The following is a 57,671-nucleotide window of genomic DNA, read 5'->3' as shown; positions in this document are numbered from 1 at the left end:
AATAACTCTTCTGCCACCTCTTCCGATTTGGTGAGTTTAAGCAGATTCAGGTACAGCGGACTACTATATTTTTCGTACAGCTGGTCAAACGCCTGCTTATCGCCTTGCGATAAACGGGTTAGTAGCAGAATATCGGCGTCCTGTGCTGTACTCAAAATAGGTGTATAAGGTAAAACTAGTCAAACTGGTTAGGCCATTCGCTGCTCAGCTTTCCTGCTTTGTCCAGCACCGCCTGGTTCATTTTCACCTTGTATTCATCCATTTTCTTTGTTATATCGCTGTTAGCGGTGCCAATAATCTGCGCCGCCAGTAACCCTGCATTTTTGGCAGCGTTAAGGGCCACAGTAGCTACAGGCACACCGTTGGGCATTTGCAGTATAGATAATACAGAATCCCAGCCATCTATAGAGTTGGACGATTTTACGGGAACGCCTATTACCGGCAGTGAGGTAACAGAAGCTACCATACCCGGAAGGTGAGCAGCACCACCGGCACCGGCAATAATTACTTTTATACCACGCTCTGCCGCTTTTTGCGCATAGTTTATCATACGCAGCGGCGTACGGTGGGCAGATACTACGGTTAATTCAAAAGGAATTCCAAACTCCTGCATAACAGCAGCAGCGTCCTGCATAATGTTCAGGTCGCTGTCGCTGCCCATGATAATACCAACCAGTGGTGTATTAGAAGATACAGTCATAACGGGTACTATTGGTTGCTGATTACTTTTAACGTGTTCTTTATTTTGTGGGCCTTGTAGGTAAGGTCCAGCTTTTCGTTGCTGATGATGGTTACGTGGCCCATTTTACGGCCGGGTTTGGTTTCTGTTTTACCATACAGGTGTACAAACACGTTCTCCATTTTCAGCACCTCGTCCAGGCCTTCATATACGGCAGTGCCGGTATGGCCTTCTGCACCCAGAATGTTTACAATAGAAGAAGGCATAATAGGGGCGGTGTTACCCAGTGGATAACCCAGCATAATACGCCACAGCATATCGTACTGGCTGCAATAGTTGGCTTCAATGGTATGGTGGCCGCTATTATGTACACGGGGCGCTGTTTCATTTACCAGCACATCTCCGTTTTTATCTATAAACAATTCCACTGCAAACAGGCCGGGGCTTTGTAAGCCTTTTACCACACGCAGGGCAATGGCTTCTGCCTTCCATAAAATTTCACGGCGCAGGTCGGCGGGGCTCAGCTGATAATCCAGCAGGTTTAATACCTGGTCAAATACCATTTCCGCAGGCGGATAAATAGCACTTTCTCCTTTATCATTAATAGCCACAATAATGGCTACTTCTTTGCTTATGTTCACCAGTTTTTCCAGAACGGAAGGGGCGTCAAAACCTTTATCCAGCTCTTTATCGTCTTTTATTACCTGTACGCCTTTGCCATCATATCCACCTTCGCCAATTTTGTGTACGGCAGGTAAAAAAGAAGCATGGTTGTGCAGCTGGCCCAGGTTTTCGGTTATTACAAAGGCAGAAGTGGGTACTTCATTGTCTTTATAAAACTGCTTCTGGGTAATTTTGTTTTTGATGGTTTTAATAGCAGCGGGGCGGGGATATACCTTAACTCCTTCGGATTCCAGTTTCTCCAGCGCTTCTACGTTTACCGCTTCAATTTCAATGGTAATAGCATCCAGCTGCTTACCAAAATTATATACGGTATCGAAGTCGCGGATATCTCCTTTTACAAAATGGTGGCAGAGGTGGGCTGCGGGACAATTTTCATCGTTTTCCAACACCCAGGTGTCCACTACGTAATTGGCACCAGCCTGCAATAACATGCGGCCCAGCTGGCCACCGCCTAAAATTCCAATCTTCATAATTAAGGTAATCTGTAATCTGCGAAGATAAGGTTACGGTGCGGATTCTTTTTTCGGTTCTTTGGTTATATTTGTTGTAACGATGCTTCCTGATTATCCACATAAAACTTTTGGCGACTGCCGCGGCAGGTACGTAATGCTGATGGAAGCGCTGGCCATGGGCTCCTCTCTTCTTTAATAGTGAGTACCAACTGGTATTCAGCACTTTGTTACTTTTTACACTTTTGTTGATTCTATTATTCAGCACTAATATCTAATACTAAATAGTATGGAAACGATGATTGCCGGAAAGGTTGTTGCGGATACGCAGGCCGATTTTCTGCCGTTGGAAGGCACAGACTACGTGGAGTTTTACGTAGGTAATGCCAAACAGGCGGCCCATTATTATATGAGCGCGTTTGGCTTTCAGGCCCTGGCATATGCCGGTCCGGAAACCGGTGTTAAAGACCGCGCCAGCTATGTGGTACGCCAGAACAAGCTCACTTTTGTATTAACCACGCCTATTCGTCCGGACAACGAAATAGCAGATCATATTTATACACATGGCGATGGGGTAAAAGCCATAGCCCTTCGTGTACAGGATGCCGCCGGCTCCTGGGAAAAAACCACCAGCCGCGGCGCAGAAAGTCACCATGCTCCGGAAATACGGAAAGATAAGGACGGGCAGGTGGTAATCAGCGGTATTAAACTGTATGGCGATACGGTTCACCTGTTTATTGAGCGTAAAGATTACAATGGCGCTTTTATGCCGGGTTATGTAAAATGGGAAAACCCGCTGTTTAAACCAACCTCTACCGGGCTGCTGTATGTGGACCATTGTGTGGGCAACGTAGGCTGGAACCAGATGAATAAATGGGTTGGTTTTTATGAGGAGGTAATGGGCTTCCGCAATATTCTGTCGTTTGATGATAATGATATTTCTACCGAGTATTCTGCCTTAATGAGTAAGGTAATGAGTAACGGCAACGGCTTTGTAAAATTCCCTATTAACGAACCGGCAGAGGGCAAAAGAAAATCGCAGGTAGAGGAATATCTGGAGTTTTACCGTGGCGAGGGGGTGCAGCACGTAGCCATTGCCACCGCAGATATTGTAGCTACGGTGAAAGAGTTGATGGCGCGTGGTGTGGAATTTTTACGGGTGCCTACCACGTATTATGATGATTTACTGGACCGCGTAGGCCATATTGATGAAGACCTTGAACCACTGCGCGAACTGGGGATACTGGTTGACCGTGATGATGAAGGTTATCTGTTACAACTGTTCAGCAAACCTGTGCAGGACCGCCCAACGCTGTTTTTTGAAATAATACAGCGTAAAGGGGCTAAAAGCTTTGGAAAAGGCAACTTTAAAGCATTGTTTGAAGCCATTGAGCGCGAGCAGGAAGCGCGTGGCAATTTATAAGAAGGTTTTGGTACACTAAAAGGCACGGCCCGCACGTTCTCCGGAATGGCGGGCTTTTTTGTGCGCGTATGCCGGCAAACTACCGGGTTACTGCGTTTTCCAGGGAAATTTTAAATATTTCTAAAGCATACAAATACGATTAATTTATAATTTCGGGTTCATGAAGAGGACTATTCTGGCAGTTTTACTGATATCCTGTGTTAGTGTGGTTTTGGGGCAGCAGCCTAATTTTTATGATCTGCAGCGTTCGCAGCCCCGTGTGGCCTATGCGGTTAAGCTGAAAGAAGATACGTTGAAAAAGCAGTTTGCGGCAGCAGGTTTACAATGGCCGGCCAAACAGATTTACGTACGTTCTTTCAAGTACGATAGTCAGCTGGAAGTGTGGGTGCGTAATGCCAGTAACGAAAACTTCAAATTATTTAAAACCTACCGCGTTTGCGCTATGGCAGGTTCTATAGGGCCTAAACGTATTTCGGGCGATTATCAGGTGCCGGAAGGGTTTTACTACATCAATGAGTTTAACCCCAGAAGTGTATACCACCTGTCGCTGGGTTTAAACTATCCCAATGCTTCTGACCGCATTCTGAGCGATTCTTTAAAGCCAGGCGGCGATATTTATATTCATGGCAGCTGCGTAACGGTAGGATGTATTCCTATTCAGGATTCGCAGATTGAAGAGCTGTATATTCTGGCAGCCAACGCCAAAAGCCAGGGGCAGGATTTTATCCCCGTGCATATTTTCCCCGTACGTTTCAGCAATGCCAAAAGCATGGATTATCTGAGCCGTGTTACCAAAGACGATCAGGACCTGCAACACTTTGCCGTAAAACTGAAAGAGGTGTATGATTTCTTTGAGAAAGAAAAGAAACTTCCCCTTATATCCGTAAACGGCAAAGGGGAATATGTGGTAATGGATTAATAGTATAGTACCTGCGCGGTTTCTTTTGTTTTCTGCACCAGCACAATGTTTTTGCCGGCGGTTCTTTCTTCGGGCTGGTTGGCGGTGTAGTGGCGAATGGTTAACAGCGTAAGGTCTTTTTCAACCTGTACATCAAACATTTCACCTACTGCGGCTGCCAGCTGTTCTATTTTTTCCGTTTTATTATCCAGGCAAATCTGCAGGCTTATGGCACCGCTTTGCACCAGGTTAGGGGTAATGTTCAATTGCCCGAATACCTCGTATAAATGGCTCATAGGCTGTTCGCCTACAAAAGAAAAGTCGTGCGTACGCAGGTGTACCAGCGCCTGGTTTTGTTTAACCACCATTATCGGCGGCAGGTTTTTTACCCGCTGCTGACCAATAACAGTACCAGGCAGTGAGGTATCCAGAAAGCATTTTACCAGCAGGGGAATGCTTTTGTTCTGCAACGGCTTAATGGTTTTGGGGTGTATTACCTGCGCGCCATAGTAAGCCATTTCAATTACCTCGTTAAAGCTCAGCGTTTGCAGCAGCTGTGCTTCCGGAAACTCCTTAGGGTCGGCATTCATTACACCTTCCACATCTTTCCATATAGTAAGGTTTTCTGCTTCCAGTATATTGGCAAATACCGCGGCGGTATAATCGCTTCCTTCGCGGCCCAGTGTAGTGCTTTCATTGTCTTCTGTGCTGCCAATGAAGCCCTGGGTTATGATGAGTTGGGAGTTGTTAGTTGTTAGTTGGGAGTTAAAATGGGGTAGTTGCTCCTTTACTTTCTTTTCTGTTTCGGGCCAGTTAATGTTGGCGCTGCGGAAATTGTTATCGGTACGTATAATGTCGCGTACATCCAGCCAGGTATTGTCCAGGTCTATCTCCTGTAAATAATGGCTTACAATGCTGGTGCTAAACAGTTCGCCTATACATACAATCTGGTCGTAGTAGTAATCATAATCGCGTACCGGTTTATCGTGCAGCAACCATTCCACTTCGGTAAAAAAGTCGTTCAGCTGTGCGTGGCAGGCATTGTATTGTTTTACCAGCAGGTATTTGGCAGTGGTAAGGTGCTGGTTTTTTATAACCCCAAACAGTTCCAGTGCTTCATTTTTATTACCTGCGTAAAACGCTTCGGCTACTTTTTCCAGCGCGTTGGTGGTTTTACCCATGGCAGAAATAATAATCACCAGCGATTCTTCCTGGCCATACTCTTTTATAATTGCTGCTGCGTGCTGTATTCTTTCTATGCTGTTTACACTAGCGCCTCCAAACTTAAAAACTCTCATATCTGATCTTGTAAATTATTTTGCCAGGCTTTGAATAACGTCGTATTTGGTTACTATATGGTAATCGCCTTTTTCATCTTTTGCCAGCACGGCGCCATTGTCTTTGTTAATCAAATGGCTTAACCGTTCAACCGGGGTATCAAATGCTACTACAGGAAAGGCCGGTTCCAGCACTTCCTGCACCTGCGCCTGTTTAATTTCCGGGTTGCTGAATATTTTCTGAAACAGTCCGCCTTCACTAATAGCGCCAATCAGTTCGCCATTGCTTATAACAGGGATGTGTTCAATATCAAATTTCTTCATCATTTCCACGGTTTCTGAAACGGTAGTGGTAGGGGCGGCGGTTACCAGGCGTTTAGACTGGCGGCTGCTAACAATATCCTTGAACGATTTTACATCCAGAAAGCCCCTTTCCATCATCCACTGGTCGTTGTATATCTTGGCTACATAACGGCTGCCATGGTCGTGAAAAATACATACTACCACATCGCCGCCTTTCAGTTTACTTTTCAGCTGCATCAGGCCCTGTAAGCAGCTGCCTGCACTGTATCCGCAAAACAGGCCTTCTTCTTTGGCAATGCGGCGGGCCATAATAGCGCCGTCTTTATCGGTCACCTGCTCAAAATGGTCAATCACGCTCATGTCGTAATTCTCCGGCACAAAGTCTTCCCCAAAGCCTTCAGATACATAAGGGTGCACCTCGTTCATATCCGTTTCGCCGGTGTGGAAGAATTTGGTAAGCAGCGATCCGTATACGTCAATAGCCCATACCTGTATATCCGGGTTCTTTTCTTTCAGGTACATGGCGGTACCGGTAACGGTGCCACCGGTGCCGGCAGTACATACCAGATGCGTAATACGGCCTCCGGTTTGTTCCCATATTTCGGGGCCGGTGGTTTCGTAATGCGCCAGGCGGTTGGCCAGGTTATCGTACTGGTTAAAGTGGTAACTGTTGGGTATTTCCGATGCCAGCTTTTTAGCAATAGAGTAGTAGCTGCGCGGATCGTCGGGCTCCACATTGGTAGGGCATACAATTACTTCCGCACCTACAGCTTTCAGTATATCAATCTTTTCTTTACTCTGTTTATCGGTAGTGGTAAAAATACATTTGTACCCCTTTACCACGGCTGCCAGGGCCAGGCCCATACCGGTGTTACCGCTGGTACATTCAATAATGGTTCCGCCGGTTTTTATTTTACCTTCCTGTTCGGCCACCTCCAGCATTTTCAAAGCCATCCGGTCTTTAATGGAGTTGCCGGGGTTAAAGTAGTCTACTTTAGCCAGAACGGTAGCAGGCAGGTCCTTCGTTATTTTGTTCAGCTGAATCATAGGGGTGTTGCCTATGGTTTCCAGTACGTTATTTAACCACATAGTATTTTTCTGATGTCTTGTATAAAAATAGAGAAAATAGCGCATTAACCGGGTTAAGGCTTGTGCACACGTATAAACGTGTTGCTCCTGCGCAGAAAAAATGATGCCTGATCTGTTCCATGGTGCGGTAACAAATCAGGCATCGGGTATTTGAACTTAGTTTAAGTTATTGTTCCAGTGCTTTTTTCACCATAGGGTCCTGAAGGTTCATTACCTCATAGTAGCCTGCGGTACGCCATATCTGGCGGGCCAGCTGGGCTTTAATGGTTTGCATAAAGTCTGTTTTGCTTTTGGCGGCAATGCTGCTAAGGTTAATAGAATCTTTACGCGCAAAAGTATTCAGGGCATCCCATTCTTTGGCACCTGCCTCAAACTGGCTGGCAAACTGCTCAGGCGTTTTAAACTGGCTAAAGGTGCTTTTGTTGGTAATGTAATAATTGTAAATAAAGTTGTTAAGCGTTCCCTTCAGGTACAGATCAATAATAGGCCTTGGCTGGCTGGAGGTATCAAACGGCACAAAAATATCGGGGGTAATGCCACCACCGCCATATACCACATGGCCGCCCGGTGTTTTATACGCTTTGCCTTTAGGGGTAGAGGTATCTGCTTTTACCAGTTCACCATTATGCAGGCGGTCAATCCAGTCCGATTGGTATTGCTCTTTACCCTTATCGTACGGCTTCTGAATGTTGCGGCCTAAAGGTGTATAGTAACGCGCAATGGTAAGGCGCAGCATACCACCATCACTCAGCTGAAAAGGCTGCTGTACCAGGCCTTTACCAAAGGTTCTGCGACCTATAATAGTAGCGCGGTCCCAGTCCTGTAAAGCACCTGCCAGTATTTCGCTGGCGCTGGCAGAAGACTCATCTACCAGTACCACCAGTTTACCGGTTTCAAACAAACCTTCCACACGCGATTTGTAATCGGCCCGTGGGGCTTTGTTGCCTTCGGTATATACAATCAGTTTGTTATCAGATAAAAACTGGTCTGCAATAGAAACAGCTTCCTGCATATAGCCGCCGCCATTGCCCCGCAAATCCAGAATCAGCTTTTGCATGCCTTTCTTCTGCAGGTTTTCCAGGTTAAACATAAATTCTTTGTACGTAGTTTCAGAGAATTTGTTCAGGCGTATAAAACCGGTCTGTGGGGTAATCATATACGCCACATCCAGCGAGGGTAAAGGAATAATGCCGCGTGTAATGGTTATTTTTTTGGTTTCCGTACCGCGTATTATGGTAACCACTACCTGAGACCCGCCAGGGCCGCGCAGGGTTTTTCTAACGTCATCGGCCTTTATTTTTTTACCTGCCAGCGATATGGTGTCGTTTACGGTAATAATTTTGTCGCCCACTTCAATACCTGCTTTAAACGATGGGCCGTTTTCTATTACGTTCAATACGTTTACCGTATCAGAAAACATAGAAAACTCCACCCCAATGCCCTGGAAGTTGCCCAAAAGCTCCTCATTAGCGCCAGCCGCATCTACCGGTGGAAAATATACCGAGTGTGGGTCCAGATGTGCCAGCACATCATTAATTACCGCGTTGTTCAAGCTGTCCTGGTTCAGGTTATCTACATACCTGCTCCGGATAAGGTCATACACCTCCTGTAACTCATTCTTCTGCGTATTTGTAAAGAAAACCGTGCTGCTGGTTTCTGCTCTTAACTTAAACCCCAGGTACATGCCCGCAGTTAAAACCAGGGCGAATAAAAGGGGTAGCCAAATCTTCAATTTTTTACTTGCCATTCCGCTTAGTGTTTGAACCTTTTGTATTCGAGATGCGAATATCCTACAAATCACCCTAAATACACAATCTTGCATTATCCTGCATAATACTTGCCTATTTGTGCGTTTTTCAATGGCATATTGTTAAATTGCACGAGATTACACCAAAAATCCTTTTATGGCAGTAAAGCTTATAGCTGACAGTGGCGCTACAAAATGCGAGTGGCAGCTTTTGGATGAGGGTAAGAAAAAAAAGATACTCACCCAGGGCATCAGCCCGTACTTTTTGTCGGGAGAGCAGATTGTGGCTCTGTTACAGAAAGAACTGCTACCCAAACTAAAAGAGGTTGCTGTAGAGGAGGTGTATTATTATGGTACGGGGCTAAGTAACCCCAACAACGTTACCATTATTAAAAACGCGCTCAGGCAGGTATTTCCTAAAGCGCACCGGGAAGTAAACCACGACATGTTTGGTGCGGCGCGTGCACTTTGCCAGCACGAAAAGGGGATGGCCTGTATACTGGGCACCGGCTCAAACGTGTGTTTTTACAACGGTAAAAAGATTGTGAAAGATAGTCCGGGCCTGGGGTATGTACTGGGCGATGAAGGCAGTGGCGCTTACCTGGGCCGGAAAGTAATTCAGTATTTTTTGTATAAAACGTTTGATGAAGAGTTGATGGCGCGCTTTCAGGCAAAGTTTAACACCAACAGCGTAGAAATACTGGAGAATGTATATAAAAAGCCTTTGCCTAACCGCTATCTGGCTTCGTTTGCGGAGTTTCTGGCAGAAAACCGCGGGCATTATATGGTGGAGAATATTGTGGAAGACGGGTTAAACGATTTCTTCTTTCAGCACATTTATAAGTTTCGCGAAAGCTGGACGTTGCCTATCCATTTTACCGGCAGTGTGGCTTTTGGGTTTAAAGATGTACTGAAAGATTTATGTGGTACATACGAACTGGAACTGGGCACGGTATTGAAAAATCCGATGCAGGGGCTGATTAAGTTCCATTCCTGATAATAGAAACTATGAGTAAACTGGTACGGGTTACGGAGCAGGCCTCGCACTACCGCCATCTGGAGCAGATGAGTATAGGTGCGTTACTGGAAAATATGAACCGGGAAGATCAGCAGGTGCCTGCTGCGGTACAGCAGGCAATTCCGCAAATTGAGAAACTGGTAGCGGCCATCAGCGATAAAATGCTGGCGGGCGGGCGTTTGTTTTACATGGGGGCGGGTACCAGTGGCCGTTTGGGTATACTGGATGCCAGCGAGTGCCCACCTACGTACGGTGTACCTTATGGTTTGGTGGTAGGCATCATTGCCGGTGGTGATATTGCTATTACCCAGGCGGTAGAGTTTGCCGAGGATAACCTGGAACAGGGATGGGCCGATCTGGAAAAGCACAACATTTCTGCTAAAGATGTGGTGGTGGGCCTTGCAGCCAGCGGCACCACCCCTTATGTACTGGGCGCGCTGAATGTGTGCCGGCAAAAAGGAATTACCACCGGTTGTGTGGTGTGTAACCCGGGCAGCCCTATTGCAGCCGCCTGCGATTATCCGGTGGAAGTAGTGGTAGGGCCGGAGTTTGTTACCGGCAGTACCCGCATGAAAAGCGGTACGGCACAAAAGCTGGTGCTGAATATGATTAGTACCAGTGTAATGATACAGCTGGGCCGCGTGTACGACAATAGTATGGTAAACATGCAGCTGAGTAATGATAAACTGATTGACCGCGGGGTAAAGATGGTACTGGAGCAATTGAACAACCCGCAACTGAGTTATGAAGAAGCTAAAGAACTGCTATTACAGCATGGCAGTGTAAAGAAGGCGGTAGATGCACGTACGGTTTCTTCATAAGGCTACAGCAATGTACCTTCGCCGTCTGTTATGGTGGTGAGGCTGTGTTATATCCGTATTGTAGCTGCACTTGTTTTCAGTCTGCAATTTTTATGTTCACATGGGCAGCAGCCTGTGTCTGTTGCTGCGGTACCTGACCAGCACATTTTTGTGTTTGATGAAATCCGCTATATGGAAGATTCTTCCGGCGGGTGGGATTTTGAAAAGCTAACGGCCCCCGGTGCAGATACCCTGTTTCACGCCAGTAAAAAAGGCACTCCACAAAACCTGAAACTGGGCCGGTATTGCTGGTATAAAATTATCATCCGGCACGATTCTACGCTTAACCGGCCATACATTCTGGAATTTTTCGATCAAACGATAGATGATATCGAGGCTTACCTGCCTGATAATACCGGTAAATACTATGAGGTAAAACTGGGCGATCAGTATCCCTTCTCCAAAAGGCTTTTTGCGCATAAAAACTTCGAGTTGCAACTGGATAACAATAATAACCGCGAAAGTGTGTATTATTTCCGGGTACGATCTTCACAACTGGCGGATATTATTATTGTGCTGCGCTCTGTAAGCTGGTTTGTGGGCTATGCACTGGATGAGTATTTATCGTTCGGGCTGTTCTACGGCATGATTCTCATTTTTGCCCTGTACAACCTCATTATCTTTTTTGCGGTAAGGCAGTCGCAGTATCTGTACTATGTACTGTATATATTAAGTGTAGGTCTGTACGAAATGTGTATTGATGGTATTGCCTACCAATACCTGTGGCCCAATGCCTTTAACTGGAACCAGTATGCTTTTGCCATTCCGCTGGCCTGTATGAGTGTGTTTACCCTGCTTTTTGCCAGTAAGCTGCTACATGTAAAGGAAAAAATGCCGGTGGTTTACCGGATAATTATTACCGTTATTATTGTACGTATTCTGTTTTTTGTGTGGTGCCTGTGCTTTCAGCGTACGTGGTTCAATTACAAGTTTATTGAGTTTATACCGCTTAGCCTGGCGTTTGGCGCAGGCATTTACCGGTTAAAAACCGGCTACCGCCCGGCACGTTTTTATGTACTGGGCTATAGCTTTCTGTTTGCGGGGTTTGTGTTGAAGTTTTTTATTATGCTGGGGTATAACTGGCTAAACTTTGGGGTAGTAAGTTATTACAGCCTTACCATGGGCTTTTTGCTGGAAATGTTTTTTTTATCGTTTGCCATTGGCGATAAAGTGCGGCTACTATTGCAAAAGCGGGATAAAGCCCGGCAGGAGGTGATACGGCAGATGACGGTAAATGCTAAACTGAAGGATACACATAACCAGCAACTGGAGCAGCAGGTAACAGAACGTACACGCGAACTGGTAGAAAAAAGCAACCTGATTGCCACGCAGAATGAAGAACTGAACCAGGCCAACGAACTGTTGCAGCAGCAGGCAGCAGAAATTACCCGTATGAACGCCCTGTTGGAACAGGATAACACCCAGCTGCGTACCAATGTAGAAAAAGTAACCAAAGCCAGGGCACTTTCTACCACCATGAGCTTTGAGGAATTCAGCAATATTTACCCCGATGCCGATAGTTGCTACCGTTTTCTGGCAGAGTTGAAATGGGGACAGCATTTTGCCTGTAAAAAATGCGGCGACACCCATTTTTTTGCTGGTCACCAACCTTTCAGCCGACGTTGCGGCGCCTGCGACTATGAAGAATCTGTTTTAGCTCATACTTTATTCCAGAATAGCCGTATACCCATCAATAAAGCCTTTTATATGGTTTTTTTGATATACAACTCCAAAGGCAAAATCTCTTCTCACAAACTTTCTGAAGTAGTAGGCATACGCCAAAGCACCTGCTGGACCTATGTAAACCGCGTACGCACCCTTATGGAAGAGCGCAAAAAAGACCTGAAACAGGCCGATGAGCAGGGATGGAGTAAGCTGGTGTGTTAATATTTTCAACGGTAATAAACCGTATTATCTTCCCGTATAATAACAGCCGTTTGTTTACCAAATGCATTGATTCACAATAGAAACATCCGTATCAAGTTACGGTAATTAAGCGTATTATTTTTGTTGTAAATATTTATATATCAATGAGTTGTACGAATTTTATTTGTTTGCTGCCTTAAAAACGCTCTAATTTTACCGCGTAATTTTTAACAATTCATACAGTTAAAAGCGAACAGATTGCTCCCGTGTATGCTCAACCCAAACGCTGATTTACGATTGCAGCTATCTGTGTTTGCCTCAAAACTGTGTAACGCACATTTCAGTTTACTTTATGAAACAAAGATTCGTGTTGCTGACAGCCTTCATGATGTTTTGCCTGGTATCCTTCGGGCAAACCACTATTAAAGGCGTGGTAAAAGATTCTTCCGGAAATGGAATTTCCGGAGTATCCGTACAGGTAAAAGGTACCCAGCAGGGTACGGTTACCAATTCAGACGGAACCTATTCGCTGGTTGTAAAAGATAACAGCGCCGTTCTGGAGTTCTCGTTTATCGGTTATGCCAATCAGAGTTTTGCTGTGAAAGGGCGTAACGATTTTAGTGTGGTTATGACTCCTTCTTCCGGTGAAATGGAAACGGTGGTTGTAATTGGCTACGGTACGCAAAAGAAAAAAGATCTTACCGGCTCTGTGGCTGTGGTAAGTGCAGCCGATTTTGCCAACCGGCCGGTTGTAAATGCTGCCGAAGCTTTACAGGGTAAGGCGGCGGGTGTTCAGGTTACATCTGTTTCGGGTAAGCCTGGTGCAGGTTTATCCATCCGTGTAAGGGGTTCTTCTTCTATCAGCGCCGGAAATGATCCGTTATATGTGGTAGATGGTATTCCTATGACGGATATCAGCGCTTTTAACGTAAACGATATTGAGTCGTACTTTATATTAAAAGATGCGGCTTCTGCTGCTATCTACGGTACCCGGGCTGCCAACGGTGTAATTGTTATTACTACTAAAAAAGGAAAAAACGGTCAGTCTAAAGTAGATCTGAGTACTTATTATGGAACCAGCAGCACTACGCACAAATTAAAGATGCTGAACGCTAAGCAATACCAGGAGTATGCAAACGAGGTGTATGGTTCTAACCTTATTACCGATGATATGGTAGCTGCCAATAACATCAACTGGCAGGATGAAGTGTTTAAAACCGGCAACCAGAAAAACTATCAGGTAGCAGTTTCGGGTGGTAACGAAAAAACACAGCATTATTTTTCTCTGGGTTATATGGATCAGACGGGGATGATTAAACCGGCTACGTTTAATCGTATGACTGCGCGTTTGAATCTGAATTCAAAAGTTAGCAAATGGCTTAGCCTTAACACAAGCACACTGGTATCACGTAACAGTAGCAATGATGTTACAGATAATACAGGGGTGGCACGTGGCGGTGTGGTTTTATCAGCACTGGCTACTCCACCTACAGTGCCCAGATATAAATCTAATGGTATTTACATCGGGCAGAATCCGCAAACCGGCTGGGAAAATCCGCTGGGTGCTATTGAAGGCCGTTACAGCAAATCTGCAAACGATCGTTTTGTTTCTAACCTGGGAGCGGATATAAACATTGTTAAAGGGCTGGTGTTTCAGTCACGTTTTGGTATTGACTATAAGGTTAACAACAACCGTACATACGTAGATCCGTTGGCAACAGATCAGGGACGCCGCGATACTGGCAGCCTGGGACGTACCAACAGTAATGAATGGGTATGGCTGAGTGAGCAGACATTAACTTACACCCAGAGATTTGGCAGTCACAACTTCTCGGCACTGGCTGGCTGGAGCGCTCAGGAATCACATTGGGAGCAAACCGGTATATCTGCAAGCCGCTTAGATACGCTGCATCGTTATGAAGATTGGGATCTGATGTATCAGCGTGCCAGTTTAAGAACTACGCCGGCTACAAGAGGTGTAGATAACTGGGGTCTGATGTCTTACTTCGGCCGTATTACATACGACTTTGCCGGTAAATATCTTTTTCAGGCTAACATGCGTGTAGATAAATCATCCAAGTTTGCACCTGGCAACAGAACTGCTGCTTTCCCGTCGTTTTCTGCCGGTTGGCGCATTTCGCAGGAAGATTTCATGAAAAATATTCCCGTAATCAGCGATTTAAAACTTAGAGCTGGCTGGGGTAAAAATGGTAATCAGGAAGGGTTGGGCAGCTATGAATATTTGTCGCTCAACAACTTTACCAATACCGGTGGTGTTGTTCCCGGCACTATTGCGCCTGCATCGCTTACCTGGGAAACTTCTACGCAAACCAACGTAGGTATTGATGCCTCTTTTCTGAATAAGAGAATTACGTTAACGGCTGATTTTTACGTAAAGAATACGAAAGATGTACTGGTTCGCATACCGCTTAGCGGCCAGATTGTTTCTTCTGTGTTGGCTAACAGCGGCTCTATGCGCAACATTGGTCAGGAATTTTTAATCTCTACCAGAAACATTATCCGTAAAAACTTCAGCTGGTCTACCGACTTCAACATGTCTTTCAATCAGAATAAAGTAACGTCCATTGGTTTTGGTTTGGGTCGCCTCACTTCATTCGGTGCTATTTACGAGAAAGGCAACTCCATCATTCTGGCTGAAGGTCGTGGATTGGGACAATTTTATGGTTATGAAGCAGCTGGGGTAGATGCTGCAACCGGTAAGCAACTATATTTTACCCGTAAAGGTGACAAGGTTGATTATACAGGTCTGGTTCCGGAAGACCGCAAATACATCGGTAACGCACAGCCTACATTTATTTATGGTATGACCAACACGGTTACTTACAAAAACTTCGATCTGAGTGTGTTTATTCAGGGCTCGCAGGGTAACAAAATTTACAATGGTGTAAGGTCTGAAACTGAGAGTATGAAAGATTCCCGTAATCAAAGTGTAGATGTTTTAAGAAGATGGCGTAAGCCGGGCGATGTTACTGATATGCCGGGTGTAGAAAGAGCCAGCGATAACAATACGGTAGTATCCAGCCGTTTTGTCGAAAACGGGTCTTATCTGCGATTCAAAACTATTACGCTCAGCTACAGACTGGAACAGAAGTGGATGGATAAAGTAGGTATTAAAGGCGCTTCTGTATATGTATCTGGCCAGAACCTGATAACTATTACCTCTTACAAGGGATTTGATCCGGAAGTAAGTTCCTATGGTGGTGGTGGAAACAGCCAGGATAACAAGAACGTATCGTTGGGTATTGATTATGGAGCTTATCCTCAGGCAAAGATTTTTCTGGTGGGCTTAAATGTAAACCTGTAGTAACAGGTGTTGTTAACAAAAAACAGTATTACCATGAAGTGCAAGCATATATTTTACGGTATTTCTTCTTTACTGCTGGTATGGGGTGCAACTGGTTGTTCCAAGGTGTTGGATCAACAGCCTGTAACCAGTATTGTTGCTTATGATACGGCAGCTTCCATCAGTGCCGGTGAAGCTGAAAAGCTGATTTCGGGCATGTACCTGTTTTATAAGGGGTACGATATTATGGAATGGTCTGTGTTAGACCGCATTACTAATGGTGATGCTATTGCTGATAACGCGTATGCGGGTGGAGATAACACCGCCAATATTATGCTCGATAATTTTACTGCCAACTCTCTCAATAACAACCTGAACAGAGATTGGGGGTATGCTTACAAAATGATTGGCCGTGTTAACATTATCATACCACAAATTGAAAAGTGTACGGATCCTGCATTAACACCTGCCCGTAAAAATCAAATGCTCAGCGAGGCTCGTTTTTTAAGGGCTTACTGTTATTTTGATCTGGTGCGTTTGTTTGGCGGAGTGCCATTGCTGTTAAAAGCGCCGGATCTTACTTCTTCTGAAAGCCTTTTAAATTCAACAATCGTTGCCAGAGCATCTGTAGATTCTGTATATGGAAGTATTCTGAAAGATTTGTGGTTTGCGAAAGATAATGCCATGGAAACCGGCAATGCAGCTACAAAGTTCCTTATTACAAAAGGAACTGCTAATGCAGCTTTAACCCAGGTATATGCGCATATGCCAACTCCCAACTGGGATTCTGTAAGCTATTATGCCGATAGAGTTATTCCTCAATACAACCTGGTAACCAACTATACTTTTTTGTGGGATAACAGTCATAAGAATAATAGTGAAGCTATCTGGGAACTGAACTATTTTGGTTATGCAGGGCCAGATGCTATTGGCAACTGGATTCCTTCCAACCTGGTGGGTGGTTCTATTGGAAATTATCAGGGTGGTGGCTGGAAAAAGTTTAACATACCTTCCAACGATCTGGTTAGTCAGTTCCGCACAGAAGGGGATAGCGTACGCCTGCACACTTCTATCAAATTCTTAAACATTACCGGTCAATATTCCGATCCTAACTGGCCAGCCAGCGACTATCCGTTTATTGTAAAATACAACGATCCCGGTTCTGGTATTAATGATGTGTACATTATGCGTTTACCAGACATTATGTTGCTGAAAGCCGAAGCGTTGGTAAAAGCAAATAATCTCAGCGGAGCTATGGCTCTGGTAAATCAGGTGAGAACCAGGGTAGGACTTGGCAACAAAAGTGCTGCTACTGCTGCTGAGGCAGAAATGGCCATTGCTGTAGAAAGAAGACTGGAACTGGCATTTGAAGGTTACCGTTGGAACGATCTGGTACGAACCGGTAAAGCCATTGAAGTAATGAACGCACAAAAAGGTGGAATTGTAAACGGCGTACAGAATCCGTTGAACTACAATGTGCAGCCGTTCCGTCTGATTATGCCTGTACCGCAGGCACAGATGGATCTGAACCCAGCGTTGGTGCAGTCGCCAGGTTATTAACCAAACGGTTTAGCAAAAGCCCGGAAGTATTGTCCGGGCTTTTGTTATTGTCATATTTTAAACACTTTACCATTGAAAAAAACATTGCTGGCGCTTGGCGCCATGGTTTATTTACTGGCCTGCAAAGAGCAGGAAGGCAGCAAAACTGCTACTGCCAATGGTGCAGCAAATTATAATGCTGCCGGTAAACAGGTGTTGGTGTATACCACTGCAGACAGTACCAGCTACCGTTTAACGCTAACGGATACATTGCAGTTTACCGATATGGGGCAACCGCTGGAAACCCAGCCCTGTATTTTTGTAGATCCTTCTCATTCCTTTCAAACCATGCTGGGTATTGGTGGTGCGTTAACCGATGCTTCTGCCGAAACCTTTGCGCGTTTGCCTAAGGATAAGCAGACTGAGTTTCTGCAGGCGTATTACAACACAGAAAAAGGCATTGGCTATTCCATGGCCAGAACCAATATTGCCAGCTGCGATTTCAGCAGCGGTAGTTATGGGTATATTAAAGAGGGAGATACTGCTTTGGCTTCCTTTAGCGTAGCACATGATGAGCAATATCGTATACCTTTTATTCAGCGGGCGATAGCAGCGGCAGGTGGTAAGCTTACAATGTTTGCCAGCCCCTGGAGCCCGCCCGCTTTTATGAAAGACAATAACAGTCTGTTGCAGGGTGGCAAACTACAGCCGCAGTATTACAATGCCTGGGCACACCACTATGTAAAGTTTATACAGGCCTATGAAAAAGCAGGCATTCCTATATGGGGTGTATCGGTACAGAACGAACCTATGGCTAAGCAAAAATGGGAGAGCTGCCTGTTTACTGCTGAAGATGAGCTGAATTTTGTAAAGAACCACCTGGGGCCTGTGCTGGAAAAGGAAGGCATGAAGGATAAGAAGATTGTGATATGGGATCATAACCGCGATCTGATGTATCAGCGTGCAGCTGCGGCCTATGCCGATCCGGAAGCAGCTAAATATATCTGGGGTTTAGGCTACCACTGGTACGAAAGCTGGACGGGCGGCGGTAAAATTTATGATAACGTAAAACGTGTATCTGAAACCTTTCCTGATAAGCACCTGATGTTTACCGAAGGCTGCTTTGAAAACTTTGACCTGAAAAAGATAAACGACTGGCATTATGGTGAAACATACGGCCGCAACATGCTTACCGATTTCAACAACGGTACAGATGGCTGGACGGATTGGAACATTCTGCTGGACGAAAAAGGTGGCCCTAACCACGTTGGCAACTTCTGTTTTGCACCCGTACATGCAGATAGTGCTACAGGTAAACTCATGTACATGAGTTCTTATTATTACATCGGCCACTTTTCTAAATTTATCCGCCCAGGCGCTAAGCGTATTGTGGCTGCTGCCAGCCGCGGTCAGCTGATAACTACCGCCTTCATCAATGAAGATGGCAAAATAGCGGTAGTGGTAATGAACGATACCAATACCAGAGTGCCTTACTCCTTATGGATAAAAGGCAAGGCTGCCCAAACGGAAAGTCTGCCGCATTCTATTATGACACTGGTATTATAAAATTATTTTTTAAGCATCGGGAGGCGAATCAAGGGCCGGGGCTATTCCCCTTGCTGCCGGCCTGCGATTCATAAATCAAAGTAATTCAAATGAAGAGAACATTTTATCGTTATGCGTGGGTACCCGCCCTGCTTGCCGCAGCGGTATCGTGTAAAACCACGGGCAGCGCACACCGCACGGCAGACAAAAGTGCTGTATGGGTAACAGATGCTGCTAACAATGTATTGTTTCAGCAGCAACAACTGGTAATGGGCAGCGCTGCTACACCAACCGGTATACCGGTTATTACCGTTAATAGCAGCCAGCGTTACCAGCAAATGGATGGTTTTGGCTGTACCCTTACGGGCGGCAGTGCATTGGCCATCAGCCATATGAATGCAGGTGCGCGCAAAATATTATTGCACCAGCTGTTTGATAGCACCGGCACCAACGCTGGTATCAGCTATCTGCGGTTAAGCATCGGCGCTTCCGATCTGGACGAGAAAGTATTTTCGTACAACGATCTGCCCAAAGGCGAAACCGATATGAGCCTTTCCCGCTTCAGCCTGCAACAGGATAAATTATACCTGTTACCGGTGCTGAAAGAGATACTGGCCATTAATCCGCATATTAAACTACTGGGTTCGCCCTGGAGCGCGCCGGTATGGATGAAAGACAATGGCGATACCCGTGGCGGCAGCCTGAAAGCGGAGTGTCAGCAGGTGTATGCGGAGTATCTGGTAAAGTATATACAGGAAATGAAGAAGGAAGGCTTTACCATAGATGCTATTACCATACAAAACGAACCGCTGCACCCCGGTAATAACCCCAGTATGTTTATGCCGGCAACGCAGCAGGCCGGTTTTGTAGCTAAAAATCTGGGCCCAACTTTCCGCAAAGCGGGTGTTACCACTAAGATTATTTTGTACGATCATAACTGCGATAAGCCGGAATATCCTATTTCTATACTGAATAATCCCGAAGCAAAACAGTATGTAGATGGCAGTGCTTTTCACCTGTATGGCGGTACTATAGATGCTATGAGCAAGGTGCATGATGCGCATCCTGATAAAAATCTGTACTTCACAGAGCAGTGGCTGGGTGCACCCGGTAACTTAAAAAGAGACCTGGCAGAGCATATCCAAAACCTTACCATCGGCGCTTCCCGTAATTGGGCTAAAACCGTGCTGGAATGGAACCTGGCTTCCGATACGCTGTACAAACCGTTTACCGACCGGGGCGGCTGCGACCGTTGTTTAGGGGTTACTACCATTGGCGGCAACACCTATTCTAAAAACCCGGCCTGGTACATACTGTCGCACTCTGCGCGTTTTGTAAGGCCGGGTTCGTACCGTATTGGTTCTAACGAGCCGCAGGGGCTTAGCAACGTAGCTTTTGTAAGGCCGGATGGTAAAAAAGTACTGATTGTGCTGAATACCAGTAAACAACAACAGCGTTTTGCAATCAATGATGGAACGGCAAATGCTACCGGATTACTGGAGGCAGGGGCGGTTGCCACCTATATCTGGTAAAACAGGGCGGGAATGATTACCTTCGTGCCTTGTTATGTTTCAATCAAAAAAAAATATCATAGCCGGGCGTAACCCGGTTACAGAAGCGTTAAAAGCGGGCCAGACGATAGACAAAGTGTTGTTGTTTAAAAATGCCTCCGGCGAAGCTATTAACGAAATAAGACAGTTAGCAAAAGACAACCAGGTTCCGGTGCAGTATGTTCCTAATGAGAAGCTGAACAGCCTCACTAACATACAGCACCAGGGCGTGGTTGCTTTTAAATCGGCCATCCGTTATCAGGATTTGCAACAGGTAATTGACTGGGTAAACGAAAAAGGCGAAGCGCCGCTCTTTTTAATCTTAGATGGCGTTACAGATGTTCGTAACATTGGCGCCATAGCCAGAACGGCCTTATGCTGCGGTGCACATGCTATTATTATTCCCGACAAAGGTGTGGGTGCGTTAAACGAAGATGCAGTTAAAACCAGTGCCGGTGCGCTGGAGCAGATTAACATTTGCCGTGTAAACAGCCTTATGAAGGCGGTAGACGAGCTGCACCTGAACGGTATTAAAGTATTCGCCAGCGAAATGACGGCCAAAACCAAAGTGTTTGATCTGGATATGAAAGAACCGGTGGCTATAGTAATGGGCGGTGAAGAAAAAGGCGTGTACCCTGCACTGATGCGCATATGCGATGCACAGTTTAACATACCTATGACGGGTGGTTTTGAAAGCCTGAACGTATCTGTTGCCACAGGCATGATACTGTACGAGGCTATGAAGCAGCGTATTGCTCCTTAAACAGATTCGCGTATATTGGTAGTATGTTGCAGCACAATGTTCATATGAAAATTACCGAATGCCCGCGTGATGCCATGCAGGGCTGGCCACATTTACTGAATACACAGGATAAAATTACTTACATCAACAGCCTGCTTAGGGTAGGCTTTGATGTTATTGACTTTGGCAGTTTTGTATCTGCCAAAGCCATTCCTCAAATGGCCGATACAAAAGAAGTGCTGGCCGGGCTGGATTTAGGTAATACCCAATCGCAACTGCTGGCCATTGTAGCCAATGTACGCGGTGCAGAAGAAGCGGTGGCGTATGAGGCTATTCAGTACCTGGGATTTCCCTTTTCCATATCACCCACTTTTCAGCTACGCAATACCAACAGCACTATAGAAGAAAGCCGGGCACGTGTACAGCAGATACAGGAGTTGTGTGTGCGGCATAACAAAACGCTGGTGGTGTACCTGAGCATGGGCTTTGGTAACCCGTATGGCGATGTGTATAATGAAGAGATACTGCTGCAATGGGCGGCGGAAATGGCAGGTATAGGCGTTACCATTGTATCGCTGGCCGATACGGTAGGCGTGGCTACGCCCCATCAGGTATTCCATGCGCTGCAAACCGTAATACCACAATACCCGCAGGTAAGCTTTGGTGCACACCTGCACTGTACACCCTACAGCTGGCGCGATAAGCTGGATGCAGCGGTACGTGCGGGCTGCCAACGTATTGATGGTGCTTTAAAAGGCATCGGTGGTTGCCCCATGGCGCAGGACGATCTGGTGGGCAATATGGCCACCGAAAATATTATAGCTTATCTGCAACAGCAGCAGCTACCCCTGCAACTGAATGCCGGAGCGCTGGCTGAAAGTCTGCAACTGGCTTCCAGATTGTTTGTACATCCATTATCATCCACTACTCACTTATAATTCTCCGTTTTGCAATTTCAGGTTCCTATACAAATAAAGCCTTTTGATACGCCGGTTACTTACCGCGATAATATTTTACTCATAGGTTCGTGCTTTACAGAGCATATAGGTAACTACCTGGGTGAGATGAAGTTTAACGTACTGCAAAATCCCAATGGCATCCTGTTCGATCCTATGGGCGTTTGTAACAGCCTGGTATCGTATATGGAAAACCGGCAATATACCACGGCAGATTTGTTTGAACTGAATGAGGCCTGGCATAGCTGGATGCACCACAGCCGTTTTTCTAATATAGATGCGGCAGAGGGCGTGCGTATTATTAATGAATCGCAACAGCAGGCGCATGCTTTTTTGCAGAAGGCTGACTGGCTGATTATTACCCTGGGTTCTTCCTTTGTATATAAGTTACGGGAAGGGGGCAGAGATGTGGTAAACTGTCACAAAGCCCCCGCACAATGGTTTAATAAACACCTGAGTTCCATAGAAGAAATTGTAACAGCGCTGGATGGTACGCTGCACCGGCTGTTTCATTTCAATCCGCATGTAAAAGTAATTTTTACCATCAGCCCGGTAAGGCATATCCGCGATGGGGTGGTAGATAATAACCGCAGTAAGGCCCGTTTAATAGAGGCGGTACACCATCTGGTAAACAAGCTGGATAGGTTGTATTATTTCCCGGCGTATGAACTGGTAATTGATGTGCTGCGCGATTATCGTTTTTTTGATATAGATATGGTGCACCCCAATTATCCTGCTACGCAGTTTGTGCTGGAGCATTTTACGGCCAGCTGCCTGGATAAAGATACGCAGGCCCTGATGGAAGAAATTCGCAGCATTGTTATAGCCCGCAAGCACAAACCTTTTCACCCCACTTCAAAACAGCATCAGACTTTTTTACAAAAGCATCTGGAAAAAGCAGAGCGGTTACAGCAGCAGCATCCCTATCTCCATCTGGCAGAAGAAATGCAATTCTTCCGCCAGTAATAAGAATGTTTAGTGAATGCGGTCGCCCCGCACTTCCAGCTCCTTCATTATCTCCGCCTCGTATTTCAACCAGTAATCCCAGCGCTGGCGTACTTTTTCTTTATCTATATACAGCTCCGCCAGTTCAATAAACAGGGTGTAGTGTCCGGCTTCACTTTCCATAAAGCGGCGGTAAAAATTGCGGAGGTATTCATCTCCCAGGCCTTCGCTCAGCCTTTTAAATCGCTCGCAGCTGCGGGCTTCAATCAGCGCAAAAATCAGCAGTTCATCCAGCAGGCGGTTATCTTCCGAGTCGCCTTTTGTTTTGGGTGCCATCAGCTGGTTTACGTATTCATCTTTTCTTTGTTTGCCCAGCGTAAGGTTTCTTTTCCGCAGTTCCTGCAGCACCAGCCTGAAGTGGCCCCATTCTTCTGTTACAATAGGTGCCAGTTCGTTCACCAGCTCTACCCGGTGGGGGTAGCGTTGTATCATACTTATGCAGCTGATGGCAGCTTTTTGCTCGCAATACGCATGATCGGTTAGTATAGCTTCCAGGCTTATTTCCGCCAGGTTAACCCAGCGCGGATCGGTAGGTAATTGTAAGCCCAATATGTTTTTTACAGCGTCCATGTTGTTCAGAAAGTTAAAAAGCAAAAGTAAAAAGGCTAAAGGAGAGAAACAGCAGAAAGCGCGGGAGATTGGTGTTTTGCAGCTGCTTCCCTTGGTTAAGGGGAGAAAAAATTAAGCCGGCGGCAAATTCTTTTGCAGGCCGTGGAATACCGCAAAAGCTGCCTGCATGCAATTTTGCGAAAACGGGGGCAGAAGCGGGGTATAGCGGGGGTGGGGGAGGCTTTGCGGGGCAGTTTTGGGCAAAATAGCCGTTAAAAAATGTTCCCATTCTGTAACGGCGCATTGAAAATCAATCATATTAAAACCGGCTTGTTGGGCCTGGCAACAGCGGTAAATGGGGCTAACATGTTTGCAAACAGGGAAAACATAATTATATTGCCTCCGAAAACGTATTTTTCAGACTTTTTAAAACACTCAACCTGCTCCTCATGAGAGTGATACCCTCAATCCTGGGTGCTGCCGTTACTATAGGGCTGATCATCCTGCTGAATATGCAATTGCCTGTTGCAGGCAGTAAAACCCCAAGGTTAGGCAGCTTTCTTTGCCCGCAAACGGGGTTCTGGCAGAATGCAGAATCGGCTAATACCTTATATGTTGTTCAATTAAAATCAGACAAACTGAAAGGTAAGGTAGAGGTGTATCTGGATGACAGGTTGGTGCCGCACGTATACGCTGATAACGAAAGTGACGCTTATTTTGCGCAGGGTTACCTGCACGCCAAGTTTCGCCTGTGGCAGATGGAGTTTCAGACATATTATGCTTCCGGCCGTTTAAGTGAAATACTGGGCCCCAAATCCGGAGAAAATGATATAGTAAAGGTAGATCAGCATTTTCGGCGCCTGGGAATGGTGTATGCAGCTGAGCGTTCCCTTACCGAAATGGAGAACGATAAAACCACCAAAGAAGCGCTGGACGCTTACACGGCTGGCGTAAACAATTATATAGATCAGCTGGATGCCAGCGAAATTCCTATTGAATATAAATTGCTGGATTATAAACCAGAGCATTGGACCAATCTGAAAACGGCTTTGTTTGTAAAGTATATGGCTTACGACCTGGCTGGCAGAGAGGAAGATTTTGAAAGAACCAATGCACGGTCTGTATTTACCGGCACGGAATATGAAAAACTGTACCCGTATGGGCAGGATCTGATGCAGCCCATTATTCCTAAAAATGCGGTAATGTACGAGCCGGACGAGCGTTTGCCGGTTCCTGCCATTGCAGACTCTTTATACTTTACTTTTAAACCCGGGCCTGTGGTAGATTCCACTGCAATGGCATTGGCAGATAGTACATTGCCAGCTGTGGATAGCACTAAAATAGCTGCTACCCCGGCTGCAAAGCCCACTAAACCGGCTGCAAAGCCAGCCAAAGCAGGCGCTGTTAAACCAGCGGTACCTAAGCCGGATAAAGATAACGGCAGTAACAACTGGGCGCTGGCGGGTAACAGAACACAAAGCGGCAGACCTATTTTGTGTAACGACCCTCACCTGGGCCTTAACCTGCCTGCTATCTGGTACGAAATGCAGATTTCCACCCCGGCATATAATGCCTACGGTGTTTCTTTTCCGGGTGCTCCTTATATCGTAATTGGTTTTAACGATAGCTGTGCTTTTGGTTTTACCAATGCGGAGCGCGATGTAAAAGACTACTACGAAATTCAGTTTAAAGATTCTACCATGCGCGAATACTGGTATAACAATACCTGGCGCAGCACCTCTTTCCGCGATGAGGTTATTAAAATAAAAGGCGGCGGCCAGCGTGTGGAGCATATTGCTATGACCATCTGGGGGCCGGTAATGTACGATGCCAGTTATCCTGATCCGTTAAACAGCGGTAAAGCATATGCCTGTAAATGGATGGCGCATGAGCCAAGTAATGAGCTGAAAACATTTAGTCTGCTGGATCGTGCCAAAGGATATATTGACTATCTGGATGCGTTGTCTTACTTCAAGTGTCCGGGCCAGAATATGATTTTCGCTGCCAAAAGTGGTGATATTGCCATCCGCCAGCAGGGTATGTTCCCGGCTAAATGGAGAAGACAGGGTGATTTTGTAATGCCTGGTACCGACAGCTCTTTTGGCTGGCAGGGCGATGTGGCTATTGAAGAAAACCTTACCATGTATAACCCCGGAAGAGGTTATGTAAGCAGTGCCAACCAATACCCTTACGATACTACGTATCCGTATTACCAGGGTGGTACGTTTGAATTGTTCCGCGGGTTAACCATAGACCGCTACCTGGCGGGTATGGAAAATGCTACCGTGGTAGATATGCAAAAAATGCAGACAGACAACTATAATACGTTTGCAGAAATTGCCCGTCCGGTATTACTGAAATACCTGGACGAGAGTATGTTGAATGCCGATGAAAGAAAATATGTAGACCTGTTTAAAAACTGGAACCTGCGCAGCGATGCCCAGGAGAAAGCGCCTACTGTACTGCAGTTATGGTGGGATAGTTTAACGGTTTGTATTTTCCGTGATGAGTTGTCGCAATCCGGTAAACCATTACCTATGCCTGAGAAAGCTACGCTGATAGAGGCACTGGCCCGCGACCCCAACTACCAGTTTATAGATGATATTTATACACCGGAAAAAGAAACCATTCAGCAAATAGTACTGAAGGCTTACCGTATGGCTATTCCTGCCATGAGAAAGCAGGAGCAGGACGACCGGCTGGAATGGGGCGCTTATAAAGATGGTGGTGTAAGGCACCTGTTAAAACAGGCAGCTTTCAGCCGCTTGCATATTAAGAGTGGTGGTGGTGAGAATATTATCAACGCCAACAAAGGTTTCCATGGTCCCAGCTGGCGTATGATTGTAGAGCTTACAGATGAAATAAACGCTTACGGTGTTTACCCCGGCGGGCAGAACGGTAACCCGGGCAGTAAGTACTACGATATGTTTATTGATTCGTGGGCTGCGGGCAGATACTATAAAATTGAAATTGCATCCAGACTGGATATGGCTAAACATAAGGGATTAACCGGTAAACTTACATTTGAGAAAAAATCTTAAAAAAACGTATTCATGAAGTTTGTTGTAGCTGCTGTATTAACAGCTTTACTGGGTTTTACCATTGTATTGTTTATGCCATGGTGGTCTGTTGCCGTTACTTCATTAATAGTGGCTATAGCCGTTTCACAAAAGCCTTTACTGGCTTTTCTGGCCGGTTTTACAGGTATTTTTCTGCTGTGGGGTACCCATGCTTTTATTATCGATTCTTTGAATAAACATATTCTTGCACCCAAAGTGGCAGATATTCTGCATATGGGTAGCTCTTCCATGCCTATTATACTGGTAACCGGTTTTATGGGTGGTTTGGTGGCGGGCTGTGCTGCTATTACCGGCAGCTTTTCTGCTAACCTTACCAGGAAGTAAACAGGCATTTATATTGGCAGGTAGTTTGATGTACCTGCCAATATGAAACCTACCCGCCTGTTATGGCTGTTTTTGCTGCTTCAATACCCGGTGGCTGCCCAACTACAGGCAGACAGTGCCCTGGCCATTATTCAAAAAGCTATACAGCGGCGCGCTATCTACGAAAAAGAGCTTTCCCGCTATCAATGCGATATTTATATTAACGGGAATATCCGTTTAAGAGACTATCCCACCCATTTTCTTGGCAGGCCGGTTTATTTTCCGGGCGATACCATGCAGTTTTATTCTGCCGAAACAGAGGCCGTAAGGTATTACGATGGCCCTGGTAAATCTAAGGTACAGGTACTTTCTTCCACAGTTAATGGCGAGGGTAGTGCGTATGGGTTCAGCTATCCGCAATTGTTTTCCTTTTATCAGCCCGTAGTAAAGGTGGGCGATAATCTTAACCTGCGTGGCTTTTTATCGCCCCTGGCAGCAGAGGCACCCGGTTATTACCATTACCGGCTGGATAGTGTTTTTACCGAAAAGGGGTACCGGCTATACCGCATTCATGTGCAGCCCCGCAAACAGTACGAACCGGTTTTTAGCGGTTATATAGATTTGCTGGAGGGTAGCTGGCGTATTTACCGCGCACACCTGCAGCTGGTAAAAAAACAGCAGATGCAGATACTGGATACGCTGAATATTGAGCAGGAGTATAAAGAGCAGGAAGGCACCTGGGTACCCGCCCGGCTAAAGCTGAAGCCTACGGTAGAGCTGCTGGGGTTTGATACGCATGGCAGTTTTACGCATTTATTCCGTTACCATCTGCAGCCCACGTTTCCGCCCGGTATTTTCAATAACGTAATACTTACGTTTGATACGGCTGCCAAAAGAAAATCGCTGCCTTATTTTGATACTGCAAGGGCGTTGATTATACAATCCGATAACATGGTTGAGTATCGCCGGGCCGATAGTCTGGGAGGCAGAGATGCACAGAATTACTATCTGGACTCTATGGATCGTATACGCAACCGGCCCAGCCTGTACAATGTACTTGTTACGGGTGAAACGTTTAGCCGCGCCCGCAAAAAACGCTATATACAGGTGCCGGGCGTGTACGATATGGTTAACTATAACACCATAGAAGGGGTAGTGGTAAACTTTGCTCCCGAAACCCGTAAATACTGGAACAACGGGCGTTACCTCCATCTGTTAACCAATCTGCGTTACGGCTTCAGCAATCATCATTTTAATGCCCATATTGCGGGGGTATACCGTTTTTACCGCAGCCTCAGCGCCTTTCGTTTCAGCGGCGGGCAGCGGGTATATCAGTTTAACAATGCCCAGCCCATAACGCCCCGCGTAAATACTATTAACACCCTGTTATACCGGAGCAATTTTATGAAGCTGTATCAGGCGCAGTTTGCCGAGCTGGGGTATGATTACGATCCTGCGAAGGACTTTGCCATAAAGGGTAATGTTGCTTTTCAGCACCGTACCCCACTGGTAAATACTGCTTTTGGTTCTATCGGGCATCCAAAGGGTAAAGATTTTACACCCAACTACCCCATAGAGTTAACAGATACGCCTATGGCAGCGCATAATGCTTTATCTGCCACGCTTACGTTGCGCTGGCAACCAGGCTCGCGTTATATTCAGCTGCCGGATAGAAAAGTAAACGCGGGGTCAGACTATCCCACTTTTGAACTGAGTTATACGCAGGGTATTGATAAGCTGCTGAGCAGTGATGTTAACTATGGTAAATGGAATTTATCAGCCACACAAACATTAGATCTGGCCATGAAAGGCCGCTTTAGCTATAAGTTATTCGGCGGCGGTTTTTTAAACAAAAGCAAAGTGCAGCTGCCCGATTACCAGCATTTTAGTGGTAACGATGGTTTGTTTAATTCCAACTATCTGGGTACACTATTGATGGCTTCTTTTTATCAGTTTAGTACCACCGCTTCTATTTACGGTGGAGCCAGTGTGGAGTATCACCTCAACGGATGGCTGAGTAACAAAGTACCGCTGCTGCGCAAGCTCAACTGGTTTTTTGTAGTAGGAGGGAACAGTCTGGTACTGGAAGGGGGCAGCAACTATGCAGATGTCTTTTTCTCTATCGAAAATATCTTTAAGCTGGTACGTATAGATTTTGTACAATCGTTCCGCAGCAGAAGCTTTAACCGCTCAGGTATTAAACTGAATATCCCCCTGGTTACAGGAAAGAGTGAACCGTAATAATAAGCAATTATGCTTTGGTAGTGGTGCCGGTTTGTAACGCCTCTATACGCGATAGCAGCCAGTACATGGTTTTGTCATGAATTTTGGCAAAGAAGTATCCGTCTACTATACGATCGGTCCATATAATAAACGTAAGGAACTTTAACACTACTTCCAGGGGCATATGCTGTATATGCTGCTCCGTAGAAGCATATTTCCGGTTATCCGTTTGTATAACATCATAATCCGTATCTGCCAGCTGGTATTCGCAGAAGATATTAATGAATGCCTGTACCTGTTTTTTTAAAAAACTGCCTGGAATTATTTTCAGTGCTGCATGAAACGACAACTTCCGTTCGTTTTCATCGGGTGTGAGACTATGCTTATAGGAGAGTAGTTTGCTAACGCCATTAAGCTGATATGCTGTTAAGTTTTTCAACAGGAAAAATGTGTTTATGAAGGTTATGCGAATGTACTTCTAATAGCCCCTCTGCCAAGGTTCTTAAGGTTTTTTTATGCTTATTTTAAGGGTGCCCGGTATGTGCTTTGCTATCGTCGGTGAAATTAATATCTTTGCCGCGCAAATTTTGCCCACCCTGCAAGTGGGTCCATACATTATCATGGAATATTGGGTTCAGGCCCGATGTCTGAAATTTTAAAATATGGCAGTACTACACAATCGTGTTTCCCAGGAGGAACTGAAGCGCCGTTTGTATGAAGAAACAGAACCGCGCACTACTATTAGCTTTTACAGTTATTTTCCTATTGTTAATCCCCGGGAGTTCAGGGATAGTTTGTACAAATCTCTGGTTCAGTTACAGGTTTTTGGCCGCATTTACGTAGCCAACGAAGGTATTAATGCGCAGGTAAGTGTTCCTTCTTCATTGTTGGAACAGTTTAAACAAACACTGTATGCCGTTGAGCCGCTAAACAATCTGCGTTTAAACATTGCGGTAGATGATGATGGTAAATCTTTCTGGGTATTAAAAATAAAAGTGCGCGAAAAAATTGTGGCAGATGGTATTACAGATGCTGGGTTTAATATGGAAAACAAGGGTAAGTATGTAAATGCCCAACAGGCCAACGAGCTTATCAGCGATCCCGATACCGTGTTTGTAGATATGCGTAACCACTACGAATATGAAGTAGGCCATTTTGAAAATGCTATTGAAATACCTTCCGATACTTTTCGCGACCAGTTGCCTATGGCAGTGGATATGCTGAAAGGCAAGGAAGATAAAAATATTGTAATGTACTGCACCGGTGGTATCCGTTGCGAAAAGGCCAGTGCCTGGATGTTACATAAAGGATTTAAAAATGTATTTCACCTGGAAGGCGGTATTATCAACTACGCCAAACAGGTAAAAGAAGGCAATTTAGCCAGCCGTTTTATAGGCAAAAACTTTGTGTTCGACGACAGGTTGGGCGAGCGTATTACAGAGGATGTAATTGCTAAATGCCACCAATGTGGCAAGCCCTGCGATACGCATACCAACTGTAAAAACAACGGTTGCCACCTGCTGTTTATTCAGTGCGATGAATGTGCTGCACAACACGACGGTTGCTGTAGTACGGAATGTAAAGACACCATTCATTTACCACTGGAAAGACAGAAGGAATTAAGAAAAGGTATAGATAACGGGCAGAACGTATTTAATAAATCTAAAGTAAGATTACGCCCCCGGTTAAATGAACCTACGGCTGATTAGTCAGCTGCTTTGGGTTTATATTGGGTCATACCCGGTTTTCGTATCCCGGCCGTTCGCGCCAGTGCTTCGGCCGGCCGGGGGTACTCCCGTACATAAATCAGGTGCATGGCATCTGCCAGCTTATCCAGTTGCAGGCGGCATACCTGCAGGTTATAGTTGTCTATGGAATGTGTGGGCAACTCTTCTGTTAACGACATATTCATTAGTATGTATAGCAGCATTTTCCACGCTTTTAAATCGTGCAGGGTAAAAAAGTGTGTAAACACGGTGTACGGGTTATGAAACTCCTCCAGCGTAAGGCTGCGCGGGAAATACGTGAACGGATCGTGCTGGCTTCCGTTTTCGCAGAAAAGGTGTGGCGATTGAAATATTTCTGTCTCTGACTTTTTTGTTTTCAGTACGGCTGCTCTGTCCAGGTTAAACAGTTCATTCATCAGGTGTGCACCTTCTATAGCCATAATAAACGTATCATAAAACTCCAGCAGGTAACTGGCATCTCCCTGCGGCCATATTTCCTTACCTAACGATGTTTCAAACCACCATTGCAGATTGTATTTTATATCAATGTATAGCCATTGGGTAAACCAGGAGCGGGCGGTTTGATAAGGATCTGCCACTTGTTCCGGACGCAGGTGCTGGTACGTATGAAAGGATGCAAATTGTGTTCTGTACATATAGAATTTATTTAATGGTGTTAGTAGCTGCAAGTTAGTGGTACAGCTGTAGCCTGTGCAGATAACCGTACTTGTACTTAACACAGGCTGCCTGGTGTAAATTATACGGGTGGAAGGGGGTGGGTGCCAGGTTGTCAATCCCCTGTATGTTGTAACATAGTTCAGGTATGTCGATGAATTTTTCCCTTACATCGTTTTCAGGCTGTTTTTAGCAGTATCGGGCATTGGTTTTGTTCTATACGTATCAAAGTCATTTTTATGAAAAAGCTGATAATCCTTTTAATGGCTGCTACTGTATTTACAGTATCTGCCAAAGCGCAGGTAAACGTGAGTATTAATATTGGAACACAACCTGTGTGGGGCCCCGTAGGATATGATCATGTTGACTATTACTATATTCCCGATGCAGAAGTGTATTATTATGTTCCAGAGCGGGTATACATTTATAGAAACGGCAATAACTGGAGCCGCGTACGTACTTTACCTGCCAGCTATAGAAATATAGACCTGTATACCGTGCATAAAGTAGTTATTAATAACGTGGACAGGCCTTACCTCAACCATGCAAAGTATCAGAAAGAATATTACAATTACAGAGGCAAACGCGATCAGATAGCCATCCGCGACAGTAAAGAAGAAAAGTATTTTCAGAATAAAAAACATCCTCAGCACGCACAATGGGTAAAAGCCCATCCGAATGAGAATAAAGGAAAAGGGAATAAGGGTAATGGTAACGGTGGTAAAAAAGGTAACCGTGGTGGGGGTAACGGAAGGCACTAGTAATGTTAAGTGCCGCTATGTTAAACAGAAGCTGTTTCGTTTGAAACAGCTTCTGCTGTTTTAGGGATGTGCTTTTTGAATAAGGGAGAGGGTGTACTGCATAGCCTCATCTGCAGGCTGGGCTATATCCGGAATAACGCCATGCCAGTCTTTTACACCTGCACCCATATTATAATACAGCTTGCTGGATATGGTAAAGGTAAGGCCGGTGTTGGGTAGCTTGCTGGAAACAATATCTCCATAACTGATAATCCAGCCTCCGGTTTCTTCGCCTATTATCTTTCCCAGTTTGTAGTGTTTAACAGCCTGTGCAAAATCGGCAGCTGATGAAAAGGTATAGGTACTGGTTAACACATACAGTTTGCCTGTAAAACGGTTGGGTATTGTTGTAAGGGTAATATCATCGTAGGTTTCAGTTGATACTACATGCACGGGTTTGTTTATAAATGCGCTGTCCCATTTCGACAGATTCTTTCCTGCTTTTTGTTTCAGCAATCTTTGTATTAACAGGGAACTGTGTTTTTCTACCACTTTATCATATTGCCTGAAAGGAGTACGGGCCAGGTATTGCAGAATAGCATCTCCTATATCAGAATCTCCACCACTGTTTTTCCGCAGGTCAATAATCAGGTTTTGTATGTTTTCAGCAGCCATTACCGTAAAGGCAGAGTCCAGAAAAGTATCAAAATGTTGCAGGTTGTCAAATGTAGGTAGGTCTAGTATGGCTGTACTATTATTGGGTAGTATACTCAGGTGATAATCTGATTGGGCTTTGTGTTGCTGGCTGGTAGCGGTTTCCTGTACATTTATTTTATTCAGCAGCACATTCCGGCGAATGCCTTTTACAACGGCTTTTACTTTGCGGCCATTTAACCTGTAGTGGATTGTGTAGGTTTTTCCGGTTTTATAAAGTGTATGCAGGTAATAGTTAAAATAACCAGCCCCAAAATCTGCCCGGAAAGCTCTGGTTTCACCGGTGTTAAGGTTGATAATATCTTCTGTAATTTTTTGTGCAGGTATGCCGTTGATGCTGATGATTTCTGTTGCTGCCGGCAAGGGTAAAGGCGCTGTTAAGTAAGCTTTGGTAAAGGTTATATAAGGCGGCGTGGCAGACAGCTTTACTGCATAAGGTAATTCGTATGGGTTTTGCTGGTTGTAAAGCGCCAGTGGCGGTTTTATGTCTGTATGCCCATCTTCCAGTTTGCCCAGCAGTGGCTGCACCCGCAGGTAAAAGCTGGTAACATCAAGCGGTTGGCGCAATTGCTCTTTTACCTGTTCCACATCTTTATAGAATAAAGCTTTCCCGTACCGGTAATAAGGGTTAATGTGCGTATCTTCCAGGTAGCGCACCATGGTATCTATATCGGCTTTTAGTTGTTCCGGGCTGTATAAAGGTTGTGCGTTGCTGAATAACATAATGGCTGGTAACAAATGGGCAGATAGCAGCAACCGTTTTACATACATCATAGTTGTTTTTTCGGGGTGAGAAAGCAATTGTTGCAGCTAATAACGCAAATTTTAAGAAGTGTGAGTGGGGGATAATGATGAAAGGTGGTTTTGAGGGATGTAAATGCATAGAATGATACTCTTCAACGGCTTGAGGCCGGCCTTTATGTGAAACAGGCAATACAAGTGTATTGTTTTTAAACGGATGGAATAAACATTATTGGTAATTGATTTACGCAATAAAATAAAAAGAAGCCGCCCCGTTCAGGTAGCGGCTTCTCACTTTCAGGTATTTTACCGGCTTCGCCGTCTGGCTATCCATTTTAATAACAGCGATACCAGAAAACTTACGGTAGCGCCTATGGCCGCCAGTATAACGGTTTTCCAAACATCTGCACTGTTAATTACGGATAACATGGTAAAGGCCATGCCTCCGGTAACGCCTGCTTTGGAGTGCATATCCAGCTGCGGATTATTCATACACTTCTTCTATGTGTTTTACATTGTCTTCTACTGTTGTCTGGCTTACGGCAGATAACACACTGGCTGCTACACCCAGGTAGGTGGCTATCTGGGTTACAATGGCAGGTAATGCCACTGGGGTTATCAGTAAAGCGCCGCTTGCTGCGGCCAGTATCAGACCAATGGTTCTTAACTTTTTAAAGAAAACAGGTGTAGGCGCCTGCACGCGTTGTTTAATACTGGAAAGCTTGTTCATACTGTTGCAGATGAAAGTGAATGATTAAGGTTTTTTTGCAATGGTTATTGTAACTGTTTGCTGCTTTTTCAGCGACTGATATACCATTTTTAACAGCGGCTCAAATACAGCGCGTGAGCTATCTCCACATCCCGGAGCAGTAAGCACTTTTACAGGAGAAATACACCCTCTCAGCTCTTTTAAAGTATTATTGGCAGGGTGTATCAGTATCAGTTCACGGCCTTCTACGCCTTTCAGTAACAGATGGTGGCTATGATTTACGCTGTGCCTTTTTACCAGGTTGTAAGTGCCTTCCATTATACAGGAAACTTGTTGTTGATTATCCTTCCATGGAAGCTCTATGGTGTAGCAGAACAGTTTGTTGTTTACAAACAGCTCCCCGTTCGTACCTTCTTCATGGTAGGTACGGAGTAGTTTTAATTCCATAACCAATAAATTAAAGTGATTGTATAACCGGCAGGCAGGCTGCCTGCCGGTTTAATTGTTAGTACGGGCTAGATGCCGAAGAGGATAAATGCTATGTCGCTGTATTGGCCCAGCTCTACGCCGTTATCCCAGTACATCGAAACATATTCGCGTATTTCCGGTACACCTGCCTGTGTAAGCGGGCGCTCATCGCGATAAGGCGATTGTGTAGCATTGATCAGCTTCTCCCAGGTGTTCTGTCCTTTCAAACGGGTGTAGATGGTTACGCCGGTTTGATTTTGCTTACTAAATGTAATTTCCACATGGGTTGGTGTGGCTACTGCTTTAATGCTGGGGCGTATCATAAGACGTTCTGTATTGCTGGTAATGATGCTACTGCCTACAATACCTAATTCGTTGCCTACGTTTTCTGTATAATCAGGATGGAGCTTGATTTTGGCTGCCAGTTTCAGTATTTTAGGTAACAGCATTTTTTGAATTACATCTTTATACGAAACAGCCTCTTTCTGTTCTTTCTTCTTCATATCTGCTCTGCTTAAAGCATCTGAGATAGTTGTACAGGAATCTTGCAACTCTGTAACTTCAGCAGCAGTAAGGCCGTAGTTGGGGCCAATGATGCTTCCTTTCTGTCCCAGTGTGTTAAACCATTGTGCCCGGTCGTTATCTCCACGGGGAATAAAATAATTATACTTTTTACGCATATGTTTGCGATTTATACGGTTCAATAATAATGTTGATGAAGTGTTGCTAAGGCTTTAAACTGTGCTTCCGGAAAATCCGTAAGAACTGACGGGAAATCTGTAAGCACTAACGGAAAATCCGTAAGCACTAACGAAAAATCCGTAAGCACTGACGAAAAATCCGTAAGCACTGACGGAAAATCCGTAAGCACTAACGGAAAATCCGTAAGCACTAACGAAAAACCCGTAAGCACTAACGAAAAACCCGTAAGCACTAACGGAAAATCCGTAAGCACTAACGGAAAATCCGTAAGCACTGACGGAAAACCCGTAAGCACTAACCGGAAATCCGTAAGCACTGACAGAAAATCCGTAAGCAATTCAAAGAGCGTTGTAATCTCTCTCCAAACTCCCCGCACTGCTGCTGTTTCTTGCGCAATAACCGGTGAAAAAGCGCGCAGTGCTGATGGAGTGAACGGCCGTTCTTATGGAGTGTTCCTTAGCAACGATGTAAAATTGCAAAGCAATGAAAACAATATCGGGGCAGACTTTGAGCGGACACGCCGGAACGCAGTGCCAGTGAAGTAAAAAAGTTGAAAAAAACTTTGGGTGGAATGGGAAGGTAAAAGGTGTTGTTGCAGATTGTTGGCGGGCAGTTGATTACGTATTTTTTATTTTGTGTTGAAGTCCGCGGACTTTCCGTTTTGCAGAAATAGTAGGGTGGCTGCTTTTGCAATGCGGTATTGCCAAAGCAGCCATATAGTAAAGTGGGTTAGTCTTTATCTGTATCCGGGCCTTTTCGTTTATGCTTGTCCTGTAGCTCGCGTACCTTTTGCAGAGCCGTTTCCAGTATATAGGCCAGCCGGTTTAATACATCTGCATTCAGCCGTTTGGGCTGTGAGTATGGGCCAAAGTTGGCAGGGTCTGTTGCCGGTACATTTTTAAAACAGAATATAGTACTGGCAATACTCACTAACTGGCTGATGTTTCTGGTGGGTAAGCCCAGTGCTTCCAGTATCAGCCTTAGTAACCATGCTATAGTAGTCATGGTGTCTGTTTCAATATTTATTTTTTCTGTTATGTTTTGTGCGGGAGCGTGTTCCAGCTGATTCAATTGTCTGAAGAAAAACGGGTGCATGCAGGCATATATACAATCATTATGGCTGTCAAAAGGTTGGGCTGGCCTTTTAAGTGCCGGGTTAAAACGCGCCATCTGCATTTCATGTGCTATTGCTTCCAGGTATTCCTTCCGGGTACTTGCAAAAGGCATACGGTCTGTTTCTGCCTGCAGATAGTGCAACAGCCAGTGTATAAAGGTATCGGTGTTATAATTTACCCCGTACAATACGCTCAATAATTCCTTTTCTGTGGAAGCTGTTTCCAGATTGTATAAATGTTTACGGGCCTCCTGCAATTCCAGAAAGCTGAACGGGCGCATGGGCGAGGCAGTTGCAATGTTGTACAAAGGCTGTATGGCAATTTCAATAAGCCCGGCCATCTTCCCATTTATACCGCGCTGCATCAGCTGGCGGCATTGGGTGTCAAACCAGGCGCTTTCCTTTATTACAAGGGCATCCGGCATTTTCAGGTACAGCGGTAAATACTGTTGCTGTGTACCATCAATGCAATGCTCAAACACTTCCAGCGAAGCTTCGGTAAACCGGCTGTAGGCTAATGCGTCGGGGGTGTTTTGCTGAGATAGCCGGTAGCATTTGTTAATCAGCTGCACCAGGCCCGGCAGGTTTTTGCTAAAGGTGTCTGCCATTTCCGGATGGTGCTGTTCTTCCAGCGTAATTTTAATTAGTTGATGGCAGGTGTTGGAAAAAGTGGTTAGTTGTTTAGCTGGTTGCTCCTGAAGTGACAGTTCAGACAGCTGATTGGTTAGGTTAGAAAACCGGATTAAAAAGCCCGTGTTGCTGTTAAGCATAGCTTTTATGTTTTAGGTTAATTAATTTGAAGTACAGGCATAGGGTTACCTGGCCGGTACTCCGGGTGAACGGATTTAAATAGGACTTTTTTGGATTCTAAAGCGGGAGGTTTTCCCAAAAGGATAGTGGATGTTTAAAAAGGTTTGCTGCAGCAAACTATCGGTACGTGTTTCCGGGAGCCAAAGTAGTGTAAGATTTTTTATTTATTATAGTTAAAACACGTTTTAACAGATGTTTAGTTTTTTATAAAAAATCGTAATATCTGAGTTTATTAAACGTAGGTTGAACATTGAAAGGGGGCGTTACATTCTGTTGATGTAAGATGCAATTTCCATCGCTGCCTCCGCTGCCTGATTGCGAACTGTTCTTTCTTTTGTAGCCAGCTGTGTTGCCACAGCTTCACAACTAAAGCCTTCCATTCTCACCAGCTGATAAACAATGCGTTTTCGGGGTGTTAATTTTAGCAATTGCTTCTTTACTTTCTGCAAATGTATGCGGGCATGCAGCCGCTCTTCTACATGTGTATAAGATAGCACTCTAGGTTGCTCCAGTTGCGTGTTATAGTAGCGGTTGGCTGTACCGTTTTTCTTAAGCGTATCGTAAAGAAGGTTTTGACGCATCCTGCATAAGTACCCTTTCAGGTTATTACTAATGTGTATGGAATGGCGGTTGGTCCACAGCTTAACAAACAGCTGTTGTACCAGTTCCGCTGCGGCTTCCGGGTCTTTTACAATGCCTGCGGTAGTTTGCAGCAGAAAGGGATGGTATTTGTAATAGAGGATTTCAAAAGCTTTCTCATTGCCATTGCGCACCTGTTCCCATAAAAGGGCATCGTTTGTCGCTTGCTTGTTCACAGTGGTTCTGGTTTTTCGGTAACTGCAATCTAAGTAACCGGAAACAGCCGGAAGGTGACCTAAGTTACATAAGCTCCGGTGTTCAGTAGTTCTGGTTTTAGAATCCCCCTTTTTTAAATTTGAGTATATTTATTAAGTGGTTACTAAACTTTCAGTACTTTTTTCGGCTGTTTGTGGTATGCTAATGCTGGTTACCGCAAAAGCACAGGATATTAACTTTCGCCGGTATCAGGTTGAAAACGGCCTCAGCAATAATCAGGTATGGTGCAGCATTCAGGATGCAAAAGGGTTTCTTTGGTTTGGTACGCCCGATGGGTTAAACAGGTTTGATGGGTATACCTTTAAGGTGTTTCTGAATAACGGGGGGGATAAACCCGGAACCGCAAACAGTCATATCAGAGCGCTCTGCCTGGATGGCGATGACAGGCTTTGGGTGGGAACGGAGAAAGGGTTATATAATTTCGATCCTCATACAGAGCGTTTCCGGTTGCTGCCTACAGACGCTCTTGCCGTAATATCGGGCCTGCAGACAGATAACCAGGGCTATCTCTGGTTTATATCTGATTATACACTGCATAAATACAATCCCCAAACGGGTGCTATAGTGGCGTACCCTGCTTCCAGGTTTTTTAAGGCAACTGCCCTTTGTATGGCTGGTAACCAGCTATGGGTAGCTTCTTCAGGGGGGCTGTTGCAAAAATACAATCCGGCTACCGATACGTTTACCGCTTTCGATTTGTTTAAGGGGGCCGCCGTTGCGGATAAGAACAAATGGATTGACCGGTTATACGCAACCAGCGAAGGAGATGTATTAATAGGCACCGCAACGCATGGGGCCAGCATATTCTTTACCAGAGAATTGCGCTTTACTGAAATACTTACTTATAACGACGATAAAACAAGTCTTTTTGCCAAGGTATTTGTTACCGTAAATAACCACGAATACTGGATAGGTACAGAATCTGCCGGCATTGTTGCATTTAACAGAAGCACAGGTGCTGTTAGCCGTATTAAAAAGGCCGTGAACGATCCTTACACCTTGTCAGACAATTCTATCAATACCTTTTGCACAGATAAGGAGGGGGGTATATGGGTGGGCACGCATTATGGTGGCCTGAACTACTATTCAGCTAAATACGATGTGTTCAGCAAGTTTTATCCAAAGCAGTGCACCAATTCTTTAAGCGGCAATGTGATAAGGCAGATACACGAAGATAAAAACGGATGTTTATGGATGGGTACTGCAGACGCGGGTTTGAATAAGCTGGACCCTGAAACAGGTGTTTTTTCCGGTTTTATGCCCAATGCCGGTAAACAGGGTATTGCTTACAACAATGTACATGGCATGCTGGTAGATGGCGATAACCTTTGGGTAGGCACCTATGTGCATGGGCTGGATGTAATGGATATAAAAACAGGGGCTGTTAAACAACACTATGCCGTAGGTAAAGATTCAGGTTCTTTAAAAAGCGACATTATAAATTATATCTATCGTTCTGCCGATAGTCAGATTTACGTGGCAACTGCACGCGGGGTATATACCTATAACAGAACTACCCATCAATTTTCCGTTATAAAAGAACTGGCTGATGAATGGTACACCTGCCTGTTTAAAGATGCCGGTGGTACTTTGTGGGCCGGAACTATAATGCATGGTATGAAGGCTGTTAATACAGCCACCGGAAAAACGGTATTGTATCAGCACCATGCTGATAATACGGAAAGCATTGGCAAAGGGCAGATTAACTGCATTTACAGTGATAGTAAACAACAGCTTTGGGTGGGCACAGATGGCGGGGGCCTTTGTTTGTTGAATAGTGATAAAAATGGCTTTACCCGTTATACGGTTAACAATGGTTTGCCTTCAGATTTTGTGTTGACTATACTGGAGGATGATGCCGGTAAATTATGGGTAAGTACTTCGCGCGGTTTGTTTAGTTATCACTTAAACAGCGGGTACGTTAAAGTATACACGAAAGCCAACGGCCTGCTATGCGATCAGTTTAATTATCATTCTGCTTATAAAAATAAGAAGGGGAGAATGTATTTTGGCAGCCTGAAGGGGCTGATAAGTTTTGATCCGAAAATGCTGGAAAATACTGCTTTTGAACCTCCGCTGTACCTTACCGGCATTCAGGTAAACAATAAAGAACTTTTTATTGGCGGCGAAAATGCTGTTTTGCAAAAGTCCATTACCTGGACTAATGAGATTGTGCTTGCACATCAACAGTCTTCTTTCAGTATTGATTTTGCTGCACTTAATTACACCGCGCCCGAAGCAACGGAATATGCTTATAGAATGGAAGGGTTGGAAAAAGACTGGACTTATCTGAAAGAAAACAGAAGGGTGTATTTTACCAATGTATCGGCCGGCACCTACCTGTTTAAAGTAAAAGCCTCTGCCGGCGGCAACCAGTGGACAGGTAAGGAACGCACGTTACAGATAACAATTTTACCACCGTGGTGGCTGAGTACAAAAGCTTACCTGTTATACATAGCAGCCGGCATTGGTGTAATGGTGCTGCTGGTAAAGGCATATAAACAAAAAGTAGAAAACACGAATAAGCGCAAAATGGAGCAGCTGGAAATTGCCAAAGCAAAGGCACTGTATGAGGATAAGCTGAATTTTTTTACCAATGTGGCCCACGAAATTAAAACACCACTTACGCTTATTAAAGGTCCTTTGGAAACAGTGCTGAAAACCGTGGGCGATACACCTGATGTTGCCGGTAGTTTAAAAATAATGGACCGCAATACAAACAGGCTGATAGAACTGACGAATCAGTTGCTCGATTTCAGGCAAACAGAGATAGGGGGATTACGGTTGAATTTTGTACATACCCATATTTCAGCACTGCTGCCGGAAATGTTTGAAAGCTTCAAGCCTTTAGCTGCAAGCCGCGGCTTACAATATACCCTCTCTTTACCTGAAGCGCCTTTGTATGCCTGGGTAGATGCAGATGCTTTCAATAAAATAATATCAAACCTGTTTAGTAACGCCATTAAATATGCAGAAAGCCGTGTTTGGGTTAACCTGGCAGGCGTAGTGGAAGAGGGGCGTTTATGGGTTGTTAACATTAGTAACGATGGTTACATCATTCCTGCAGACATGGCAGACCGTATATTTGAACCCTTTTTCAGGTTACAGGCAACAAAGAAACGGGGCGGGGCAGGTATAGGTTTATCACTGGCGCAAAACCTGGCGCATTTGCATAACGGACGTATTGAGTTGGCTAAAACGGAAGGGGTACTTAATACTTTTTCGTTGATACTGCCTGTTCAGCAAAATGCATAATATGGCGTATTATTACAAAAATACTATATGAAGCCGCTATTGCTACTGGTTGATGACAATGAAGAAATATTGTGTTTTCTGGAAAGCGAGCTGTGTAGCAGATATGAAGTAATTAAGGCTTTTGATGGCAACGAAGCGTTGGAGGTGTTATCTGGTATGGCCATTCATTTAATTGTTTCCGATATTATGATGGATGGAATGGATGGGCTGGATTTTTGCAGATCTGTTAAATCCAATGTGGCTTACAGCCATATTCCTCTGATATTATTAACGGCTAAAAACACCTTCCAGAGTAAAATAGAAGGGTTGGAGGTTGGGGCAGATGCGTATATAGAAAAACCTTTTTCTCCCGATTATCTACGGGCACAGATAGCTAATTTAATAGAGAACAGGGCTAAAATAAAGGAGCACTTTGCCCAATCGCCACTGGTGCATATAAAAAGCATGGCGTACAGCAAAACAGATGAACTGTTTCTGGAAAGGCTGCATGAAGAAATACTGCTTCAATTGGAAGATACCAGCCTGGATGTGGACCGGCTGGCTAAGTGTATGAATATGAGCAGGCCTACCCTGTATAGAACCATTAAATCTATTACCGGAACTACGCCTTCAGAGCTGATTAACATTACCCGGTTAAAAAAAGCTGCCGAACTGCTTATGGAGGGCTCCTACAAAATATATGAAGTGGCCGGCCTTACGGGGTTTAGCTCTCAGGCTTATTTCGGGCGCAGCTTTTTAAAGCAGTTTGGCGTTACACCTTCTGAATACATGGCTAAAAGAAACAGCGCAGCGGAAGGAATATGATCAGATTCTGCAAAAGATTGATCTGATTTTACCAATAGCTGTTTTAGAAGTGGCACATCTTTACATATGATGAAAAGGATGTTAGCTTTTGTTACCTTGTTTGCCACGCTTGTGTATTTTCCATTGTCTGGTGCGGGCCAGACTACCGGCGCACCCCGTTTGCCTGTAATGGGATGGAGCAGCTGGAATCACTTCCGGATACATATTGATGAAAAACTGATTTGCCAGCAGGCAGATGCTATGATTGCATCCGGCCTGTATGAGGCAGGATACCGTTTTATTAATGTTGATGATGGATATTTTGGCGGGCGCGATACTGCCGGAAGGCTGTTTGCCGACAGCAAAAAGTTTCCTTCAGGAATGAAGGCGGTGGCAGATTATATCCATAGTAAAAAATTAAAAGCAGGTATTTATACCGATGCCGGGAAGAATACCTGCGGGTCGGTATATGATAAAGACCCCAACGGCTATGGAGTGGGTATTTACGGGCATGTTAAAGAAGATTGCAGCTTGTTTTTGCAGGAATGGGGTTATGATTTTTTAAAGGTAGACTGGTGCGGGGCAGAGCGGATGCAGCTGAAGGAAGAAGAAACCTATACACCCATTATTGAAGCTGTTAAAGCAATTGATTCCAATAAAGTAATCAATGTATGCCGCTGGAAATTTCCGGGTGAGTGGGTGATTGATAAAGCCGATTCCTGGCGCATTTCTTCTGACATACGCCCCGGGTTTTCTTCGATATTGAAAATTATTGACCTGAATGCAGATCTGGCAAAATATGCTTCTACAGGGCATTACAACGATATGGATATGCTTCAGGTGGGCAGAGGTATGACCTATGAAGAAGATAAAACACATTTTTCTATGTGGTGTATGCTAAATTCTCCTTTGCTGGCTGGTAACGACCTGCGCAACATGAGCAAAGAAACTTTGGAAATACTTACCAACCGGGAACTGATAGCCTTAAACCAGGATGCCGGTTGTAAGCAGGCAACACGTGTATATGCGCTGAATGGTATTGAGGTATGGCTGAAGCCGTTGGGTTCGGATGGAAAAAGCAAAGCGCTGGCAATTGTCAATCGCAATAAACAGGAGGCCTTATTTACACTGAACAGCAAGGTGTTGCGTTTAGAGGGTAAAAGCCTGTTACGCGATTTGTGGCGCCATGAAAACCTGGGAAAACTGGGTGGCGGAAAAAAACTGACACTGCCTGCACATGGTGTTATAGTGTTGCTGGTAACTAAGTAATGCTGATATTTATTTATACTGATTCATATGACAAAAGTAAGCTTCTTTTTCCTCGGCTTTCAATGTATTGTTTTATCAGTACTGGCGCAGGTAAAGGTTGATCGGTTGCGGACAGAAAATTTACAAAACCCTATAGGGGTAGATGTGCGGCAGCCGTGCTTCAGCTGGCAGCTGGTTTCAGACCAGCGCAATGTATTACAGGGTGCCTATGAAATTAGAGTGGCTGCAGATGCAGCAGACCTGGCGAAAGGAAAAAGCAGCTGGACAACCGGGAAAGTCAGCTCTGAACAGTCGGTGCATATACCCTACAACGGTGCAGTATTGGTAGCGGGCCGCAGGTATTACTGGCAGGTGCGTGTGTGGGATAAACAAGGAACCGCATCTGCATGGAGTACAACGGCGTTCTGGCAAATGGGGTTGCTGCAGGTTACAGACTGGAAAGCACAATGGATGGTGCCGGGTGTGGAAGACAGCCTGTATGCTGCGCCGTTGATGAGAAAAGAATTCAGCAACGGTAAAAAAATAAAATCAGCCACTGCTTATATAACAGCACATGGTTTATACGAAGCACAGGTGAATGGTAAGCGGGTAGGAGATGCGTACCTGACCCCCGGCTGGACAAGTTACCATAAACACCTGCAATACCAGGCCTACGATGTAACTGATTTGCTGAAACAGGGTAACAATGCTGTTGCCGTAACCCTGGGTGATGGCTGGTACCGTGGTAATTTTTCGTTTAATAACGAACGCAATATCTATGGCACTGATATAGCCCTGCTTTTTCAATTACACATTACATATGCGGATGGTACTACCCAGACTGTTGTTTCGGATAGTAGCTGGAAATCATCCACCGGGGCCATACGGTATGCCGGAATGTATGACGGAGAAACCATTGATGCAAGATTGGATAAAAAGGGCTGGACGTTGGCGGGCTATAACGATGCCCAATGGAGCAGCGTTAAAACAGCTGATTTTTCAAAAGCTGTTTTAACAGCCCAGTATAATGAACCTATTAAAAAGCAGGAAGCCATTAAGCCCGTAAAAATCATCACTACCCCCAGGGGAGAGCAGGTAATTGATTTTGGGCAAAATCTGGTTGGTTGGGTGCAGCTGAAAGTAAAAGGGAAGCCCGGAGATAAGATTACGGTATCGCATGCCGAGGTGCTGGATAAGAAAGGCAATTTTTATACAGAAAACCTGCGTAAAGCAAAGGCACAGGACGTGTATATACTGAAAGGAAATGAAGAGGAAGTTTTTGAGCCGCATTTTACTTTTCACGGTTTTCGCTATATAAAACTGGAAGGCTATCCGGGCCCGGTAATGCCGGATAATTTTACGGCAGTGGTGCTGCATTCCAATATGGAACCAACAGGAAGTTTTACCTCATCTGATACATTAATTAATCAATTACAGCATAATATTGAATGGGGGCTGAAGGGTAATTTTTTAGATGTGCCTACCGATTGCCCGCAAAGGAATGAACGTATGGGGTGGACAGGTGATGCCCAGGTGTTTTTTCGTACCGCCACATTTCTGCGGGGTGTAAACAATTTTTTTACCAAGTGGATGAAAGATGTTGCCGCCGACCAGCAGCCGGAAGGTAATGTGCCGCATGTGATACCGAATATTTTAGGCAACAAAGGTTGGGCAAAGGGCGAAAGTGCCGGTTGGGCAGATGTGGCTACTGTTATTCCGTGGGAAATGTATAAGGTATATGGTGATAAGCGTATTCTGGAAAAGCAATACGCCAGCATGAAAGCCTGGGTAGATTATATACAAACGCAAAGCACAGATAACTTATGGAATAAAGGCAGGCATTATGGCGATTGGTTGTTTTATAGTATCACGGATGACAATGATGGCAGATCGGCAATAACCAACAAGTACCTGATTGCACAATGTTTTTATGCGCATTCCACCCAATTGCTTATTAATGCGGCAAAAGCATTAAATAAAACAGAGGATGTTGCCACTTACACTGCTTTGCTGCAAAAGGTAAAAACTGCTTTTTTGCGCGAGTATACTACGCCCAACGGAGCTACCATGTCTAACACGCAAACATCGTATGTACTGGCGTTGCAGTTTGATATGTTGCCTGATACCTTGCGCCCGCAAGCCGCACGCAGGTTGGTAGAAAACATCAGGCAATATGGAGATCACCTGACTACCGGCTTTTTAGGAACGCCCTATTTATGCCATGTACTCAGCAGGTACGGCTATTCAGATGTTGCCTATACCTTATTGCAGCAGCAAACCTATCCTTCATGGTTGTACCCGGTAACAAAAGGTGCAACTACCATTTGGGAACGGTGGGATGGCATTCGCACCAACGGCGATTTTCAGGCTGCTTCTATGAATTCGTTTAATCATTATGCTTATGGTGCCATTGGCGATTGGATGTACCGTGTAATGGTAGGGCTGGATACAGAAGACGGTGAAGGTGCAGGTTATAAGAGCATACGTATTCAGCCACATATAGGTGGAAAGTTTACCCATGCCTCTGCCTTTTATGAAACACCCTACGGTAAACTCAGTTGTGAATGGAGCGTAGCAGGCGCACAACTGATATTGCGTGCAGAAATTCCGGCCAATACAACAGCTACTATTTATGTGCCGCTGATGGGCAACGCAGTAGTAATGCTGGATGGGCAGCCGCTTACAGCATCAACGGATATACAGGTAGTGGGTAAGGAAAATGAGTATATGGTAGTAAAAGCAGGTTCGGGTAAATATGAATTTACTTCCCGCTGATACAGGAGGGAAGTGCCGCCTATATGTTGCAGGCGGCACTTCCGTTTATATATTAACGCAGCTTAGCATACTGATCTTTACCGTTTTGTTCCTGATTGGTGATGAGTTTGGCAATAGCCGTTTTTTCAAAACCATCTGCAATGCTTAAAGCGGTTTCACCGGCTTTGTTTATGATAGCGGTGCTGGCACCTGCCTGTAACAGAATAGCCACCATGTGCTCATCGCCTCTTAAAGTAGCTTCCATCAGGGCGGTGTTACCCATTTCATCTTTTGCATTTACTTTAGCGCCGTGTAACAGCAATAATTGCGCAGCAGCGTAGCTGCCGCTTCTGCTGGCTTCCATTAACAGGGTGTTGCCATAAGCGTTGGTAGTGTTTGCTTTTAAACCCGCGTTTAAACACATAGCCAGCGTGGTAGAATCGTTGTGTTTTACCGCATCAAAAATGCCCATTGGCTTTTGGCTGAAACCAGAAACACTTACGGCGATTACGAACAGAGCTGCTAATACTGTAGTTTTCATATTACTTGTTTTGCGAACATTGAGTGAATTTGTTTTTGTTTTCACCGCTGTTCATTTTGTTCAGATGCGTTTGATACTGCATAGGTACAACCATTCTGATATGCTGCATACACCACCAGCCACAGCCAGTGCGGAATGGGCCGTTTTTGCATGAGTACGTTTTGTGATAAGTAATGTGTATTGTATTGGAAAGTAAGCAGTTTGGAAGCCCGGTGTTTGCTCACTTAAATAGTGCTGAGTGCGTGTTAAAAAGTGATCAAAGAAAAGCTAAAGGCTTTTAGCATACAGCTATGTTGGAAATGTTATCAATTAAGCCGAACTTTCTGTAAACTAAAGGCTATGAAAACTACCGCCACTCCGGTAAGTGCTGTTACTGCTGCCAGAGGTGATGTTGCTGCCGCTAACCCTATGCAATTACTGGAAGAGCAGATGAAGCGCTTTACGGTAAGTAAAACACCGGTTCAGCGGATGTATATGGAAAATCAGAAGCGGTTGCGGGATGAGATGACCCGTGATGGCTCGGAAGCGGCTAACGCGTTGAAGCTGGCTGTGGAGGCGTATGCTGAGGCGGATGAGCGTGTTCGAAAGGAGATGGGAGAAGAGGCGCCTGGAGCAGAAATATTACCCGGGCTGAATGAGCTTACAGAACGGCTGTTAACAGTTGGGCAACGTGCTGCTTTGATTCGCCCTGTATTGGTTAGTGAAGCGCAACAGGTATCAGATGATCTTATAGCATGTGCTGAATGGCTTGGGAAGATGGATGATCCTGACTGGCAGAATGATCCCGACAATATTGTAGAAGCGGGCAAAGATTTGCTTACCCGGTATGGTAAATATCAGGCTACGTATAACGGAAATGACAATCAAACGGTATATAAGTTATTAGGGTATCTGCTGGAAAAAAAGCGTACCCTGGATAGGATGTGGGAGGGGGAGAGAGGGGAAGAGGGAGAAGAGATACCCGGAAAAGCAGTGGACGGAAAGGAAGGGTATCAATGGGGCGACAAGGAAGGACGGCTGTCAGAGGAAAACCGGAACATGCTGGAGGATTTTAATACACTGAAAGCATTTATGGACAATAAAAGCCTGGTATTGAGTTTTTTAATGCCTTTGGCAACGGCTGTAAGCGGCGAAGAAGACAAGCTGGGCGCACTGCGAAGGGAGCTGCGGCGGCAGGAGCAGAGCGCAGGCTTTAACAGCCCGCCGCGTATTCCTTTGGGCATTTTACCTACCGAAACATTTTTTGCATTATTACGTAAGGGGCGGGTACTGGACGATTATGGTGTAGGGTTAAAGCATGGCGAGCTTACCCACCGTTTGCAATGGTATGCTATTATAGAAGCGGCTAAGTCTGGCGGTATGTTTCATAGTACAGTTAATCAATTGTACCGTCAAATGGGCAAAGAGCCCCGTACCGGCGATCCTAAATGGGGGGCTGTGCTGGATGATGGTAATGAGGTAAACAGCAATAGTTATTCTTCTCCCGGCACTTTTAACCGCGATTTGCAGGAAAGTACCGGCCCCAAAACAGGAACAGCATTTCCAGGCCGCAGTGGATATGAGAACCCCGTAGGGTTAGAGGCGCTTGCGCCTATAGGAGAAGCGCTTGCTGCATTAAGACAAACGCGTTTACAGCAGGCTGTACATGCAACCGATAAAGGGAATGATTACGAAGAAGAGGCTTTTCCACCCCCTTCTGTAATAGCGTTGCTTGTGGCAAAAATGCGGCAGCAACCAAACGCTTTTAAACTGGCGGAGGAAGATTATGTGGGCCATGAGTTTATGGCTCAGCGGGATAAATATGCAGTATGGAAGCAAACAGATAACAGCATAGAAAAGGATACGCTTACCTGGGGTAAGCCGGCTCCGGCAAAGTGGCTCACACCCTTCAATGCAGCTGCGGTAGCCGGATTGTCCGTAGTGTTTTTTGCTGCTTTGCATGCATATAATAAGTTGTATGCATATGATGAAAACAAATAGCAGTGGTGTATGTAAGCCGGAGCTTCTGTTACATTTGAACAAGGGCTTCAACAGTATGGTAATAAAGTAGCGTGTCAGTATTACATTTATTCCTTATGTTCGTACCCTCACAAACGAATCGATATGCGTTATACAGCCATTACCCTTGCTTTTTTTGCTATTGCCGCAAATGCACAAGCCCAGGAAAAGACTATTGTAAGAAGCCCAGATAAAAAGTTAGAAATACAACTGTCTGTTGAGGCAGGAAAACCCGGCTATGCGGTTTTCTATTCAGGGCAGGCTGTATTAGAACCATCGCCCCTGGGGTTGAAGAGTTCTGTGGGTGATTTTACGGAAGGATTACAGCAGGCAGGTGCAAAAACTGCGCGTGTAAAAGATAGTTATCAGCTGAACCGCTCTAAAGTAAGCCAGGTAAACTACAAGGCGAACGAACTTACCTGGCTGCTCCGCAATGCAGCAGGTGATACTGTACAGGTAGTGTTTCAGGTAAGCAATGATAATATTGCTTTTTGTTACAGGCTGCCTGCTGTAAACGGTAAAACTGGTACCTGTGTTATTGAAAAGGAACTTACCGGGTTTGATTTTCCCGCCTCTACTACTACTTTTATAACCCCGCAGGCATTGCCTATGACCGGCTGGAAAAAAACAAAGCCTTCTTATGAAGAGTTTTACACCGTAGAGGAACCGGCCGGTACGGTTTCTAAAGACAAAGCAGGTTATACCTTTCCTGCGTTGTTTCATGTGCAGAAGAAAGCATGGGTGCTGATTTCAGAAACAGGTATTGCCGGTAATTACCCCGGCACGCATTTGAGTGAACCTGTTACCGGTGGTTTATATACAATCGCCTTTCCGCAAAGCGGCGAGAATAATGGTGAAGGTGCTACCACCGCTTCTGCCGTATTGCCTGTTCAAACATCCTGGAAAACAATTACCGTAGGGCAGACGTTGAAGCCTGTTATAGAATCCACCATTTCTACAGATGTGGTAAAGCCCCTTATACAGTCGGAAAAAGTGTTTGCACCCGGCCGTGCTTCCTGGAGCTGGATTGTTTGGCAGGACAGCAGTTGCAACTATAATGATCAGGTAACCTTTATTGATCTGGCCGCAAAACTAAAATGTGAATACATTTTGATTGATGCCCTGTGGGATGTGCAGATTGGACGGGATAAAATGGCGGAACTGGTGCGTTATGCTACCTCCAAAGGGGTAAGTATATTGTTATGGTACAACAGCAACGGCACGGCAAACGAAGCGCCGCAAACCCCCAAAGACAAAATGCACATACCGGAAGTGCGCAGGCAGGAAATGGCCTGGTTGCAGCAGATAGGTGTAAAAGGTTTGAAAATTGATTTCTTTGGTGGGGATAAGCAAGTGACGATGCAGCTTTACCACGATATACTGGTAGATGCCGCCCTTTACGGGCTTTGCATTAATTTTCATGGTGCCACCCTGCCACGCGGCTGGGAAAGAATGTATCCAAACTATATGACAAGCGAAGCCGTACTGGCATCCGAAAATCTGGTGTTTCAGCAAAGTTTTTGTGATAAATATGCTCAATTAGCAACTATCTATCCCTTCACGCGGAACGCAGTTGCTGCTATGGATTTTGGACCGGTGTTTCTCCAGAAAAAGCTGAGCCGTTTTCAGAAAGGTGGCAATACCAGACGTACCACCGATGCTTTTGAAATAGCCACCTCGGTATTGTTTTTCTCTGCGGTACAGCATTGGGGTTTAACACCCGCCAACCTGGATGCGCCGGCTTTTCTGATTGACTTTGTAAAAGACGTACCAGCTACCTGGGATGAAATCCGCTTTATTGATGGGTTCCCCGGTCAGTATTGTGTGCTGGCGCGCCGTAAAGGGAAGAAGTGGTATGTAGCTGCTGTGAATGGTGAAAACAAAGAAAGAAACCTTACGCTGCATTTGCCTATGTTTAAAAACAAAACCATCTCCGTTATCCGTGACGGCCAGGGCACCGAAGCGGTGAACGAAGCCCAGAAGCCGGATTCAGAGGGTAAATTCACGATACGGCTGAATGGGAATGGTGGTGCGGTACTTTTTAACTGATAGAAATTCTTTATACATAAAAAGCCTGGCAGGTATGCCGGGCTTTTTTAATCACGCTTTCCTTTAAAATAGGCTACTAAAGACATGGCATGTCCATGGCCCAGATCATAATCTGCTTTCAGCCAGGCTAAAATATCGCCTGCTTTTGTTCCTTCTGTTAACGCATCTTTTTTTACGAACCCTTTGGTTTCAGCCAGTTTTTTAAATTGGTCGGCGGAGAGGCCGGTTTTGGTTTTGATATTGTCGAGATACGCCTGAAATGACATGGTGATTAGGTTTCTAAATGATTGGTTATTCAAATATACTTCTACTAAAAAAGCCTCAGCGTTTCTGCTAAGGCTTTTTATGTAAACGTTCACGCGATATAATCGCAGACGCTATTTATCCAATCACTTTATTCAGCTCCGCTACCGTAGCCTCAAAACGCTGCTCATCGGTCCAGTCCTGCGGAACAAAGCTTTCGCCTATAATCTGTTCGTATAATTCAATATATCGGCGGCTGATGGTGGCTATCCATTCAGGCGTCATTTCAGGAACAGTTTGTCCTTCTTTGCCCATAAAGTTGTTGGCGATCAGCCACTCTCTTACAAACTCTTTGCTCAGTTGTTTTTGTCTTTCGCCGGTGCTTTGGCGGGCTTCAAAACCTTCTGCGTAAAAGTAACGGGAAGAGTCTGGAGTGTGTACCTCATCCATCAGGTAAATTTCACCGTTCAGTTTGCCAAATTCGTATTTGGTATCTACCAGTATCAATCCGCGTTCAGCCGCTATTTCCTTGCCTCTGGCAAACAGTGCCAAGGCGTATTTTTCCAGAATCTGCCAGTCTTCTGCAGTGGCCAGGCCCTGTGCTATAATTTCTTCTTTAGATATGTCTTCATCATGCCCTTCTGATGCTTTTGTAGAAGGGGTGATGATGGGTGTGGGGAAGAAGTCGTTTTCTTTCAGTCCCTCAGGTAAGGTAACGCCGCATAATATGCGTTTGCCGCTGCTGTAGGTGCGCCATGCATGGCCGGTAAGGTTACCGCGTACCACCATTTCAATTTTAAAAGGCTCGCATCTTTTACCTACAGCCACATCGGGGGCGGGAGTGGCTACCAGCCAGTTGGGACAAATATCTTTGGTAGCGTTAAGCATGTAAGTGGCCACCTGGTTCAACACCTGTCCTTTGTAGGGGATAGGGCAGGGTAATATTACATCGAAAGCAGAAATACGGTTGCTGGCTACCATTACCAGCCAGTCGTTTTTAATGGTATATACGTCTCTTACTTTGCCTTTGTAAAAGGCAGTTTGCTGAGGAAACTCAAAATTTGCCATGCGCAAAAGTAATCAAAGAATTGGTTTTGGATTTTGGATAATTAAATGATGATTCCTTTACATATATACCCAAATTTAATCATGTACTCCCGGCGTTTTCAATCAATAATATTGTAACTTCCCTTAAAAGCCTGCCGAATGAGAAAAATACTTTCGATTGTTACACTGGCCTTGATTGCCATTTTTTCTTTTGTATCTGCCGGAGCACAAACCAGAGTCAGCCTGTCGGGCGTAGTAACCGACGGAGCTACCGGTAAACTATTGTCGGGTGTGTCTGTAACAGTAAAAGGCACCCTGTTAGGTGCTGTTACGGACGAAAGGGGCGCCTTTACAGTAAATGGAGTTATTACCTTTCCGGCAACACTGGTATTTGGTTCTATTGCTTACGCCTCGCAGGAGGTACAGGTAGCCGCAGCTGGTGAAGCGGTGAAAGTATCGCTGGCGCCTGGTTACGTACTGGGTGAGGAAGTGGTAGTAGCTGCATCGCGCACCAGCGAGCGTTTGCTGGAAACGCCTGTTTCTATTGAAAGGGTAAGCGCGGCCACTATACGCACTGCACCGGCTGCCAACTATTACGACATTATTGGTAATCTGAAAGGGGTGGATATGACCACCTCCAGCCTTACCTTCAAAACCATCAGCACCCGTGGTTTTAACGGTAGTGGTAACCTGCGTTTTAATCAATTGGTGGATGGTATGGATAACCAGGCCCCCGGATTAAACTTTACTGTGGGTAACATTATTGGCCTTACCGAGCTGGATGTAGATAACATGGAGTTGCTGCCCGGCGCTTCTTCTGCACTGTATGGTTCAGGCGGTATGAATGGTACACTGCTCATCAGCAGTAAAAATCCTTTCAAATACCAGGGCTTCAGCGCGCAGGTGAAACAGGGCATTATGCACCTGGGCGATCCGCAGCAGAAGCCTACTCCGTATTATGACATCAGCTTACGCTGGGCGCATAAAATAAGTGATAAAGTAGCCTTTAAAATAGGCGGACAATATATTAAAGCAGATGACTGGCGTGCAAAAGATACCCGCAACCTGCAAAGGAATAACGTATTAAGCCAGTTGAAGCCTGGTGACCGCACTTCTGACCCTAACTATGACGGGGTGAATGTGTTTGGTGATGAGGCCAGCGCGAGTATGCAGGCGTTTGCACAGGCGGTGAAAGCGCAGTTGGTGAACCCTCCTACTAATCCGGGCAATGCTATTGCTACTGCAGTAGATGGCTATGTGGCTGCAGGTTTAACGCCCAACCAGATAGCGCAACAGTTTGCGCTGAACCCCGCGCTGGCACCTTATTCCTCTACCTTGCCTTTCTTAATTCCTTTAAGTGCTGCACCCAATAATGCCTATAGAGGTACTTTTGGTGCGCAGTCGGTAAGCCGTACCGGGTATAACGAGGAAGATCTGGTAGATTATAACTCTTACAACCTGAAATTATCTGCTGCCCTGCATTATAAAATCACTTCTAAAACTGAAGCATCTTTAACCGCCAACTGGGGTACAGGTACTACGGTGTATACAGGTGCTGACCGTTATTCACTGAAAAACCTGCAGATGGGCCAGTACAAGCTGGAAATAAGAAACCCTAACTGGTTTGCCCGCTTGTATACCATTCAGGAAAACTCCGGTGATTCTTATACAGCCAACACCGCGGCTATTGCAATTAACAGAGCCTGGAAGCCAGATGCTACCTGGTTTCAGCAATATACCGGTACTTACAGCGCTGCACGTTTAGGGCTGGCCAACGGCCTTTCTGCACCTGATGCAATATCACATGCCGCTGCCAGAAATGCGGCTGATGCAGGAAGGTTACTGCCCGGTACCGCCGGTTTTCAGCGGGTGTTTGACAGTGTAACCAGCATCTCAATTAGTAAAGGCGGTGCCAAGTTTGCTGATAAATCAGCGTTATACCAGGCAGAAGGCCAGTACAACTTCAGTGATGTAGTAAAAGTTGCAGAAGTACTGGTTGGAGCCAGCTTCCGCCGCTACTCACTCAACTCACAGGGAACCATTTTTGCCGATACTACCGGTGCCATTGGTATCAACGAATATGGCGGGTACGTACAGGTGCAGAAGCAGGTAGTGCCCAATGTGCTTAAACTGACCGGTTCGGTACGTTACGATAAAAACGAAAACTTTGCAGGCCGTTTTACCCCACGTTTTACCGCGTTGGTAAAAGTGGCGGAAGACAATAACCTGCGTTTTTCTTACCAGACGGCCTACCGTTTTCCTTCCACGCAGGATCAGTGGATTAACCTGCGCACACCGGCAGCAGTGCTGATTGGTGGTTTGCCTTCTTTTAAAGACTTTTACAAGTTTGGCACCAGCCCCGCTTATACCGCAGAAAGTGTTGCCGCTTACCGCGCTACTGTAGGTGCGGGAGCGCCTAACCCGGCATTGCTGAAAGTAGGGGAGTTTAATACCATTAAGCCAGAAACTGTACAATCGTTTGAGGCAGGCTATCGTGGGGTAATTGCCAAAAAGCTGATGATTGACGTATATGGTTACTACAGCCAGTACAAAAACTTTATTGCCCGTGTAGCAGTAGCGCGTGGCCAGAGCGCAAGCACTAACGCAGCGGTAAACTACCAGGAACTGGCCAGTCCGTTTACTTCCACCAACTACTCATTTGTATACAATGTACCGCAGCCGGTAAAAGCCTATGGCTGGGGTGCGGGCCTGGTGTACCAGATTTACAAAACCTGGAGTGCCAGTGGTAATGTGTATAGCGACAAACTTACCGATGTGCCTGCGGGTGTGGTTACTTTTTTCAATACCCCTAAAATCAGGTATAACCTGGGCATAGGAAACGACAACCTGTATAAAAACATAGGCTTCAATGCTGTGTTCCGCTGGCAGGATAAAGTAAACTGGGAAGGTACGTTTGGTACAGGCGATATTCCGGCGTATAGCACGCTGGACGCGCAGATCAGCTACCGTTTACCCGAAATTAAGTCGCTGATTAAGCTGGGCGCCACCAACCTGATTAACAAGTATTATCAGAGTGCTTTCGGAAATCCGATGGTGGGCGGTTTGTATTACATAAGCTTTGGTTATAATGTGTTTTAAGTAGAAGTTTCGGGTTTTACTTTTCTTTTATATGGCATAAACCTATATTTTTGCCCAGCTTTTTTGAAGCGCTTAAAACAATCGATCAATTATTATGCGACAAATTGCTTTTCGTGAGGCTTTACGTGAAGCCCTGAGTGAAGAGATGAGAAGGGATGAACGTGTGTTCCTTATGGGTGAAGAAGTGGCTGAATATAATGGTGCCTATAAAGTAAGTCAGGGTATGCTGGCTGAATTCGGTGCAAAACGTGTGATTGATACTCCCATTGCTGAGCTGGGCTTTGCTGCCGTAGGCGTAGGAGCAGCACAGAATGGCCTTCGTCCTGTGGTAGAATTCATGACCTGGAACTTTGCTGTACTGGCGCTGGATCAGATTCTGAATACTGCTTCAAAAATGCTGGCAATGAGTGGTGGACAAATTACCTGTCCTATCGTATTCCGCGGACCAAACGGTAGCGCTGGTCAGCTGGGTGCGCAACACTCTACTGCTTTCGAAAGCTATTACGCTAACATTCCCGGTTTGAAAGTGGTTTCTCCTTCCAACGGTTACGATGCCAAAGGTTTACTGAAGCAGGCTATCCGTTACGAGGAAGATCCCGTAATGTTCATGGAAAGCGAGGTAATGTATGGTGATAAATCAGAAGTTCCTGAAGAAGAATACTATATCGAATTAGGTAAAGCGGCTGTAAAAAGAGCTGGTACCGATGTAACCATCGTTTCTTTCAACAAAATGATGAAAGTTGCACTGGGTGCCGCTGACGAGCTGGCAAAAGAAGGTATCAGTGCTGAGGTTATTGATCTGCGCACTATCCGTCCGCTGGATTGGATGACCATTCTGGAAAGCGTTAAGAAAACCAACCGCCTGGTAATTGTGGAAGAGCAGTGGCCTTTCGCTTCTATCAGCTCTGAAATTTCTTACCGTATTCAGAAAGAAGGTTTTGATTACCTGGATGCTCCTATCCGTCGTATCACCTGCGCAGATGCTCCTATGCACTACGCGCCAAACCTGGTAAATGCTTACCTGCCCGACGTTCCACGTACGGTGAAACTGGTGAAAGAGGTAATGTACACGAAGAAGTAGTTTTGTTACACGAAATATTAAAAGGGTTGATGGCTGAAATAGCTGTCAACCCTTTTATTTTGTACCCGATTAACCGTTTATAACTTATGATAATGCGCTTTGTACCCGTTTTAATAGGGTGTGCAGCCACGCTGCCCGTCTTTGCCCAGCGTAACGCTGTGGATACCCTTGCTGCCCAACAATATCCCGATACGGTGGTGGTTACTGCGTTTGACCTGCATAGCCGCTGGCGCGAAGCCCCTGCAGCCGTGGCAGTGGTAAACGAACAGGCGCTGCTGCGCAGCGGCCAGCCCACGCTGGTGCCGGCGCTGAATGCAGTTACCGGTGTGCGGATGGAAGAACGCTCGCCAGGTAGCTACCGCCTGTCGCTGCGGGGCAGTTTGTTGCGCGCTCCGTTTGGGGTACGCAACCTGAAAGTTTACTGGAACGATATACCGCTTACTGATGCGGGTGGCAATACCTATTTTAACTTGCCCGATCTGAGTCAGCTGCAATCACTGGAGATAATTAAAGGCCCTGCCGCCAGCTTATATGGCGCCAACACCGGCGGCGTGGTACTGCTGCATAGTGGCGATGTAAACCGCCAGCCTGCCGGCAGCAGCGGGCAGGTGGGCGTAACCGGTGGCGCTTACGGATTATTTGCGCAGAATGCCGGATACAGCTACGCAGATACCGGCGTACATATACAGGTAGGTCAGGTGCATTACCAAAGCGATGGATACCGCCAGCAGAGCCGTTACCGGAAAGATGGCGGGCAGGTGGCAGGTACCGTACGTTTAAATCGCGTGCAGGAATTATCTGCCTTACTGTTTTATACCGATCTGATGTATAAAACACCCGGTGGCATTACCCTGCAACAAATGGAAGCCAACCCACGCCAGGCCCGGCAAAAAACAGCCACGCTGCCTGGTTCTGCGGATCAGCAGGCGGCTATATACAACAAAACGGCCTTCGGTGGCATAGCGCTGAAAACGGCAATGGGTAGCCGGTGGGATAATACTACGGTACTGATGGTAAACCATACCGGCTTTCGCAACCCTTTTATTACCAACTACGAAGTGCGGAACGAATGGAATTATGGGGGACGCACTGCTTTCCGCTACCATCAGGAGCAGGGCAGTTTTCAGTGGCAGGCCCGCGCCGGTGCGGAGTGGCTGCAAAACCAATCGGACGTAGACAACTACGATAACAATGGAGGCGTGAAAGGGGATGTGCAAACGAAAGATAAG

The 57,671-nt window shown here is 45.5% G+C and carries 45 protein-coding genes (2 of these 45 cut by a window edge); 26 read left to right on the top strand and 19 right to left on the bottom strand.

Annotated elements, in window-relative coordinates; translation table 11 throughout:
* The 3 genes in view from IEY13_RS12570 to IEY13_RS12560 are tightly spaced (at most 20 nt apart) and all read right to left on the bottom strand, a layout consistent with a single transcriptional unit that may run on beyond the window.
* A protein-coding gene (locus IEY13_RS12570; RefSeq protein WP_229687842.1) for an RNA polymerase sigma factor crosses the window boundary here: on the bottom strand, nucleotides 1–155 show its 5' portion. Its footprint begins 415 nt before the window's first position; the window shows 155 of its 570 coding nt (coding positions 1–155); the start codon lies at nucleotides 153–155; its stop codon lies beyond the left edge, outside the window.
* A 20-nt stretch (nucleotides 156–175) separates the two neighbouring features.
* Nucleotides 176–700: a 5-(carboxyamino)imidazole ribonucleotide mutase gene (gene purE, locus IEY13_RS12565; RefSeq protein WP_188952465.1), complete on the bottom strand. Its 525-nt coding sequence runs from the start codon at nucleotides 698–700 to the stop codon at nucleotides 176–178.
* Nucleotides 701–708: 8 nt separating this feature from the next.
* On the bottom strand, nucleotides 709–1,833 hold the full coding sequence (locus tag IEY13_RS12560; protein ID WP_188952463.1) for a 5-(carboxyamino)imidazole ribonucleotide synthase: 1,125 nt from the start codon (nucleotides 1,831–1,833) through the stop codon (nucleotides 709–711).
* A gap of 268 nt (nucleotides 1,834–2,101) precedes the next feature.
* On the opposite strand from IEY13_RS12560, the gene hppD reads away from it, so the two are divergent.
* Together hppD and IEY13_RS12550 are read left to right on the top strand one after the other, a co-directional pair.
* Nucleotides 2,102–3,235 (top strand): 4-hydroxyphenylpyruvate dioxygenase, encoded by a 1,134-nt coding sequence (gene hppD / locus IEY13_RS12555; RefSeq protein WP_229687841.1) that lies wholly within the window; start codon nucleotides 2,102–2,104, stop codon nucleotides 3,233–3,235.
* A 160-nt stretch (nucleotides 3,236–3,395) separates the two neighbouring features.
* Nucleotides 3,396–4,154: a L,D-transpeptidase family protein gene (locus IEY13_RS12550; RefSeq protein ID WP_188952461.1), complete on the top strand. Its 759-nt coding sequence runs from the start codon at nucleotides 3,396–3,398 to the stop codon at nucleotides 4,152–4,154.
* Here the strand turns inward: IEY13_RS12550 and IEY13_RS12545 are convergent.
* The 3 genes from IEY13_RS12545 to IEY13_RS12535 all read right to left on the bottom strand — a co-directional run bounded on the left by IEY13_RS12545 (nucleotide 4,151) and on the right by IEY13_RS12535 (nucleotide 8,549).
* Nucleotides 4,151–5,431, bottom strand: a complete 1,281-nt coding sequence (locus IEY13_RS12545; RefSeq protein WP_188952459.1) for an aspartate kinase — start codon at nucleotides 5,429–5,431, stop codon at nucleotides 4,151–4,153. The two genes, IEY13_RS12550 and IEY13_RS12545, sit on opposite strands and share 4 nt — an antisense overlap.
* Nucleotides 5,432–5,446: 15 nt before the next feature.
* A complete protein-coding gene (locus tag IEY13_RS12540) occupies nucleotides 5,447–6,802 on the bottom strand; it encodes a pyridoxal-phosphate dependent enzyme (protein ID WP_188952457.1) in 1,356 nt (451 codons plus the stop codon).
* A gap of 166 nt (nucleotides 6,803–6,968) precedes the next feature.
* Nucleotides 6,969–8,549 (bottom strand): S41 family peptidase, encoded by a 1,581-nt coding sequence (locus tag IEY13_RS12535; protein WP_188952455.1) that lies wholly within the window; start codon nucleotides 8,547–8,549, stop codon nucleotides 6,969–6,971.
* A gap of 157 nt (nucleotides 8,550–8,706) precedes the next feature.
* Between IEY13_RS12535 and IEY13_RS12530 the strand changes: the two genes are divergently transcribed.
* The 10 genes from IEY13_RS12530 (at nucleotide 8,707) to IEY13_RS12485 (ending at nucleotide 22,895) form a co-directional block, all read left to right on the top strand.
* A complete protein-coding gene (locus IEY13_RS12530; RefSeq protein WP_188952453.1) occupies nucleotides 8,707–9,546 on the top strand; it encodes an N-acetylglucosamine kinase in 840 nt (279 codons plus the stop codon).
* Between the two features lie 11 nt (nucleotides 9,547–9,557).
* Entirely contained in the window at nucleotides 9,558–10,388 is an 831-nt protein-coding gene (murQ, locus tag IEY13_RS12525; RefSeq protein ID WP_188952451.1) for an N-acetylmuramic acid 6-phosphate etherase, read from the top strand.
* 30 nt (nucleotides 10,389–10,418) lie between these two features.
* On the top strand, nucleotides 10,419–12,314 hold the full coding sequence (locus IEY13_RS12520) for a 7TM diverse intracellular signaling domain-containing protein (protein ID WP_188952449.1): 1,896 nt from the start codon (nucleotides 10,419–10,421) through the stop codon (nucleotides 12,312–12,314).
* Between the two features lie 331 nt (nucleotides 12,315–12,645).
* Nucleotides 12,646–15,618: a SusC/RagA family TonB-linked outer membrane protein gene (locus IEY13_RS12515; RefSeq protein WP_188952447.1), complete on the top strand. Its 2,973-nt coding sequence runs from the start codon at nucleotides 12,646–12,648 to the stop codon at nucleotides 15,616–15,618.
* A 33-nt stretch (nucleotides 15,619–15,651) separates the two neighbouring features.
* On the top strand, nucleotides 15,652–17,157 hold the full coding sequence (locus IEY13_RS12510; protein WP_188952445.1) for a RagB/SusD family nutrient uptake outer membrane protein: 1,506 nt from the start codon (nucleotides 15,652–15,654) through the stop codon (nucleotides 17,155–17,157).
* A 72-nt stretch (nucleotides 17,158–17,229) separates the two neighbouring features.
* Nucleotides 17,230–18,702 carry a glycoside hydrolase family 30 protein gene (locus tag IEY13_RS12505; RefSeq protein WP_229687840.1) on the top strand — a complete coding sequence of 491 codons (1,473 nt, stop codon included), beginning with the start codon at nucleotides 17,230–17,232 and terminating at the stop codon, nucleotides 18,700–18,702.
* Nucleotides 18,703–18,791: 89 nt separating this feature from the next.
* Complete coding sequence (locus tag IEY13_RS12500) at nucleotides 18,792–20,213, top strand: glycoside hydrolase family 30 protein (RefSeq protein ID WP_188952443.1); 1,422 nt, start codon at nucleotides 18,792–18,794, stop codon at nucleotides 20,211–20,213.
* A gap of 34 nt (nucleotides 20,214–20,247) precedes the next feature.
* Nucleotides 20,248–20,994 carry a 23S rRNA (guanosine(2251)-2'-O)-methyltransferase RlmB gene (gene rlmB, locus IEY13_RS12495; RefSeq protein WP_188952441.1) on the top strand — a complete coding sequence of 249 codons (747 nt, stop codon included), beginning with the start codon at nucleotides 20,248–20,250 and terminating at the stop codon, nucleotides 20,992–20,994.
* A gap of 44 nt (nucleotides 20,995–21,038) precedes the next feature.
* On the top strand, nucleotides 21,039–21,911 hold the full coding sequence (locus tag IEY13_RS12490) for a hydroxymethylglutaryl-CoA lyase-like TIM-barrel protein (protein WP_188952439.1): 873 nt from the start codon (nucleotides 21,039–21,041) through the stop codon (nucleotides 21,909–21,911).
* Between the two features lie 9 nt (nucleotides 21,912–21,920).
* Nucleotides 21,921–22,895 carry a GSCFA domain-containing protein gene (locus IEY13_RS12485; RefSeq protein WP_188952437.1) on the top strand — a complete coding sequence of 325 codons (975 nt, stop codon included), beginning with the start codon at nucleotides 21,921–21,923 and terminating at the stop codon, nucleotides 22,893–22,895.
* A 9-nt stretch (nucleotides 22,896–22,904) separates the two neighbouring features.
* On the opposite strand, the gene IEY13_RS12480 is transcribed toward IEY13_RS12485, so the two are convergent.
* A complete protein-coding gene (locus IEY13_RS12480) occupies nucleotides 22,905–23,504 on the bottom strand; it encodes a MiaE family protein (protein WP_188952435.1) in 600 nt (199 codons plus the stop codon).
* A 428-nt stretch (nucleotides 23,505–23,932) separates the two neighbouring features.
* Between IEY13_RS12480 and IEY13_RS12475 the strand changes: the two genes are divergently transcribed.
* The 3 genes from IEY13_RS12475 to IEY13_RS12465 are packed head-to-tail and all read left to right on the top strand — an operon-like array spanning nucleotide 23,933 to nucleotide 29,107.
* Nucleotides 23,933–26,524 carry a penicillin acylase family protein gene (locus IEY13_RS12475; RefSeq protein ID WP_229687839.1) on the top strand — a complete coding sequence of 864 codons (2,592 nt, stop codon included), beginning with the start codon at nucleotides 23,933–23,935 and terminating at the stop codon, nucleotides 26,522–26,524.
* 12 nt (nucleotides 26,525–26,536) lie between these two features.
* Nucleotides 26,537–26,887, top strand: coding sequence for a hypothetical protein (locus IEY13_RS12470; protein ID WP_188952433.1), 351 nt, complete (start codon nucleotides 26,537–26,539; stop codon nucleotides 26,885–26,887).
* Nucleotides 26,888–26,929: 42 nt separating this feature from the next.
* Nucleotides 26,930–29,107 (top strand): DUF5686 family protein, encoded by a 2,178-nt coding sequence (locus IEY13_RS12465; protein WP_188952431.1) that lies wholly within the window; start codon nucleotides 26,930–26,932, stop codon nucleotides 29,105–29,107.
* A 10-nt stretch (nucleotides 29,108–29,117) separates the two neighbouring features.
* Here the strand turns inward: IEY13_RS12465 and IEY13_RS12460 are convergent, their stop codons facing one another.
* Entirely contained in the window at nucleotides 29,118–29,528 is a 411-nt protein-coding gene (locus IEY13_RS12460) for a DUF6508 domain-containing protein (RefSeq protein WP_188952429.1), read from the bottom strand.
* Nucleotides 29,529–29,751: 223 nt separating this feature from the next.
* Between IEY13_RS12460 and trhO the strand changes: the two genes are divergently transcribed.
* A complete protein-coding gene (gene trhO, locus IEY13_RS12455; protein WP_188952427.1) occupies nucleotides 29,752–30,798 on the top strand; it encodes an oxygen-dependent tRNA uridine(34) hydroxylase TrhO in 1,047 nt (348 codons plus the stop codon).
* On the opposite strand, the gene IEY13_RS12450 is transcribed toward trhO, so the two are convergent.
* Nucleotides 30,795–31,472 carry a hypothetical protein gene (locus tag IEY13_RS12450; protein WP_188952425.1) on the bottom strand — a complete coding sequence of 226 codons (678 nt, stop codon included), beginning with the start codon at nucleotides 31,470–31,472 and terminating at the stop codon, nucleotides 30,795–30,797. The genes trhO and IEY13_RS12450 overlap by 4 nt on opposite strands.
* A gap of 258 nt (nucleotides 31,473–31,730) precedes the next feature.
* On the opposite strand from IEY13_RS12450, the gene IEY13_RS12445 reads away from it, so the two are divergent.
* Nucleotides 31,731–32,252 carry a hypothetical protein gene (locus tag IEY13_RS12445; protein ID WP_188952423.1) on the top strand — a complete coding sequence of 174 codons (522 nt, stop codon included), beginning with the start codon at nucleotides 31,731–31,733 and terminating at the stop codon, nucleotides 32,250–32,252.
* Nucleotides 32,253–32,312: 60 nt separating this feature from the next.
* Here the strand turns inward: IEY13_RS12445 and IEY13_RS12440 are convergent, their stop codons facing one another.
* The 7 genes from IEY13_RS12440 to IEY13_RS12410 form a co-directional block, all read right to left on the bottom strand.
* Nucleotides 32,313–33,719 (bottom strand): S41 family peptidase, encoded by a 1,407-nt coding sequence (locus IEY13_RS12440; protein ID WP_188952421.1) that lies wholly within the window; start codon nucleotides 33,717–33,719, stop codon nucleotides 32,313–32,315.
* A 273-nt stretch (nucleotides 33,720–33,992) separates the two neighbouring features.
* Nucleotides 33,993–34,178, bottom strand: coding sequence for a hypothetical protein (locus tag IEY13_RS12435; protein WP_188952748.1), 186 nt, complete (start codon nucleotides 34,176–34,178; stop codon nucleotides 33,993–33,995).
* Nucleotides 34,171–34,416 (bottom strand): hypothetical protein, encoded by a 246-nt coding sequence (locus tag IEY13_RS12430; protein WP_188952419.1) that lies wholly within the window; start codon nucleotides 34,414–34,416, stop codon nucleotides 34,171–34,173. The genes IEY13_RS12435 and IEY13_RS12430 overlap by 8 nt, the downstream gene beginning before the upstream one ends.
* 24 nt (nucleotides 34,417–34,440) lie before the next feature.
* The gene (locus tag IEY13_RS12425; RefSeq protein ID WP_188952417.1) at nucleotides 34,441–34,842 is read right to left on the bottom strand and encodes a DUF5675 family protein; all 402 of its coding nucleotides are present in this window, start codon (nucleotides 34,840–34,842) and stop codon (nucleotides 34,441–34,443) included.
* 68 nt (nucleotides 34,843–34,910) lie between these two features.
* Nucleotides 34,911–35,543, bottom strand: a complete 633-nt coding sequence (locus tag IEY13_RS12420; protein ID WP_188952416.1) for a hypothetical protein — start codon at nucleotides 35,541–35,543, stop codon at nucleotides 34,911–34,913.
* 751 nt (nucleotides 35,544–36,294) lie between these two features.
* Nucleotides 36,295–37,449: a hypothetical protein gene (locus IEY13_RS12415; RefSeq protein ID WP_188952415.1), complete on the bottom strand. Its 1,155-nt coding sequence runs from the start codon at nucleotides 37,447–37,449 to the stop codon at nucleotides 36,295–36,297.
* A 303-nt stretch (nucleotides 37,450–37,752) separates the two neighbouring features.
* Nucleotides 37,753–38,304, bottom strand: a complete 552-nt coding sequence (locus IEY13_RS12410) for an RNA polymerase sigma factor (RefSeq protein WP_188952414.1) — start codon at nucleotides 38,302–38,304, stop codon at nucleotides 37,753–37,755.
* A gap of 178 nt (nucleotides 38,305–38,482) precedes the next feature.
* On the opposite strand from IEY13_RS12410, the gene IEY13_RS12405 reads away from it, so the two are divergent.
* From IEY13_RS12405 to IEY13_RS12390, 4 genes are all read left to right on the top strand, one after another.
* Nucleotides 38,483–41,599 (top strand): ligand-binding sensor domain-containing protein, encoded by a 3,117-nt coding sequence (locus tag IEY13_RS12405; RefSeq protein WP_188952413.1) that lies wholly within the window; start codon nucleotides 38,483–38,485, stop codon nucleotides 41,597–41,599.
* A 27-nt stretch (nucleotides 41,600–41,626) separates the two neighbouring features.
* Entirely contained in the window at nucleotides 41,627–42,403 is a 777-nt protein-coding gene (locus IEY13_RS12400) for a response regulator transcription factor (RefSeq protein ID WP_188952412.1), read from the top strand.
* 66 nt (nucleotides 42,404–42,469) lie between these two features.
* Nucleotides 42,470–43,651, top strand: coding sequence for a glycoside hydrolase family 27 protein (locus IEY13_RS12395; RefSeq protein ID WP_229687838.1), 1,182 nt, complete (start codon nucleotides 42,470–42,472; stop codon nucleotides 43,649–43,651).
* A 27-nt stretch (nucleotides 43,652–43,678) separates the two neighbouring features.
* Nucleotides 43,679–46,405, top strand: coding sequence for a family 78 glycoside hydrolase catalytic domain (locus tag IEY13_RS12390; RefSeq protein ID WP_188952410.1), 2,727 nt, complete (start codon nucleotides 43,679–43,681; stop codon nucleotides 46,403–46,405).
* A 52-nt stretch (nucleotides 46,406–46,457) separates the two neighbouring features.
* On the opposite strand, the gene IEY13_RS12385 is transcribed toward IEY13_RS12390, so the two are convergent.
* A complete protein-coding gene (locus IEY13_RS12385; RefSeq protein WP_188952408.1) occupies nucleotides 46,458–46,925 on the bottom strand; it encodes an ankyrin repeat domain-containing protein in 468 nt (155 codons plus the stop codon).
* 339 nt (nucleotides 46,926–47,264) lie between these two features.
* Here IEY13_RS12385 and IEY13_RS12380 point away from each other — a divergent pair, with 339 nt between their 5' ends.
* Nucleotides 47,265–48,905 carry a LirA/MavJ family T4SS effector gene (locus IEY13_RS12380; protein ID WP_188952406.1) on the top strand — a complete coding sequence of 547 codons (1,641 nt, stop codon included), beginning with the start codon at nucleotides 47,265–47,267 and terminating at the stop codon, nucleotides 48,903–48,905.
* A 123-nt stretch (nucleotides 48,906–49,028) separates the two neighbouring features.
* Entirely contained in the window at nucleotides 49,029–50,972 is a 1,944-nt protein-coding gene (locus tag IEY13_RS12375) for a glycoside hydrolase family 97 protein (protein ID WP_188952404.1), read from the top strand.
* A gap of 47 nt (nucleotides 50,973–51,019) precedes the next feature.
* Here the strand turns inward: IEY13_RS12375 and IEY13_RS12370 are convergent, their stop codons facing one another.
* Together IEY13_RS12370 and IEY13_RS12365 are read right to left on the bottom strand one after the other, a co-directional pair.
* Nucleotides 51,020–51,238: a DUF4287 domain-containing protein gene (locus tag IEY13_RS12370; RefSeq protein WP_188952402.1), complete on the bottom strand. Its 219-nt coding sequence runs from the start codon at nucleotides 51,236–51,238 to the stop codon at nucleotides 51,020–51,022.
* A gap of 115 nt (nucleotides 51,239–51,353) precedes the next feature.
* Nucleotides 51,354–52,283, bottom strand: coding sequence for a phosphoribosylaminoimidazolesuccinocarboxamide synthase (locus IEY13_RS12365; protein WP_188952400.1), 930 nt, complete (start codon nucleotides 52,281–52,283; stop codon nucleotides 51,354–51,356).
* A gap of 138 nt (nucleotides 52,284–52,421) precedes the next feature.
* Between IEY13_RS12365 and IEY13_RS12360 the strand changes: the two genes are divergently transcribed.
* From IEY13_RS12360 to IEY13_RS12350, 3 genes are all read left to right on the top strand, one after another.
* Entirely contained in the window at nucleotides 52,422–55,361 is a 2,940-nt protein-coding gene (locus tag IEY13_RS12360) for a TonB-dependent receptor (RefSeq protein WP_188952398.1), read from the top strand.
* A 94-nt stretch (nucleotides 55,362–55,455) separates the two neighbouring features.
* Complete coding sequence (locus IEY13_RS12355; RefSeq protein ID WP_146834768.1) at nucleotides 55,456–56,442, top strand: pyruvate dehydrogenase complex E1 component subunit beta; 987 nt, start codon at nucleotides 55,456–55,458, stop codon at nucleotides 56,440–56,442.
* Between the two features lie 86 nt (nucleotides 56,443–56,528).
* A protein-coding gene (locus IEY13_RS12350) for a TonB-dependent receptor (RefSeq protein ID WP_188952396.1) crosses the window boundary here: on the top strand, nucleotides 56,529–57,671 show its 5' portion. It continues 912 nt past the right edge of the window; 1,143 of the gene's 2,055 nt are visible here — the first part of the coding sequence; it begins with the start codon at nucleotides 56,529–56,531; its stop codon lies off the right edge, out of view.

The organism is Filimonas zeae (assembly GCF_014641615.1).
In the GTDB taxonomy this organism is placed as follows: Bacteria; Bacteroidota; Bacteroidia; order Chitinophagales; family Chitinophagaceae; genus Filimonas; species Filimonas zeae.
The sequence above is the reverse complement of the archived record's forward strand: the minus strand, read 5'-3'. Positions and strand labels throughout refer to the sequence as shown.

What these genes read in the sequence shown, in the direction of transcription:
- trhO (WP_188952427.1), top strand. Translation starts at nt 29,752, where the DNA reads ATGGCAGTACTACACAATCGTGTTTCCCAGGAGGAACTGAAGCGCCGT.
- IEY13_RS12530 (WP_188952453.1), top strand. Translation starts at nt 8,707, where the DNA reads ATGGCAGTAAAGCTTATAGCTGACAGTGGCGCTACAAAATGCGAGTGG.
- IEY13_RS12385 (WP_188952408.1), bottom strand. Translation starts at nt 46,925, where the DNA reads ATGAAAACTACAGTATTAGCAGCTCTGTTCGTAATCGCCGTAAGTGTT.
- IEY13_RS12380 (WP_188952406.1), top strand. Translation starts at nt 47,265, where the DNA reads ATGAAAACTACCGCCACTCCGGTAAGTGCTGTTACTGCTGCCAGAGGT.
- IEY13_RS12500 (WP_188952443.1), top strand. Translation starts at nt 18,792, where the DNA reads ATGAAGAGAACATTTTATCGTTATGCGTGGGTACCCGCCCTGCTTGCC.
- purE (WP_188952465.1), bottom strand. Translation starts at nt 700, where the DNA reads ATGACTGTATCTTCTAATACACCACTGGTTGGTATTATCATGGGCAGC.
- IEY13_RS12390 (WP_188952410.1), top strand. Translation starts at nt 43,679, where the DNA reads ATGACAAAAGTAAGCTTCTTTTTCCTCGGCTTTCAATGTATTGTTTTA.
- IEY13_RS12515 (WP_188952447.1), top strand. Translation starts at nt 12,646, where the DNA reads ATGAAACAAAGATTCGTGTTGCTGACAGCCTTCATGATGTTTTGCCTG.
- IEY13_RS12395 (WP_229687838.1), top strand. Translation starts at nt 42,470, where the DNA reads ATGATGAAAAGGATGTTAGCTTTTGTTACCTTGTTTGCCACGCTTGTG.
- murQ (WP_188952451.1), top strand. Translation starts at nt 9,558, where the DNA reads ATGAGTAAACTGGTACGGGTTACGGAGCAGGCCTCGCACTACCGCCAT.
- IEY13_RS12535 (WP_188952455.1), bottom strand. Translation starts at nt 8,549, where the DNA reads ATGGCAAGTAAAAAATTGAAGATTTGGCTACCCCTTTTATTCGCCCTG.
- IEY13_RS12450 (WP_188952425.1), bottom strand. Translation starts at nt 31,472, where the DNA reads ATGTACAGAACACAATTTGCATCCTTTCATACGTACCAGCACCTGCGT.
- IEY13_RS12435 (WP_188952748.1), bottom strand. Translation starts at nt 34,178, where the DNA reads ATGAATAATCCGCAGCTGGATATGCACTCCAAAGCAGGCGTTACCGGA.
- IEY13_RS12425 (WP_188952417.1), bottom strand. Translation starts at nt 34,842, where the DNA reads ATGGAATTAAAACTACTCCGTACCTACCATGAAGAAGGTACGAACGGG.
- IEY13_RS12470 (WP_188952433.1), top strand. Translation starts at nt 26,537, where the DNA reads ATGAAGTTTGTTGTAGCTGCTGTATTAACAGCTTTACTGGGTTTTACC.
- IEY13_RS12415 (WP_188952415.1), bottom strand. Translation starts at nt 37,449, where the DNA reads ATGCTTAACAGCAACACGGGCTTTTTAATCCGGTTTTCTAACCTAACC.
- IEY13_RS12520 (WP_188952449.1), top strand. Translation starts at nt 10,419, where the DNA reads ATGGTGGTGAGGCTGTGTTATATCCGTATTGTAGCTGCACTTGTTTTC.
- IEY13_RS12445 (WP_188952423.1), top strand. Translation starts at nt 31,731, where the DNA reads ATGAAAAAGCTGATAATCCTTTTAATGGCTGCTACTGTATTTACAGTA.
- IEY13_RS12490 (WP_188952439.1), top strand. Translation starts at nt 21,039, where the DNA reads ATGAAAATTACCGAATGCCCGCGTGATGCCATGCAGGGCTGGCCACAT.
- IEY13_RS12510 (WP_188952445.1), top strand. Translation starts at nt 15,652, where the DNA reads ATGAAGTGCAAGCATATATTTTACGGTATTTCTTCTTTACTGCTGGTA.
- IEY13_RS12480 (WP_188952435.1), bottom strand. Translation starts at nt 23,504, where the DNA reads ATGGACGCTGTAAAAAACATATTGGGCTTACAATTACCTACCGATCCG.
- IEY13_RS12420 (WP_188952416.1), bottom strand. Translation starts at nt 35,543, where the DNA reads ATGCGTAAAAAGTATAATTATTTTATTCCCCGTGGAGATAACGACCGG.
- IEY13_RS12375 (WP_188952404.1), top strand. Translation starts at nt 49,029, where the DNA reads ATGCGTTATACAGCCATTACCCTTGCTTTTTTTGCTATTGCCGCAAAT.
- IEY13_RS12360 (WP_188952398.1), top strand. Translation starts at nt 52,422, where the DNA reads ATGAGAAAAATACTTTCGATTGTTACACTGGCCTTGATTGCCATTTTT.
- rlmB (WP_188952441.1), top strand. Translation starts at nt 20,248, where the DNA reads ATGTTTCAATCAAAAAAAAATATCATAGCCGGGCGTAACCCGGTTACA.
- IEY13_RS12365 (WP_188952400.1), bottom strand. Translation starts at nt 52,283, where the DNA reads ATGGCAAATTTTGAGTTTCCTCAGCAAACTGCCTTTTACAAAGGCAAA.
- IEY13_RS12405 (WP_188952413.1), top strand. Translation starts at nt 38,483, where the DNA reads ATGCTAATGCTGGTTACCGCAAAAGCACAGGATATTAACTTTCGCCGG.
- IEY13_RS12370 (WP_188952402.1), bottom strand. Translation starts at nt 51,238, where the DNA reads ATGTCATTTCAGGCGTATCTCGACAATATCAAAACCAAAACCGGCCTC.
- IEY13_RS12475 (WP_229687839.1), top strand. Translation starts at nt 23,933, where the DNA reads ATGAGAGTGATACCCTCAATCCTGGGTGCTGCCGTTACTATAGGGCTG.
- IEY13_RS12545 (WP_188952459.1), bottom strand. Translation starts at nt 5,431, where the DNA reads ATGAGAGTTTTTAAGTTTGGAGGCGCTAGTGTAAACAGCATAGAAAGA.
- IEY13_RS12540 (WP_188952457.1), bottom strand. Translation starts at nt 6,802, where the DNA reads ATGTGGTTAAATAACGTACTGGAAACCATAGGCAACACCCCTATGATT.
- IEY13_RS12550 (WP_188952461.1), top strand. Translation starts at nt 3,396, where the DNA reads ATGAAGAGGACTATTCTGGCAGTTTTACTGATATCCTGTGTTAGTGTG.
- IEY13_RS12560 (WP_188952463.1), bottom strand. Translation starts at nt 1,833, where the DNA reads ATGAAGATTGGAATTTTAGGCGGTGGCCAGCTGGGCCGCATGTTATTG.
- IEY13_RS12400 (WP_188952412.1), top strand. Translation starts at nt 41,627, where the DNA reads ATGAAGCCGCTATTGCTACTGGTTGATGACAATGAAGAAATATTGTGT.
- IEY13_RS12440 (WP_188952421.1), bottom strand. Translation starts at nt 33,719, where the DNA reads ATGATGTATGTAAAACGGTTGCTGCTATCTGCCCATTTGTTACCAGCC.
- IEY13_RS12355 (WP_146834768.1), top strand. Translation starts at nt 55,456, where the DNA reads ATGCGACAAATTGCTTTTCGTGAGGCTTTACGTGAAGCCCTGAGTGAA.
- hppD (WP_229687841.1), top strand. Translation starts at nt 2,102, where the DNA reads ATGGAAACGATGATTGCCGGAAAGGTTGTTGCGGATACGCAGGCCGAT.
- IEY13_RS12430 (WP_188952419.1), bottom strand. Translation starts at nt 34,416, where the DNA reads ATGAACAAGCTTTCCAGTATTAAACAACGCGTGCAGGCGCCTACACCT.
- IEY13_RS12465 (WP_188952431.1), top strand. Translation starts at nt 26,930, where the DNA reads ATGAAACCTACCCGCCTGTTATGGCTGTTTTTGCTGCTTCAATACCCG.